The sequence below is a fragment of the Campylobacter sp. RM19073 genome (genome assembly GCF_024723495.1).
Classification (GTDB): domain Bacteria; phylum Campylobacterota; class Campylobacteria; order Campylobacterales; family Campylobacteraceae; genus Campylobacter; species Campylobacter porcelli.
The window spans coordinates 1-57,671 of the sequence record NZ_JANQCT010000004.1 but is presented as its reverse complement, the minus strand read 5'-3'; the positions used below and the strand labels follow the sequence as shown (position 1 = coordinate 57,671).

The 57,671-nt window shown below is 34.5% G+C and carries 53 protein-coding genes, 1 tRNA gene and 2 pseudogenes (1 of these 56 running past the window's edge); 23 read left to right on the top strand and 33 right to left on the bottom strand.

The window, feature by feature from the left end; translation table 11 throughout:
• Positions 1–1,114, bottom strand: the 5' portion of a protein-coding gene (gene cfrA, locus CSUIS19073_RS02740; protein ID WP_086237219.1) for a TonB-dependent ferric enterobactin receptor CfrA. It extends 962 nt beyond the left edge of the window; the window shows 1,114 of its 2,076 coding nt (coding positions 1–1,114); it begins with the start codon at positions 1,112–1,114; its stop codon lies beyond the left edge, outside the window.
• Positions 1,115–1,369: 255 nt separating this feature from the next.
• Between cfrA and CSUIS19073_RS02735 the strand changes: the two are divergent.
• From CSUIS19073_RS02735 to CSUIS19073_RS02725, 3 genes and pseudogenes are all read left to right on the top strand, one after another.
• Positions 1,370–2,083 (top strand): annotated as a pseudogene (locus CSUIS19073_RS02735) (fumarate reductase cytochrome b subunit); the annotation flags it as partial.
• Between the two features lie 20 nt (positions 2,084–2,103).
• Positions 2,104–4,092: a fumarate reductase flavoprotein subunit gene (locus CSUIS19073_RS02730; RefSeq protein WP_086237221.1), complete on the top strand. Its 1,989-nt coding sequence runs from the start codon at positions 2,104–2,106 to the stop codon at positions 4,090–4,092.
• Entirely contained in the window at positions 4,085–4,804 is a 720-nt protein-coding gene (locus CSUIS19073_RS02725; RefSeq protein ID WP_086237283.1) for a fumarate reductase iron-sulfur subunit, read from the top strand. Before CSUIS19073_RS02730 ends, CSUIS19073_RS02725 begins: the two co-directional genes overlap by 8 nt.
• Before the next feature lie 347 nt (positions 4,805–5,151).
• Here the strand turns inward: CSUIS19073_RS02725 and CSUIS19073_RS02720 are convergent, their stop codons facing one another.
• The 11 genes from CSUIS19073_RS02720 to ileS all read right to left on the bottom strand — a co-directional run bounded on the left by CSUIS19073_RS02720 (position 5,152) and on the right by ileS (position 20,070).
• On the bottom strand, positions 5,152–7,737 hold the full coding sequence (locus tag CSUIS19073_RS02720; RefSeq protein WP_236845266.1) for a DEAD/DEAH box helicase family protein: 2,586 nt from the start codon (positions 7,735–7,737) through the stop codon (positions 5,152–5,154).
• Positions 7,730–9,601, bottom strand: coding sequence for a site-specific DNA-methyltransferase (locus CSUIS19073_RS02715; protein ID WP_086242256.1), 1,872 nt, complete (start codon positions 9,599–9,601; stop codon positions 7,730–7,732). The genes CSUIS19073_RS02720 and CSUIS19073_RS02715 overlap by 8 nt, the downstream gene beginning before the upstream one ends.
• An 87-nt stretch (positions 9,602–9,688) precedes the next feature.
• Complete coding sequence (locus CSUIS19073_RS02710) at positions 9,689–10,705, bottom strand: oxidoreductase (RefSeq protein WP_086242257.1); 1,017 nt, start codon at positions 10,703–10,705, stop codon at positions 9,689–9,691.
• Entirely contained in the window at positions 10,705–11,037 is a 333-nt protein-coding gene (locus CSUIS19073_RS02705; protein WP_086237225.1) for a hypothetical protein, read from the bottom strand. Before CSUIS19073_RS02705 ends, CSUIS19073_RS02710 begins: the two co-directional genes overlap by 1 nt.
• On the bottom strand, positions 11,034–12,332 hold the full coding sequence (murC, locus tag CSUIS19073_RS02700) for a UDP-N-acetylmuramate--L-alanine ligase (protein ID WP_086242258.1): 1,299 nt from the start codon (positions 12,330–12,332) through the stop codon (positions 11,034–11,036). Before murC ends, CSUIS19073_RS02705 begins: the two co-directional genes overlap by 4 nt.
• Positions 12,329–13,129: a carbon-nitrogen hydrolase family protein gene (locus CSUIS19073_RS02695; protein ID WP_086242259.1), complete on the bottom strand. Its 801-nt coding sequence runs from the start codon at positions 13,127–13,129 to the stop codon at positions 12,329–12,331. The genes murC and CSUIS19073_RS02695 overlap by 4 nt, the downstream gene beginning before the upstream one ends.
• Positions 13,122–13,310 (bottom strand): exodeoxyribonuclease VII small subunit, encoded by a 189-nt coding sequence (xseB, locus tag CSUIS19073_RS02690; RefSeq protein WP_086237228.1) that lies wholly within the window; start codon positions 13,308–13,310, stop codon positions 13,122–13,124. The genes CSUIS19073_RS02695 and xseB overlap by 8 nt, the downstream gene beginning before the upstream one ends.
• On the bottom strand, positions 13,303–14,406 hold the full coding sequence (metX, locus tag CSUIS19073_RS02685; RefSeq protein WP_086237229.1) for a homoserine O-acetyltransferase MetX: 1,104 nt from the start codon (positions 14,404–14,406) through the stop codon (positions 13,303–13,305). The genes xseB and metX overlap by 8 nt, the downstream gene beginning before the upstream one ends.
• A complete protein-coding gene (gene guaB, locus CSUIS19073_RS02680) occupies positions 14,406–15,857 on the bottom strand; it encodes an IMP dehydrogenase (RefSeq protein WP_086237230.1) in 1,452 nt (483 codons plus the stop codon). The genes metX and guaB overlap by 1 nt, the downstream gene beginning before the upstream one ends.
• A 1-nt stretch (position 15,858) precedes the next feature.
• On the bottom strand, positions 15,859–17,220 hold the full coding sequence (gatA, locus tag CSUIS19073_RS02675) for an Asp-tRNA(Asn)/Glu-tRNA(Gln) amidotransferase subunit GatA (protein ID WP_086242260.1): 1,362 nt from the start codon (positions 17,218–17,220) through the stop codon (positions 15,859–15,861).
• Positions 17,221–17,316: 96 nt separating this feature from the next.
• Entirely contained in the window at positions 17,317–20,070 is a 2,754-nt protein-coding gene (gene ileS, locus CSUIS19073_RS02670) for an isoleucine--tRNA ligase (RefSeq protein WP_086242261.1), read from the bottom strand.
• A gap of 192 nt (positions 20,071–20,262) precedes the next feature.
• Between ileS and rpsO the strand changes: the two genes are divergently transcribed.
• From rpsO to CSUIS19073_RS02645, 5 genes are all read left to right on the top strand, one after another.
• Positions 20,263–20,535, top strand: coding sequence for a 30S ribosomal protein S15 (gene rpsO, locus CSUIS19073_RS02665; RefSeq protein ID WP_086237233.1), 273 nt, complete (start codon positions 20,263–20,265; stop codon positions 20,533–20,535).
• A gap of 102 nt (positions 20,536–20,637) precedes the next feature.
• Entirely contained in the window at positions 20,638–21,126 is a 489-nt protein-coding gene (tatB, locus tag CSUIS19073_RS02660) for a Sec-independent protein translocase protein TatB (protein ID WP_086237234.1), read from the top strand.
• Positions 21,126–21,869 (top strand): twin-arginine translocase subunit TatC, encoded by a 744-nt coding sequence (gene tatC, locus CSUIS19073_RS02655; protein WP_086237235.1) that lies wholly within the window; start codon positions 21,126–21,128, stop codon positions 21,867–21,869. The genes tatB and tatC overlap by 1 nt, the downstream gene beginning before the upstream one ends.
• Positions 21,862–22,878: a tRNA preQ1(34) S-adenosylmethionine ribosyltransferase-isomerase QueA gene (gene queA / locus CSUIS19073_RS02650; protein ID WP_086237236.1), complete on the top strand. Its 1,017-nt coding sequence runs from the start codon at positions 21,862–21,864 to the stop codon at positions 22,876–22,878. The genes tatC and queA overlap by 8 nt, the downstream gene beginning before the upstream one ends.
• On the top strand, positions 22,878–23,930 hold the full coding sequence (locus CSUIS19073_RS02645; RefSeq protein WP_086242262.1) for a hypothetical protein: 1,053 nt from the start codon (positions 22,878–22,880) through the stop codon (positions 23,928–23,930). Before queA ends, CSUIS19073_RS02645 begins: the two co-directional genes overlap by 1 nt.
• Here the strand turns inward: CSUIS19073_RS02645 and hypA are convergent.
• The 15 genes from hypA to fumC all read right to left on the bottom strand — a co-directional run bounded on the left by hypA (position 23,908) and on the right by fumC (position 39,145).
• A complete protein-coding gene (gene hypA, locus CSUIS19073_RS02640) occupies positions 23,908–24,249 on the bottom strand; it encodes a hydrogenase maturation nickel metallochaperone HypA (RefSeq protein ID WP_086242263.1) in 342 nt (113 codons plus the stop codon). The two genes, CSUIS19073_RS02645 and hypA, sit on opposite strands and share 23 nt — an antisense overlap.
• Before the next feature lie 10 nt (positions 24,250–24,259).
• Positions 24,260–25,249, bottom strand: coding sequence for a hydrogenase expression/formation protein HypE (gene hypE / locus CSUIS19073_RS02635; protein ID WP_086242264.1), 990 nt, complete (start codon positions 25,247–25,249; stop codon positions 24,260–24,262).
• Positions 25,250–26,338 carry a hydrogenase formation protein HypD gene (hypD, locus tag CSUIS19073_RS02630; protein ID WP_086237240.1) on the bottom strand — a complete coding sequence of 363 codons (1,089 nt, stop codon included), beginning with the start codon at positions 26,336–26,338 and terminating at the stop codon, positions 25,250–25,252.
• Between the two features lie 20 nt (positions 26,339–26,358).
• Positions 26,359–26,640 carry a HypC/HybG/HupF family hydrogenase formation chaperone gene (locus CSUIS19073_RS02625; RefSeq protein ID WP_034961189.1) on the bottom strand — a complete coding sequence of 94 codons (282 nt, stop codon included), beginning with the start codon at positions 26,638–26,640 and terminating at the stop codon, positions 26,359–26,361.
• Positions 26,640–27,356: a hydrogenase nickel incorporation protein HypB gene (hypB, locus tag CSUIS19073_RS02620; protein ID WP_086242265.1), complete on the bottom strand. Its 717-nt coding sequence runs from the start codon at positions 27,354–27,356 to the stop codon at positions 26,640–26,642. The genes CSUIS19073_RS02625 and hypB overlap by 1 nt, the downstream gene beginning before the upstream one ends.
• 17 nt (positions 27,357–27,373) lie before the next feature.
• Positions 27,374–29,596, bottom strand: coding sequence for a carbamoyltransferase HypF (gene hypF, locus CSUIS19073_RS02615; protein WP_086242266.1), 2,223 nt, complete (start codon positions 29,594–29,596; stop codon positions 27,374–27,376).
• Positions 29,583–31,022 carry a hypothetical protein gene (locus CSUIS19073_RS02610; protein ID WP_086242267.1) on the bottom strand — a complete coding sequence of 480 codons (1,440 nt, stop codon included), beginning with the start codon at positions 31,020–31,022 and terminating at the stop codon, positions 29,583–29,585. Before CSUIS19073_RS02610 ends, hypF begins: the two co-directional genes overlap by 14 nt.
• Complete coding sequence (locus CSUIS19073_RS02605) at positions 31,019–31,558, bottom strand: HyaD/HybD family hydrogenase maturation endopeptidase (RefSeq protein ID WP_086237244.1); 540 nt, start codon at positions 31,556–31,558, stop codon at positions 31,019–31,021. Before CSUIS19073_RS02605 ends, CSUIS19073_RS02610 begins: the two co-directional genes overlap by 4 nt.
• Entirely contained in the window at positions 31,559–32,236 is a 678-nt protein-coding gene (gene cybH, locus CSUIS19073_RS02600; RefSeq protein WP_086237245.1) for a Ni/Fe-hydrogenase, b-type cytochrome subunit, read from the bottom strand.
• A 10-nt stretch (positions 32,237–32,246) separates the two neighbouring features.
• A complete protein-coding gene (locus CSUIS19073_RS02595; protein ID WP_086242268.1) occupies positions 32,247–33,968 on the bottom strand; it encodes a nickel-dependent hydrogenase large subunit in 1,722 nt (573 codons plus the stop codon).
• Positions 33,969–33,971: 3 nt separating this feature from the next.
• Positions 33,972–35,123, bottom strand: coding sequence for a hydrogenase small subunit (locus CSUIS19073_RS02590; protein ID WP_086237247.1), 1,152 nt, complete (start codon positions 35,121–35,123; stop codon positions 33,972–33,974).
• A gap of 263 nt (positions 35,124–35,386) precedes the next feature.
• Positions 35,387–35,695, bottom strand: a complete 309-nt coding sequence (locus CSUIS19073_RS02585) for an AzlD domain-containing protein (RefSeq protein ID WP_330518967.1) — start codon at positions 35,693–35,695, stop codon at positions 35,387–35,389.
• Positions 35,696–35,893: 198 nt separating this feature from the next.
• Positions 35,894–36,583, bottom strand: coding sequence for an XRE family transcriptional regulator (locus CSUIS19073_RS02580; protein WP_086237249.1), 690 nt, complete (start codon positions 36,581–36,583; stop codon positions 35,894–35,896).
• A gap of 456 nt (positions 36,584–37,039) precedes the next feature.
• Positions 37,040–37,705, bottom strand: coding sequence for an AzlC family ABC transporter permease (locus CSUIS19073_RS02575; protein WP_086237250.1), 666 nt, complete (start codon positions 37,703–37,705; stop codon positions 37,040–37,042).
• A gap of 42 nt (positions 37,706–37,747) precedes the next feature.
• Positions 37,748–39,145: a class II fumarate hydratase gene (fumC, locus tag CSUIS19073_RS02570; protein WP_086242269.1), complete on the bottom strand. Its 1,398-nt coding sequence runs from the start codon at positions 39,143–39,145 to the stop codon at positions 37,748–37,750.
• Between the two features lie 136 nt (positions 39,146–39,281).
• Between fumC and CSUIS19073_RS02565 the strand changes: the two genes are divergently transcribed.
• Genes CSUIS19073_RS02565 through CSUIS19073_RS02540 form a run of 6 tightly spaced genes read left to right on the top strand, consistent with a single transcriptional unit; the run spans position 39,282 to position 45,826 of the window.
• A complete protein-coding gene (locus CSUIS19073_RS02565; protein ID WP_086242270.1) occupies positions 39,282–42,038 on the top strand; it encodes a valine--tRNA ligase in 2,757 nt (918 codons plus the stop codon).
• Between the two features lie 9 nt (positions 42,039–42,047).
• Positions 42,048–43,397: an AAA family ATPase gene (locus CSUIS19073_RS02560; protein ID WP_086242271.1), complete on the top strand. Its 1,350-nt coding sequence runs from the start codon at positions 42,048–42,050 to the stop codon at positions 43,395–43,397.
• Positions 43,394–43,942, top strand: a complete 549-nt coding sequence (locus CSUIS19073_RS02555) for a hypothetical protein (RefSeq protein ID WP_086242272.1) — start codon at positions 43,394–43,396, stop codon at positions 43,940–43,942. The genes CSUIS19073_RS02560 and CSUIS19073_RS02555 overlap by 4 nt, the downstream gene beginning before the upstream one ends.
• A 3-nt stretch (positions 43,943–43,945) precedes the next feature.
• Positions 43,946–44,914 (top strand): methionine ABC transporter ATP-binding protein, encoded by a 969-nt coding sequence (locus CSUIS19073_RS02550; RefSeq protein ID WP_086242273.1) that lies wholly within the window; start codon positions 43,946–43,948, stop codon positions 44,912–44,914.
• On the top strand, positions 44,911–45,552 hold the full coding sequence (locus CSUIS19073_RS02545; protein ID WP_086237256.1) for a methionine ABC transporter permease: 642 nt from the start codon (positions 44,911–44,913) through the stop codon (positions 45,550–45,552). The genes CSUIS19073_RS02550 and CSUIS19073_RS02545 overlap by 4 nt, the downstream gene beginning before the upstream one ends.
• 52 nt (positions 45,553–45,604) lie before the next feature.
• Positions 45,605–45,826, top strand: a complete 222-nt coding sequence (locus tag CSUIS19073_RS02540; RefSeq protein ID WP_086237257.1) for a hypothetical protein — start codon at positions 45,605–45,607, stop codon at positions 45,824–45,826.
• A gap of 46 nt (positions 45,827–45,872) precedes the next feature.
• On the opposite strand, the gene thiD is transcribed toward CSUIS19073_RS02540, so the two are convergent.
• Positions 45,873–46,652 carry a bifunctional hydroxymethylpyrimidine kinase/phosphomethylpyrimidine kinase gene (gene thiD / locus CSUIS19073_RS02535; protein ID WP_086237258.1) on the bottom strand — a complete coding sequence of 260 codons (780 nt, stop codon included), beginning with the start codon at positions 46,650–46,652 and terminating at the stop codon, positions 45,873–45,875.
• Positions 46,653–46,730: 78 nt separating this feature from the next.
• On the opposite strand from thiD, the gene CSUIS19073_RS02530 reads away from it, so the two are divergent.
• From CSUIS19073_RS02530 to CSUIS19073_RS02495, 9 genes and pseudogenes are all read left to right on the top strand, one after another.
• Positions 46,731–47,504, top strand: a complete 774-nt coding sequence (locus CSUIS19073_RS02530; protein ID WP_086237259.1) for a MetQ/NlpA family ABC transporter substrate-binding protein — start codon at positions 46,731–46,733, stop codon at positions 47,502–47,504.
• Between the two features lie 74 nt (positions 47,505–47,578).
• Positions 47,579–47,770, top strand: coding sequence for a 50S ribosomal protein L28 (gene rpmB, locus CSUIS19073_RS02525; RefSeq protein WP_086237260.1), 192 nt, complete (start codon positions 47,579–47,581; stop codon positions 47,768–47,770).
• An 18-nt stretch (positions 47,771–47,788) separates the two neighbouring features.
• The gene (locus tag CSUIS19073_RS02520) at positions 47,789–48,919 is read left to right on the top strand and encodes a potassium channel family protein (protein WP_086237261.1); all 1,131 of its coding nucleotides are present in this window, start codon (positions 47,789–47,791) and stop codon (positions 48,917–48,919) included.
• Positions 48,912–50,099, top strand: coding sequence for a bifunctional glutamate N-acetyltransferase/amino-acid acetyltransferase ArgJ (gene argJ / locus CSUIS19073_RS02515; protein ID WP_086242274.1), 1,188 nt, complete (start codon positions 48,912–48,914; stop codon positions 50,097–50,099). The genes CSUIS19073_RS02520 and argJ overlap by 8 nt, the downstream gene beginning before the upstream one ends.
• A gap of 62 nt (positions 50,100–50,161) precedes the next feature.
• Positions 50,162–50,392, top strand: coding sequence for a YdcH family protein (locus CSUIS19073_RS02510; protein ID WP_086237263.1), 231 nt, complete (start codon positions 50,162–50,164; stop codon positions 50,390–50,392).
• A gap of 631 nt (positions 50,393–51,023) precedes the next feature.
• Positions 51,024–51,263, top strand: a pseudogene (locus tag CSUIS19073_RS08330) (methyl-accepting chemotaxis protein); the annotation flags it as partial.
• Positions 51,264–51,380: 117 nt separating this feature from the next.
• Positions 51,381–51,704, top strand: coding sequence for a CZB domain-containing protein (locus CSUIS19073_RS08325; RefSeq protein WP_438939238.1), 324 nt, complete (start codon positions 51,381–51,383; stop codon positions 51,702–51,704).
• Between the two features lie 84 nt (positions 51,705–51,788).
• Positions 51,789–52,403 carry a hypothetical protein gene (locus CSUIS19073_RS02500; RefSeq protein WP_086237265.1) on the top strand — a complete coding sequence of 205 codons (615 nt, stop codon included), beginning with the start codon at positions 51,789–51,791 and terminating at the stop codon, positions 52,401–52,403.
• 9 nt (positions 52,404–52,412) lie between these two features.
• Positions 52,413–53,498, top strand: a complete 1,086-nt coding sequence (locus CSUIS19073_RS02495) for a CinA family protein (protein WP_086237266.1) — start codon at positions 52,413–52,415, stop codon at positions 53,496–53,498.
• Here the strand turns inward: CSUIS19073_RS02495 and hemH are convergent.
• The 5 genes from hemH to CSUIS19073_RS02470 all read right to left on the bottom strand — a co-directional run.
• The gene (gene hemH / locus CSUIS19073_RS02490; RefSeq protein WP_086237267.1) at positions 53,495–54,427 is read right to left on the bottom strand and encodes a ferrochelatase; all 933 of its coding nucleotides are present in this window, start codon (positions 54,425–54,427) and stop codon (positions 53,495–53,497) included. The genes CSUIS19073_RS02495 and hemH overlap by 4 nt on opposite strands.
• A gap of 50 nt (positions 54,428–54,477) precedes the next feature.
• A complete protein-coding gene (locus CSUIS19073_RS02485; RefSeq protein WP_086242275.1) occupies positions 54,478–56,499 on the bottom strand; it encodes a hypothetical protein in 2,022 nt (673 codons plus the stop codon).
• A 197-nt stretch (positions 56,500–56,696) separates the two neighbouring features.
• Positions 56,697–56,781 (bottom strand) — tRNA-Leu (locus CSUIS19073_RS02480).
• A gap of 37 nt (positions 56,782–56,818) precedes the next feature.
• Complete coding sequence (locus tag CSUIS19073_RS02475; RefSeq protein ID WP_086224097.1) at positions 56,819–57,121, bottom strand: F0F1 ATP synthase subunit C; 303 nt, start codon at positions 57,119–57,121, stop codon at positions 56,819–56,821.
• Positions 57,122–57,587: 466 nt separating this feature from the next.
• The coding region (locus CSUIS19073_RS02470) for a flagellin (RefSeq protein WP_337214377.1) at positions 57,588–57,671 on the bottom strand (84 nt) is incomplete at its 5' end.

The following is a 57,671-nucleotide window of genomic DNA, read 5'->3' as shown; positions in this document are numbered from 1 at the left end:
TCTTATCTTGCATTTTTTCTAGCTTATACTCAGCCCCCACGCTTAAAATATGGCTTTGACCCACTGGCACCACAGCCTTAGTATCAACTATATAATCTTGAGCCAAAATATCCCTATTTTGCCCCTTATATGGATTATTAGCCACTACTAATCTACTATCATTACCTACGCGGTTATATTGAATACCTGAATTTAAGCTAAATCCATCATAAATCCCCTCATGAATTAGATAAGTAACAAGCTTATCTATATCCATAGTCGGCTCATACCCACCAATCGCACCTACTGTGCCTATTTGGCTTTTGCGATTATCAAAGTGATTTTTAGCATAATCTATATCAAATGTAAATCTATTAGCTTCATCATACAAATAGTTTAATCTCGCACCAACATTGTAATTATTTGCCTTTGTCGGACTTTGAGCTTGCGTGGCTGGAACTTCTTGACCTCTTGAATTTAGGTGAGTTACCTCTGATTGGGCTCTATAGCTTTGAGCATATCTAAATACAGCACCCAATTTATTATCTATCACTGGACCATCAGCATAGATATTATATCCATAGGTATTGCCCCACTGGGTATCTTGATTTAATATAGAGTTAAAGCCTACTGATACGCCCCACTCATCGCTAACCTTCTTTGTAATGATATTCACCACACCACCAAGTGCTTCAGAACCATATAAAGTGCTCATAGGTCCTTTAATAACCTCAATTCTTTCAATACTAGAAAGTGGTGGTAAAAACGCATTCATCACCTCGCCAAACCCATTAGGTCCTATCTCTCCGCCAATCCCTTGGCGTCTGCCATCTACTAAAACCAAGGTATATCCAGTAATACCACGCATAGTTATATTATACGCCCCACTCTTACCCTTTGAAGCATAAAGATCAACTCCAGGTATATCAGATATAGCCTCAGCCACATCTCTATACGGCTTTCTTTCTAGCTCTTTTTTGGTAATGACATTCATTGTCGCTGGTGCTTCTTGTATCTCTTGAGAGAATCCAGAAGCACTCACTACCACCTGATCTAATCTATAGCTATCATCGGCTATAACGCTATTAGATAAATATGCTATAGCCGCAACAGAAAGTAGATATTTTCTATTCATAAGACCGCCTTGAAATAAATTTAATGCCGTAATTATATGATAATAATTATTAAAATAAATTTAAATCTACTAAAAAATAAAATTTAATATTTAATTAATCTAAATTATTATAATAGTTAATAAAAATAGTCTCAAAAGCCCAAAATATAGATAATTTAGAATTATAATTTAATGGATAAATTTAATTTTATATCAAGTTTAGCTAATGTATAATTACAAATTATCCGTTTAAATTTCAAAATGTAAGGGGAGCTTATGAGTAAGCAAATCGAAGGGTTTCTTGGTATAAGCGAGGATCGCAAGAAGAGTAGAATTCCTGCAAAACTCGATCTTATTCAGAGTGGAACTGGGTTATTCCTAGGAATATTTATGTGGGCACATATGATATTTGTATCTACCATTTTATTTGGCGAAGAGGTCTATAATCAAGTGGTGCATATCTTAGAGCTTAGATTTATGTATGATAGCCCTAATATGAGCTATGTTACTAGCTTTTTAGCAGCCTGTGTGCTTGTAATCTTTTTTGTCCATGCTGCGCTTGGTATGAGAAAAATGCCTATCAATTTTAGACAATGGCAAATTTATCGTGCTCACGCTACTCGTATGAAACACGGAGATACAACACTTTGGTGGATTCAGGCTTGTACTGGGTTTATTATGTTTTTCCTTGGTTCAGCGCACCTAATCATCATAATCACAAATTCAGATCAAATCGCATTGCTATCAGATGGCACACTTGGTTCAGCTGAGCGTGTTTATAGCCATTTTATGTGGTTATTTTATTTAGTATTGCTTTTTGCTGTTGAACTTCATGGTAGCATCGGTCTATACAGACTATGCGTAAAATGGGGTTGGTTTGAAGGTAAAGATGCTAAAGCAACTCGTAAAAAGCTTAAAAAAGCTAAATGGATTTTAAGCGTATTCTTTATCGCTCTTGGACTATTAAGCCTTGGGGCATTTCTTAAAATCGCTATGAACTAGGAGTATATATGAAGGTAAAATATTATGACGCATTAGTAATAGGCGGTGGTCTAGCTGGTCTAAGAGCTGCTGTAGCTGCTGCTGATAAGGGTCTTAGCACTGTAGTTTTAAGTCTTTGTCCTATAAAAAGAAGCCACTCTGCTGCTGCTCAAGGCGGTATGCAAGCAAGTCTTGGTAACTCAAAAATGAGTGAAGGCGATAATGAGGATATTCACTTTGCAGATACTGTAAAAGGTAGCGACTGGGGTTGTGATCAAGAAGTTGCTAGAATGTTTGTCCAAACAGCACCAAAAGCTATTCGTGAGTTAGCTAGTTGGGGTGTGCCTTGGACTAGGATTACAAAAGGCAAAAGAAGCGCTATCATCAACGCTCAAAAAACTACAATTGATGAAAAAGAAGAGGTTCATGGTCTAATTCATAGCCGTGACTTTGGTGGAACTAAAAAATGGAGAACTTGCTTTACAGCCGATGCTACAGGCCACACAATGCTATTTGGCGTTGCAAATGAAGCCCTAAAAAGAGATGTTGAAATTCACGATAGAAAAGAGGCTATAGCTCTTATCCATGAGAATAACCGCTGTTATGGTGCGATCGTCCGTGATTTAGTAACTGGCGAAATTTCAGCCTATGTATCAAAAGGCACACTAATCGCAACAGGTGGCTATGGTAGAATTTACAAACACACTACAAATGCTGTAATCTGTGAAGGAACTGGTGCTGCGATCGCTCTTGAGACTGGTATTGCTAGACTTGGCAATATGGAAGCAGTCCAATTCCACCCAACTCCAATCGTCCCAAGCGGAATTTTGCTAACTGAAGGTTGTCGTGGAGATGGCGGAATACTTCGTGATGTTGATGGATACCGCTTTATGCCTGATTATGAACCAGAGAAAAAAGAGCTAGCTAGCCGTGATGTCGTTAGTCGCCGTATAATGGAGCATATCAGAAATGGTAAAGGTGTAAAAAGCCCTTATGGTGAGCATGTTTGGCTAGATATTAGCATTCTTGGTAGAGAGCATATAGAGAAAAACTTGCGTGATGTCCAAGAAATTTGTAAAATTTTCAATGGCATAGATCCAGCTGATGAGGGTCCAAAAGGCTGGGCTCCGATACTTCCTATGCAACACTACTCAATGGGCGGAATTCGTGTAAAACCAACTGGCGAGAGCCAAACTCTAAAAGGTCTATTTAGCTGTGGTGAAGCAGCGTGCTGGGATATGCACGGATTTAACCGCCTTGGTGGAAATAGCGTCGCTGAAACCGTGGTAAGCGGTATGATTATCGGGGATTATTTTGCTGAGTATTGTAGCAATAATGAGATAGATATTCAAACAAAAACCGTTGAGAGCTTTATCAATAAAAGCAAAGATTATCTAAACGAACTTATAAATAAAGATGGAAAATACAATGTATTTGAGATCAAAAATAAGATGAAAGATATAATGTGGGAGCATGTCGCTATCTTTAGAACTGGCGATGGCTTAGCTAAAGCTGTAAAAGAGCTAGAAGAGCTATATAAAGAGAGCACAAATGTCAAACTAGAGAATAAAGAGCTATTTGGCAACCCTGAGCTAGAAGAGGCTTATCGTGTGCCTAAAATGCTTAAACTAGCTCTATGTGTAGCTTATGGCGCACTTCAAAGAACAGAGAGCCGTGGCGCACACTATAGAGAGGATTATCCAAAAAGAGATGACCTTAACTGGTGTAAAAGAACTTTAGCATTTTGGAAAGAAGGAGATACTCTACCAACTTTAGAGTATGAAGAGCTTGATATTATGAAAATGGAGATACCACCAGCATTTCGTGGATATGGTGCTAAAGGCAATATCATAGAAAATCCACTATCAGCTAAACGCCAAGAAGAGGTTGATGCCATTAGAGCAAAACTAGAAGCTGAAGGCAAAAATAGACATGAAATTCAAGATGCATTAATGCACTATGAACTTCAACCAAAATATAAAGCATTAAACGAAAGAGCAGGAATTGGCTATGAGTAGAAAGATAAAAATTAGAGCATTTAAATATAATCCACTAAGCAAGGTTAGCAAACCGCACTTTGCTGAATATGAGCTAGAAGAAACTGATGGAATGACGCTTTTCATCGCATTAAATCAAATTCGCGAAAGATTTGATCCGGGTCTTAGCTTTGACTTTGTATGTCGTGCGGGGATCTGCGGAAGCTGCGGTATGATCGTAAATGGTCGCCCGCAACTAGCTTGTAGAACTCTTACAAAAGACTATCCAAGTGGCGTTATAGAGCTTATGCCTATGCCAGCTTTTAAACTGCTTAAAGATTTAAGCGTTGATACTGGTAATTGGATGAATAATATGAGCAAAAGAGTTGAGAGCTGGATACACTCAAATCACACTACAGATATTAGTAAGATTGAAGAGAAGGTAGATCCAGATGCGGCTCAAGAGACTTTTGAGCTTGATCGTTGTATCGAGTGCGGTATATGTGTAGCAAGTTGCGGAACGGCTCTTATGAGACCTGATTTTATCGGTGCTGTAGGTCTAAACCGCGTAGCTAGGTTTAAGGTTGATCCACTAGATAATAGAAGCGATGAAGATTTCTATGAGCTTGTAGGCGATGATAATGGCGTCTTTGGTTGTATGAGCTTACTAGGTTGTGAGGATAACTGCCCTAAACATTTACCACTTCAAAGCAAAATCGCATATATGAGACGCAAATTAGCTACTATAAAATAATTATATACTCCCTAAGAGTTTCTTCTTAGGGAGCTTACATTTAAAGTAAATTTAAACTTGAAGTAATTTATCTAGGATTTTTAAATAGAGAGATAAATAGGCTAAAAAAGTCTATTTATAAAATTAATCAAATAGCTTATAAGAAACTCTATCTAGATAGCTCTTTTTAATAACCTTATCACTCATTTTATCAGTAATTTTATCTATTTTTATTTTTGTGTTTGAGTTATTAGCAATACAAAAATATAGTAGCTACAACTAAAATTACTATTTTTTATTTATATTCATTGCCCCCTATAATAATTAAATAAAATATAAATATTTTTAATTAAATTTAATATCTCAATTTAAAAAAATTCATAAAATTGCTTTTTGAATTCTTGGCTATTTGCTTCATTTTTACCAAAGAAAAACGGCAAGGCATATAGATTAAATTCGATTTTTTCATCTATGTTTTTGCTGCTAGTGCATGTAAATACTTTTTTATTTAAAATACTCTCATCTAAAATCAAATCTTCTTTCCACTCATCCTTTAGATAAAATCCCGCTCCCTTGCTTTCTATTATCATTTCCACTGATAAATAACCTAAATCCGCCCCTTCTTTTGGCTTACCAAAAAATATAAAATCTGGCTCAAAACCCTCGCCATAAGTCGCCACTTTTCTATTATCATAAATTTTAAACTCACTAAAACCCTCATTTCGCATAATTATCCACTCGCTAAATTTCCTATCAATTATCTCTTTATTTTCCTCTATAAAATCTAAAAACTCTTTTTCTAAACCGCTATCGGTAGAAAATTTATCATAATAAAGCCACTCATAAGGGCTATTTTCCACCTCTTTAAATACTATCTTATCATCATTATATTCTATATTTTTAATGATTTTTCTACTACCGATACCAACTAATTTTTGGACTTTAAAATCACTAATTTCAAATTTTTTGCTCGTTTTATTTATCAATTCTTTATAATTATTTAAAATGTATTTTGCGATTTCAAGCCTAGTTGTAGCCTTGCTAAAATCTTGTTTTTTATTAAAATTTAGCCGTAGATTAGAAAGAGCTTTATCGTAAAATTCTCTCTTGCTATTTAAATTTTTATCATAAATTTTAATTTTTTCCATATCAATTTCTAAAATATTCATAGCCTTAGCAAATATTTTATACTCGATTTTTTCGCCCACTTCAAAAACTTTTTGAGAGCGCTCATCTTTTATCTCTTGGCTATTATCAAACTTTTCTTCATTATTGCTTATATCTTGAGCGATATATGGTATTTCTATATCCCCTAAGCCCATTTTTACCATATCAAAATCAAAAAGTGTCTGGCTACCATGCACAATTTTTTCATTACTCACATAATAAATATCATTTTTACTGGTGATTTCTTTGGCTTTTTTGCTAGGCTTTAGCTCCAAAATCCCACTTTTTTCACCCAAAACTAGCCCTTGCTCTCTTAATTCTTTTCTTATATTTTCTATATACTCCACATCATTTAATGCGTGGTAGCTAAGTCGTTCTAGCATTGTAAGCTCGTTTGAAATCCCCTTATCATATTTGCGCTTATATTTTTCATCTCCACAGCCAAATGGAAAATATCTAGCACCACGACCTATTAACTGAGCTTCTTTTGTAGTTGTTTTTGCTGTATTTTTAGCTACTGCTGAGCTAAGCCTTACTATATCAAATAGATTTAGCACATCCCAGCCCTCATTTAGCTTATCTACCGCAAAAATTACTCTTATTACATTTTCTTTATCTTCAAGTGTATTTAGCTTTATTTGATAGTCTTTTATCTCCTTTTCATCATTTGCGTTTAGCTGATAAATGTTTTTAAAAGCTATTTTTATATGATTAGCCAAAATCTCAGCAAAGCTCTCATTATAATTTTGTTTAAAAAACTCCAAGCTATATTTAAATAGCTCATCGCCATCATCTATATTATTATAAAATTCACTTATATCATCACCATTTAACTCTTGAAGTATCTCATTAAATAAATTCTGATTTTCTTTTGAGAGATTTATACTTTCGCTTTTAAATAGCACTATTGGCTTTAACTCTATATGATTTTCCCTTGCTAAAAGCTCCCTATAAGCACTAAGCAAGCAAGCCCCTAAAAATCTTGCCTTTAGCTCTGTATCATCATATTTGACTAGAAAAATTCTCTTTGAGTATCCATCTAAGCAAAACTCCCTTAAAGCATACTCATAAACAATCTTATCTTCATATTTTGCTAAGACTTTTCTATCATTTGGTATCGTAGCGCTAAATTCTAGCATTAGGTTATTTGCGTGGCTATTAAAGGCTTTGTTTATTATGCTCTCCCAGCCATCTTTGTTATCTTGTTCGCTTGAGCTTAGCTTATTTTTGGTTTCACTATTTAAGTGGTGAGCCTCATCAGCTAAAAATACAATCTCATAATTTTGTAAATCTTTAAGAGTTAAAGAGTTTTCCTTCTCATCTTTAAAAAGGCTAAAAAGCCCTTGAATAGTGCTAAAATAGATATTTATAGCATTTTCATCACTCTCATCAAAATTGCTAATCGCCCTTATCTCTACTCTTTTGCCATCTATGTTTATTTCATTAGCAAAGAGATATTTTGATGAGAAAATATCACAAAAATTCGCTTTTGTCTTTTCTAAAATCGCCGTGCTATTGACAAAAAAGACAAAATTTCTATATCCCATTTTATAGCAATCAAGCATTAAAGCCGCCATTACAAGCGTTTTACCACTGCCTGTTGCCATATTAAACATTAGATGATTTTTATTTAGCGTTTGTTTGTTTGCTAGGTAGTATTTTATAGCATCTATTTGATATGGGCGAAGCTCTTTACTGATATTATCTCTTATATGATTTGGTATCTCCATATCTCTTAAGGGCTTTTTGCCATATTCAGCGATTATCTCTTCATATAATTTACCCATCATTTTCTCCATAAAATATTTTATTTAGCTTTTTAGCTCTCTCATCTATCTTATACTCGCTATCATCTATATCAGCATAAGGGATATAATCCATATTTCTATCTAAGCATTTTTTGAGAATTCTCTTTTTGTTTGTAAAATCTAAATTTGAAAATTCATCATCTTTTAAATCATTTTGTATATCCACTTTATAATCGATAAAGGCTAATTTTTGTAAATTTTCATAAATTTGATTTAGCTCATTTTCATCGCTTGAATTTTCTATTTTTTCTATAAATTTGGCATTTAAACTGGCTAATTCACAGTAAATTAAATTTCCACCGCCACTCCAGCTTACAGCTTTGCTAATCCCGCCTTGCTCGCCCTCAATCACCTTTTTTAATCTCTCTTTTGTAATGCTTTTAATATACTCCATTTGCTCTATGCCTATATAGCGTCTTTTCATCTTATGTGCCACTGCTAGTGTAGTGCCAGAGCCAGCAAAGAAGTCTAGGACTAGGTCGTTTTCTTGCGTGGATATTTCTATAATTCTTTTTATTAAGGCTTCAGGCTTTGGTGTGGCAAATAATTTATTTCCATATAATACTTGAATTTCTTTTGTTGCATCTGTTGTAGTTCCGTATTCTGTGAATATAGTTCTTGTTTTTATTGTTTTTTCATTTACTTCATCAAAATAGATAACTTCATAAGGCGTTAAACGACCTTTTGAATTTTCTTGCCAAAAAATATGGTCTTTGTCTAAATTTTCAGGCTTTTTTCGCCATCTTCCGCATTCTCCGTTTGGAGCAATAGGATAAAAATCATTGCCGTTTGGGTCTTTTATTGGATAATATAATGTCGGAGCATCAATTCTTAATGAACCTGCACCCCATTTTTCAAGTTTTAAAATTTTAGCTTTTTTATTATTTATTATTTTTGTAAATTCGTTTTCTTCATATTTTTCAGTTGTATTTTTTATTTGCCAAGTTGATTTTTTATAACATAAAATATATTCGTGTTCTTTTGCGAAATTTTCAGAGTCTTGCGAACCGCCTTTTTTCTTTTGCCAAATTAAACATGCCACAAAATTCTCCCTACCAAAAATCTCATCCATAAGCACTTTTAAATACGCTTGTTCATTGTCATCGCATTGCACGAAAATCACGCCATCATCTCTTAAAAGCTCTCTTGCGATTTCTAGGCGATTTTTCATAAAGGTAAGCCACGAGCTGTGGTTAAATCTATCGTTATAGTTAAAGCTGTCACTACCGGTATTATAAGGTGGGTCTATGTAGATGAGTTTGACTTTGTTTTGTTCGCTTTGGTGGCGAAAATACTCTTTTAGAGTGTGAAGGGCGATTAGATTGTTACCTTTTATAAGTAAATTTGGCTTGTTTTTAAGCACATTTTCTAAAGTATCGTTCTGCCCCCCCCCTATAAGCTCAAAGTTATTTAACACTTTTGGGCTAAATAACACATCAATCTCACTCTTAGCTAAGATATTATTAAAAAATAGCTCCGTGCTTTTATCCTCATCTTTGCTTTGTCCGCCTTTTAATACACAATCTTTAAAAGGAAAATTTAGCACGATATCTTGGCTATTTTTAAGAAATTTTTTCTCTGCTACCCCAAGACCAATTTTATTTGAAAAACTTGTATAACTAGCACTAAGCAATCTCAAATCTAAAAAATTTAAAAAATCATCTTTTTTAAAAATCATTGCTCCACAAAGATTTTCAAAAAATCTCTCTTTATACTCATCTTTATACTGCGATTTTTCTAGTAGGAATTCTAGAATTCTCTTATCATTACTCACTGCTAGACTTCTAGCAGTTATAAGAGTGCTAAAATGCTCTTTAATATCGTTTATTAGGTGGTTTTCCATTGTTTTCCTTTTTGTATTGTCTATTTAATTTGTATTGTCTATTTAAATAGTTTTGTCAAATTTGGATAAATTTGACAAAATTTAATTTTAAAACGCCCTTTGGTATGAGAAGTCTATAAGCTCACTTTTGCCCTCACTAGCAGCTGCGTATAGTGCGAAATTTGGATTGCGTAAAAGCTCCCTACCATAAGCTACAATATCACAATATCCACCCTCGATCATCTCCTCGCCTTGCTCTTTTGTGGTAATCAACCCCACTCCAATAACAGGGATACCCACAACCTCTTTAATAGCCTTAGCGTAATTAGCCTGATAAAGGGGCTTAATCTCTGGCAATAAACTTGGCTTAGATACCACTCCACCAGCTGATACGCTGATATAGCACGCACCTAAATCAGCACACTTTTTAGCTACTATTTTGCTATCTTCTATAGTATTACCACCTACTTCCCAATCATCAGCACTAATACGCACGCCAAATGGAATAATCGGAGCTATCTCTTGAGCAATTAGGCTTAAAAGTCGCATTCTATTATCTATACTTCCACCAAAGTCATCATCTCTTTTATTGGTTAATGGGCTTAAAAACTCACTAATCAAATACCCATGAGCTGCGTGAATCTCCACAATATCATAATTAGCAGCCTTAGCCCTTATGGCGGCATCTTTAAATTTCGTTACAATCTCATAAATCTCTTGAGTAGTTAGCTCTTTTGGGCGGTCATATTCAGGGCTAAAGCATATACCGCTAGGGCTTAGTATATTATCGCAAGTCCCCTTAGCTCCAGCGTGTCCTAGCTGAATGGCTGTGGTTTGAGTGGTATATTTTTTAATTTCATAGTTTAATTTAGCGTGTGCTTCTATCTGATTATCACTCCATAGACCTAAATCATTTTTAGATATACAACCCTCTGGCGATACAGCCGTAGCCTCAACTATGATAAATCCCACTCCGCCAAGCGATCTAGCCGGATAGTGTAATCTATGAAAACATCGTGGCAATCCGCTATAATCCCTTGCTTTATAAACGCACATTGGTGGCATAGCTATACGATTTGGTAGTGTGAAATTCCCAACTTTAATAGGTTCAAATAAAATAGACATTAGTTCTCCTTTAAACATTTTTCTATAGGTATTATGATACCATTTTGCTCTTTTGAGACAAAGCTACTAGTGCCAAATTCATAATTAAATTTAGAATTAGTGATATTATAATCCCCACATTTTATACTCTCATTTGCGTTGAATTTATACAAAAGCTCCTTTATATCATTGCTTCTTTTATTATCATTTTGGTTATATATAAAACCAGCTAAAAATACAACTACACAAACTACTAAAATAGATATTTTGGATTTTAAATTTAATTTATCATTAGATATAGCAAGAAGAATTAAAACAGCAAGGATAAGCACTAAAAAAAGTAAAATTCTCATCTCTCACCCCTAAGCTGATAGCTAATATCCCCAGCACCAAACCCAATGACAAGTCCGCTAGCTAAACTATGCTTTACACCAAAATTATCAAAAAATTCAATACTATCGCCATTTCGCTTGATAGTATCGGCAAATAAAGCACCCTTAAATTCGCTCTTTAAATCTATATTATTTGGCTCCTCTCCAGCAGCATAAACAGGCAATACCACAAGCTCATCAACCTCATCAAAACACTCTTTAAATCCATCTAAATTTGCTAATAACCTTGAGTATCTATGTGGCTGAAATATCGCTGTAATACTCTCAAGCCCAAGTAGTTTCGCATACTCCTTAGCACTCTTTAAAGTCGCTTTAATCTCGGTTGGATGATGACCATAGTCATCTATTAGAGCGAATTTCTCATTAGCTACTAATATATCAAATCGCTTTTTAATCCCTTTAAATTTCTTAAGATTTTCTCTAATCTCTTCAAGGCCAATTATAGAATTAGCAGCCAAAATAGCAAGACTAGCATCAATAGCAATATGCTCTCCCATGCCCCAAGCTTCAAATTTACCAAGACCTTTAAGATGAAAGCTAGTATATGGCTCATAATTTCTAAGCACCATTTGAAGATTGGTTATATCGCCTTTTTCTAATCTAATTGCGTCCATCTTAATCGTGCTTAAAAAGCTATCTTCAGCATTAATAACCCTAATCTTAGCACGCTCTAAAAAGCCCTTATAAGCAGCGTAAAATTTATCCATATCATTATCATAATGCTCCATATGCTCTGGCTCAGCATTTGTAACAACGGCTAAAAATGGGTTTGAATTTAAAAAGCTACTATCGCTCTCATCAGCTTCAAATATCAGATCCTCACTAGCTTCATACTTCATATTTGAGCCAAATTCTTTACTTATAGCACCTATTATAGCGCTACCTTTCATAAGAGAAGCTAGCATAGCTGAAGTGGTGCTTTTACCATGCGCTCCAGCTACGGCAAATACCCTTTTGCCCTCTAAAATAAACGGCAAAGCCTCCTTTCTAGATAAGCACTCAATACCACGCTTCCTAGCCTCTACAAGCTCCACATTATCACTTTTAATAGCTGCACTATAAACGACAAAATCAGGATCATCTATAGCACTTTCGCAGTGTGGGACGGTAATCTTCATACCACTAGCTCTAAGCTCTTTAGTAGTGGGACTATCAGCTATATCAGAGCCACTAATTATAAAATTACGCTCTTTTAAAAATCTAGCAATAGCTGAAATCCCAATCCCACCAATACCGATAAAATGCACCTTTTTCATATATTTAATCCTAATAAAGCTTCAGCTTTTTGTCTAAATTTCCATATTGAACGAGCTTGTAAAATCAGCTTTTTATCAATATCACACATTAGCATTCCCTCATTTGAATCTAAGCTATTTTCAATCTCTCCATGCGGATTGATAAGCATACTTTGCCCATAAAACTCACTCTCAATATCATCAAATTTAGTCTTACCTAGTCTATTTACGCGGACAATATATACATTATTTGTAAATGCTCTCATCTTTAAAAGCTCATTCCAGCGACTACTAGAGTTTAAAGCACAAGCACTTGGTAATAAAACACAATCAATCTTCTTAGCCACAATCTCAGCCCAAATACGATCAAAATGTGCCTCAAATCCAAAAATAACGCCAAATTTAATCCTATCAACGCTAAAGCTCATTATCCCAAAACTCTCTTTTTTAGAATAAAATTTCGCTTCATTCCAGTGCGGATAATCTATTAAGATATTTTGCTCTTCATATTTTGTGCTTTGTGGGCTAAATTTCGCTACTACCTTTTTACACTCTTTGCCTTTAACTTGTAAAAGTGGAGCGATTATCGTTAGATTATATCTATTTGCCATAGCTAGAAGACTACTCTTTTTTTGCTCGCTTTGCTCTTTTATCATAGATTTAGGCATTTTGATAATATCATTAAAAAATGAATTTATCACATACTCGCCAAGCACAACCACGCTAGCCCCACCCTTAGCTGCTAAGCTTAAGTAGTGATCAATCCTAGAATCACTCATAGCCAAAGTGTGTAGCTGTAAAGCCGCAACCCTACTCACTCTCTTCTCCTATTTGAGTAATCTCAAGCTTAGCATTTTCTAGCATAGCCCTTGCTTCATTAACTAATTTCAATCCATCTTTATATAACTTCACGCTATCACTAAGAGTTAAATTCTCATCATTTAAACTCTCTAAAAGCTTCTCAATTTTCTCAATCTTACTTTCAAAATTTTCACTCATCTAACGCCCTTTTAATATGCTCTTCTATCTTATCTATCTCTACTAAAAATGAATCATGCCCATAATCACTCTCAACGCATATATATCTACCTCTATGCCCTTGCCCTATACTAACTAAAGCCTCATACATCTCAAGCATTAAATTCGGTGGAAATAAAATATCTCCGCTAAATGAGATAAATGTAAGTCTAGCACGAGTAAGCATTAAAGCCTCATTAAGTGAGCCATAATGCCTAGTGCAATCAAAGTTATTCATCATCTTTATAACATATAGATATGATAGTGGATCAAATCTTTTGGGGAAGTTATTGCCATTATACTCCATATATCTATCGACTTCAAACCTTCCTAAAAGCTCATATAATCCATCTGTTTCTACATATTTTCTACCAAATTTTTTATCCATCGTAGCAGGACTTAAAAAGCTAATATGCCCAGCCATTCTACCAAGTGCCATTCCTATTAAGCCATTTGCCTCTATATCATCTTTATCATAGTATCCGCCTTTAAAATTTGGATCTTTTACTATGCCCTCAATCGCAATTTTATTAAAAGCAATAGCCCACGCCTTAGTAGCATAAGTAGTCGCTAGCATTATCACTCTTTTGGCAAAATTTGGAAACTCTATAGCAAAGCACAAAGCTTGCATACCCCCAAGGCTCCCACCTATAACCGCATACGCCTCTTTGATTCCTAGCCTATCAAATAGCCTCATCTGCGCCCTAACCACATCGCTAATTACAAGGACAGGGAATCGTAGTCTATACTCTTTTTTCGTGCTTGGCTCTATGCTTAAAGGATTAGTAGAGCCAAATGAGCTACCCAAAATATTTACGCAAATCACAAAATATTTAGTAGTATCAATCGTCTTATTATCACCTATTACGCCATCCCACCAACCAGGCTTTCTATCTCCCTTATGGATACCAGCAGCGTGAGCCGATCCAGTAAGTGCGTGGCAAACTACTATAACATTACTCTTATTCTCATTTAACTTACCATAGCACTCATAAGCTAAATCAAATTCGCTTAAAATTCGCCCACTCTCTAAATGCAACGGCTCATCAAAATGCTCTACAGCTCTATATATTTCCACTAATTTACTCTATAATTTGGTGCTTCTTGAGTTATTATAACATCATGAGCGTGGCTCTCTTTTAGCCCTGCACTTGTGATCTCTACAAACTCAGCCTTATCTTGGAAGGTTTTAATATCCTTACTACCACAATACCCCATTGAGCTTCTTAACCCACCAATTAACTGATGGATCACATCACGGATTGTCCCAGCATATGGCACACGACCCTCTATCCCTTCTGGCACTAGCTTATCTTGAGCGGTGCCTTCTTGAAAATATCTATCGCTACTTCCTCTTGTCATAGCTCCGATACTTCCCATACCTCTATAGCTCTTATATTGACGCCCTTGGAATGTTACTAACTCACCTGGACTCTCATCGCACCCTGCAAGCAAGCTTCCTACCATAATGCAGCTAGCACCAGCTGCTAAAGCCTTGGCAAAATCGCCACTATATTTTATACCACCATCAGCGATGATTGGGATATTAAATTCCTTAGCCGCATCAGCACAATCACTAATAGCCGTAATTTGAGGCACCCCAACTCCAGCTACAATTCTAGTAGTGCATATCGAGCCTGGACCTATGCCAACTTTTACCCCATCAGCTCCAGCTTTTATAAGATCAATTACCGCTTTTGGGTTAGCTACATTGCCTACTATTATATCTACTCCACTTATTAAGGATTTAATCTCTTTTAGAGTATCTATAATCCCTTTGCTATGACCATGAGCTGAGTCCATAACTAAAGCATCAACTCCAGCTTCAGCCAAAGCTTTTGCTCTATCTATCTGCCCAACTCCAATGGCTGCAGCTACTCTAAGGCGACCAAATTTATCTTTATTAGCATTTGGATACTCTTTTCGTTTTTTAAGATCTTTAATGGTTATTAAACCCTCTAATTTACCGCTATCATCGACTATAGGGAGCTTTTCTACTTTGTTGGTTGAAAATATCTTTTGTGCATCATCTAGTGTGCATCCTAGTGGAGCGGTAATAAGCGGAGCTTTAGTCATGACCTCGCCTACTTTTTTACTATAGTCATTTTCAAATCTTAAATCACGATTTGTCAAAATCCCTATTAATACCCTATTTTCATCAATTACTGGCACACCTGAAATTCTATAATCACTCATTAGCTCCAAAGCCTCTTTAATACTAGCTTCAGCTGTGATAGATATAGGATCCATGATAACGCCACTTTCGCTTTTTTTGACCTTTTTAACCTCTTTTACTTGAGACCCTAAATCCATATTTTTATGTATAACCCCAATGCCCCCAAGCCTAGCCATCATAATAGCCGTTCTATGCTCAGTAACCGTATCCATCGCAGCTGAAACTACAGGTATGTTTAGCTCAATATTTTTGCTAAATTTAGATTTTATATCTACTTGTTTTGGTAAAATATCTGAGTATTGAGGCACTAACAAAACATCTTCAAATGTCAAGGCTCTTTTTACGATTTTCATCTTACTTTCCTTTTACTATATTCTCTAAATTTAAAGCCGCATCTAAAACCACCTGCTCTTGCCACGCTGCGCCTATTAATTGAGCTGAGATATTTAGCCCATTTTCATCACTTGCTACTGGCACAGTAATAGCTGGCAACCCTGCTAAATTTACTCCAATTGTATATATATCACTTAGATACGCACTCAAAGGGTCTTTTAATTCGCCAAATTTATATGCTACAGATGGAGCTACTGGCATTAAGATTATATCTACCTCGCTTAAAATCTCATCATATTCACGCTTGATAAAAGCCCTTGCCTTTTGTGCTTTGATATAGTAAGCATCGTAATACCCACTACTTAAAACAAAAGTCCCAAGTAGCATTCTTCGCTGAACTTCAGCACCAAAGCCCTCGCCTCTAGTATTAGCATACATCTGCCCTAAAGTATCAGCCAAGGCTCTATTGCCATATCTTACGCCATCATAGCGACTTAAATTCGCACTAGCTTCAGCCGTAGCAATTATATAGTAAGCTGCTATATTGTATTTGGAGTTGGCTAAATCTTTATAGCATATCTCATGACCAGCGTTTTTAAGCTTCTCTATAGTTAAATTTAAAGCATCTCTCACAGGCTTGCTAGCCTCATCAACATAGTTTTTGATAACGGCGATTTTTAATTTTCTATTTGGATTTAAATTGGGCGCAGTAGCGTTAAATTCGATATTAGCACTTGTGCTATCTAACTTATCATATCCAGCGATTATATCATACAAAATAGCCGCATCTTCTACATTTTGCGTAATTGGCCCTATTTGATCTAAGCTACTAGAATAGGCACTAAGTCCATATCTACTGACTCTACCATATGTAGGTTTAAACCCCACACAACCGCAAAACGCCGCTGGTTGGCGTATGCTACCACCCGTATCACTACCAAGAGCCGCTATAGCTATACCGGCTGCTACGGCCGCTGCGCTTCCACCACTACTTCCGCCTGGAACTCTAGTGTGATCAAGTGGATTTAGAGTTTTACCATAATATGAGCTTTCAGTGGTGCTACCCATAGCAAATTCATCCATATTAGTCCTACCAAATGGCGCTAGACCAGAAGCAATTAGCTTATTTATAACCGTTGCGTTATATGGCGCTTTATACCCTTGTAAGATCTTTGAGCAACTAGTAATATTCCAATTTTTGACTTGAATATTATCTTTAATAGCGATCGGTACGCCAACAAAACTCTCATCAATATCGCTATTAGTTAGCTGCTCTACATAAGCGCCTATATTTTTAGTTGCTTTTATCTTTTCAATTAGCTCTTTGCGAAGTCCATCTAGGTCGCTAGAACTTAGCTTTATAGCTTCTTTTAGACTTATCACTCTTTCTCCTTATACTTATTAACCAAAACTACCCCAACCGCTGTTATACCTAGCAAAATCCCTATAGTAACAACTATAGTCACAGCTCCTACTGGCTCACTTAACACTCATCACCTCAGAACATCTATCACACAAGCAATTATCGCTAATAGCGCTAAATTTCCAGCATCTTGGACATTTATATCCATCTGATTTGGCTATGATAAATCTATGGTCTCCTACTATAAATTCAGCCAAAATCTCACTACCAATCCTAAAGCCTCCAACCTTGCTTACCATATACCAATCCGCAACTTCATCGCTATTAAAAGATAGGATTAAATCACTATTAGTCTGAACTTCTAGCTCAAGAGTGGATTTTATCAATTTATCTTTTTTAAGATTATCTATTATCTCATTAAATTTCTCTTTGCTCTGTTTTAATAGCTCATCATCTACTTCAAGCTTAAATTCAATATCTTCATAAACTAGATCAAAAACATCATTAGCTTGAGCTTTTATAATGCTAGGTGCATACTCCATAACCTCATCAACTGTATATGTAAGAGTCGGTGCAATCAGCGGTAAAAGCGCCTTAGTAATAATCACCATAGCAGTTTGTGAGCTAGCTCTTTTAGTGCTATTTAAAGAATCGCAATATAATCTATCTTTACAGACATCTAGGTAAATTCCACTCAAATCACCACTTAAGAAATTTAATAAAATATTAAATCCTTTAGAGTATTCATAGTTTTTAAAACAGCTACTTACCTCTTTAAAACAGCTACTAGCTTTGCCTAAAATCCATCTATCAAGTAAGCCAAATTCATAATTTAACTCTTTTAAATCACTCACATTTGCTAGTAAAAATCTTATGGTATTTCGAATTTTTCTATACTGCTCAGCAACTTGCTTTAATATATCATTGCCAATTTTTAAATCGCTTGAGTAATCACTTAAACTTACCCATAAACGCAAAATTTCCACCCCAAATTCCTTGGCTACCGCATCCGGGGCTATGACATTGCCTTTGGATTTACTCATCTTTTCACCATTTTTATCCACGGTAAATCCATGCGTTAAAACGCTTTTATATGGGGCTTTTTCATTTACTGCACAACTTAGCAATAAAGAGCTTTGAAACCACCCACGATGCTGATCGCTACCTTCTAGATACATATTAGCACTATACTCTCCAGCGTCGTAATCATCGCTATTTAGCACAGCATTCCAAGTAGAGCCACTATCAAACCAAACATCTAAAATATCGCTAACTTTCTCTAGCTCATCAGCTTTAAATTTAGCCCCACTTGGTAGTAACTCATCAATACTCATACTCCACCAAGCATCGGCTCCATTTTCATCAAAAATTTTAGCAATATGCTCTAGAATTTCACTATCGAAAATAACCTCTTTAGTAGATTTAAGCCTAAAAAATGCAATCGGCACACCCCAATCTCTTTGACGAGAAATGCACCAATCTGGGCGATTTTCTATCATTGAAGTTATTCTTTTTATACCAGCTTCTGGATAAAATTTAACGCTATTTAAAGCCTCAAGTGCGATCTGACGCAAGGTTTTACCGCCTAATTTTGGCTCATCCATAGCTATAAACCACTGCTTAGTTGCTCTATAAATTACAGGCTTGTGAGTTCTCCAACAAAATGGATAACTATGGGTAAATTTACTAACTTTTATAACCCAATCGCCCAAAAGCTCGATAATCTTATCATTTGCTTTAAAGATATGCAAACCTACAAACTCATCTACTATATCTTTTGGTAATAATCCTTTATGTCTTAAAGTCTCATCATAAAGTCCAGCCTCATCAACAGGCATAATAACCTCTATACCATATCTAAGACTAGCAAAATAGTCATCCTCGCCATGACCAGGTGCGGTATGAACTAGCCCAGTCCCACCATCCATCAAGACATGCTCTCCAAGGATAAATATGGATTTTCTACCATTTAGCGGATTTATAGCGGTTAAATTCTCTAGTATTTGTGGCTTAAATTCTTTGATTATCTCCCCATTTGTAATGCCTTGAGCTACTAATGCTTCAAGCAAAGGCTTAGCAAAAATAAGCTTTTCGCTAGTAACGCAATAAATTTCATTTGGATTTAAACTAATTGCTTGATTAGCCACTAGTGTCCATGGAGTGGTAGTCCATATAACTGCCTTTGCATCTTCAACCCCAATTGCTTTAGCGGCTTCTTGGCTTAATTTAAATGCTAGATATAAGCTATAATCTTCCTTATTAGCATACTCCACTTCAGCCTCAGCAAGAGCACTTCTAGCTGCCCAGCTCCAAAATACCGGCTTACTTCTTTCTATTAAAAGCCCCTTTTTAGCCACTTCGCACAGGGTTCTATATATATTAGCTTCAAATTTATACTTCATAGTCATATATGGATTTTCCCAATCCCCAACTACCCCAAGAGATTTAAACTCAGCCCTTTGAATATCTATAAATTCAGCAGCCCACTTCCTACATTCACTTCTAATAGCAGCTGTATTCATACTCTTTTTTTTATCCCCAAGCTTTATCTCTACTTGCTGTTCTATTGGCAATCCATGACAATCCCAACCTGGAGTAAATCTAACGCTCTCTCCAAAAAAATAGTGAGTTTTGATTATTATATCTTTTAAAATTTTATTTAAAGCATGGCCGATATGAAGATGGCCATTAGCATATGGAGGGCCATCGTGGATATTGAAGTTTATAGGGGCGTTTTGTCTAGATTTTTTCATCTTTTCATAGACTCTATTCTCATCCCATTTAGCATATCTTTTTGGCTCATTTTGCGGCAAATTGCCCCGCATAGCAAATTCAGTTAATGGTAATAAAAGAGTATCTTTATAATCCATAATAATACCTTTAGTGATAAAAATTTTTTGATTTTAGCAAAAAATAAATAAAACTTAAGTAAAAATTTCGAAATTTAATATAGCTAAATTTCATAATTTTAATTTATAAATCAAAAATGATTTTTAAGCAAATTTTTGGGTTATTATGCTATAATTTCCGCTCAATTTTATATACCGCTCAGGAGGTCAAATATGGCTTTAGATACGGCTAAGAAAGCTCAAATAGTTGCAAAATTTGCTAGAAAAAGTGGAGATACAGGCTCTTCAGAAGTTCAAATAGCACTTCTTACTACAAGAATAGCAGAGCTTACAGAACATCTAAAAGTAAATAAAAAAGATTTTAGCTCAAGACTAGGTCTATTAAAATTAGTTGGTCGCCGCAAGAGATTACTAAAATATCTTAAAGCTACTAAATATGAAACTTACACTAAGCTAATAGCAGAGCTAGGTCTAAGAGATAAATAATCCAAAGCCCCAAAAGGGCTTTACTATCCATCCAAATAAAATCAATATCTATTAAGCAAAAAAATTGTAAAATACTCACCAAATTTAAATTTAGGAATTTATATGTTTGGAATGGGAATCAGCGAGATAATAATAATCGCCGTTGTCGCTGTCATAGTCTTAGGTCCTGATAAACTACCAAGTGCAATGGTAAATATAGCTAAATTTTTTAAGGTTTTTAAACAGACTATTAACGGAGCTAAAAGCACTTTTGAGCAAGAGATAAAGATCGCTGAACTAAAAGAAGATGCCAAAAAGTATAAAGATAGCCTAGCTAACGGTATAGATGGAGTAAGGAAAAAGCTCACATTTGAAGAGCTTGATGAGCTAAAAAGCAATATAAATAGCATTAACAACTCAACGCAAAAATCCCTAGCTGATATTCAAAATGAAATCTCAAATCTCAATCCGATTAATAAATTAAATGCCGGATTGGAGCTAGATCAAGATAGCTCTTCACAACCGCCCAAAAATATAGTAGCAAATAACCCAGATGATATAGATAATAAAATAGATAAACCAGATGAAATTCAAAAAGCAAAAGAGGCATAATGTTTGAAGATTTAAGACCACATTTAATCGAGCTTAGAAAACGCCTATTAATTAGTGCTATATCTGTAATAATCTGCTTTATTATATGTTTTAACTTTTGGGCTCCTTTGCTTGATTTTATGACCGCACCGCTTAAGGCTGCACTGCCAAATGGTAGCAATATTATCTTCACTCAAGTTGCGGAGCCATTTTTTACAGCGATGAAGGTGGCATTTTTTGCTGGACTTTTGCTTGCTTTACCTATTATCTTTTGGCAATTTTGGCTATTTGTCGCTCCAGGACTATATGAAAATGAGAAAAAATATGTAATTCCATTTGTTTTAAGTGCTACAATTATGTTTATTGTAGGGGCCGCATTTTGCTACTATTTTGTGGTGCCTGTTGGCTTTGCGTTTCTTATAAATTTCGGTGGAACGCTATTTCAAGCACTTCCTAGCATAGGGGATTATGTAGGATTTTTTACTAAAATTGTAGTGGCATTTGGGATTAGCTTTGAGCTTCCAGTTGTTACATTTTTTCTAGCTAAAATCGGAGTTATCACAGATGATAGCTTGAAGAGATTTTTTAGATACGCTATAGTTGGGATATTTGTTTTTGCAGCCATTATGACCCCGCCTGATGTGCTTAGCCAATTTATGCTTGCTATCCCTTTAATCGGACTTTACTCTTTATCAATTTTAATTGCCAAATTAGTAAATCCAGCACCAAAATCCGATGATGAAGAAAATAGCGATGATGAGTGATATATTTGCGTTAAGTAGCTATGATTACGAGCTACCATCTCATCTCATCGCCACCTCTCCTACTAAGCCAAAAGAGAGTGCAAATCTGCTTGTTTATGAGCGAAACAACTCTAAAATAACCCATGCTAAATTTGGTGATTTGATGGACTTTTTGCCAGATTGCGATATTATATTTAATGATACAAAGGTGGTAAAAGCTAGAATTTATGGTAAAAAAAGCAGTGGTGGAGCCGTAGAATTGCTACTTAATCAGCCTTTGGGTGATGGCAAATTTAGCACTCTAATCAAAGGTCGCATAAAAGCTGGGGCGATTTTAGAATTTGACAAGGGATTAAGCTGTGAAGTTATAGAGATTTTAGATGAGTATAGAATTGTCAAATTTTATCAAAATCAAGAGCTTTTAGACACCCCAAAACTATATAAAATTCTAAATCAAATAGGTCATATCCCCTTGCCACCTTATATCAAAAGAGATGATGAAAAAAGTGATGAAGTATGGTATCAAAGCGTATTTGCCAAAAATGATGGCGCCGTAGCCGCTCCTACTGCGAGCTTGCATTTTAGTGATGAGATGATACAAAATCTACAAACCAAACACAACATCTCATATATCACTCTCCATGTTGGTGCTGGGACATTTAAATCAGTTGAAACTAGCGATATCAGAGATCATAAAATTCATAGTGAAATTTACTCCATAAGCGATCAAGCTATAAAATCCATAAATAGCCATAGAGCAATTCTTGGCGTTGGGACTACGGTTACTAGGTGCGTTGAGTATTTTTATAAAAGCGGTATAAAAGATGGTTTGTGCGATCTATTTTTACATCCAGCAAATCCACCGCAAAGACAAAACTATCTACTAACAAATTTCCATTTACCAAAATCAACGCTAATTATGTTAGTAGCGAGTTTCGTCGGTTTAGAAAATGTCAAAGAAATTTATAAACAAGCCATAGATAGGGGATATAAATTCTACTCTTATGGCGATGCAATGTTGGTGATATGATGAGATTATTTATACTTTTTATAGCAGATATTTTAATGGCAAGTCAGACAATTGGGACAAATGAGCATATAGCCTTTAGCATTTTACTTTTATTAATCATAATATTAATAGTTATCAATAGACGCCCTGTAAAAAATAGAAATCAAAAACTAATCTACACACAAAATAAAAACTTAGCTAAATTAAATTTAGTATTTTTCCAAAATAAGGTAGAAAACGGGGATATAATAAAGCGTTTGGGGCTGTTTTTTAAAGTGCTTCACGCAAAAGCCGCACAAAATAATAACTCAATAATCTTTAATTACTCTCCAAGACAGGCTAGATATTTTAGTGCAAATTTTAAAGCCATCACCAATATAACGCACAATCTCATATGCTTTGTCAATAAAAGTGTAAGCAATAGCTCGATTTTATTATCCATAAAACCAACCAAAACAAAAGATGAATATCAAATTTCAATCAAAACATCAGCCAATATAAATAGCAACGAAATCCAAACCGCACTTGATGATAATAATAAAAATATAAACTACAAATATCTCCATATCGCCTCAAATTATGCCAATTTAATTGGATCTAAGATTGAATTTAGCTCAAAGCCAAATAGCTCTATTTTTTCATTTAATATAACAATGCATAAATTAAATAATCCATTAAATATAAAATCAGTAATGCAAAAAAATGCCCTAATAGCATATGAGAGCCAAACTGAATTTTTCACGCTTGTAGCAGAGCTTAGTGTTTATGGTATCTCCACCCAGCCAAATCCTAGCTGGGAGAGCGTAAAAAACCATATAATAGATATGCTATATAAGCCAGATTTTCTATTTATTCAAGCAAAAATAGTCAAAAATCTACCATATAGTGAGATAAATTTAATCAAAGAGTGGCAAAAAATCAAAAAATTTAAGATTATCACCATAAGCGATAATTCTAATTATGATAAAATAGCTAGTAGTCTTGACGATGCGACCTTACATCAGCCTTATACTGCCGATGAGTTATTTGAGATTATAAAATACCCCCCCCCTACTCCATCTCCAAACGCATAAGATACATATCCTCCCCACTAATGACCTCTAAGGAGTTTGATCCGCATTTAGGACAGAGAAATTCATTTTCTACAAGGATACTTTGAGCACTACACTCATTACATTTAACGGTAATATCTTTAGGATGGATTATGAGTGTGGCACCTGAGCATATCGTATCAGCTTTAAAAGCATCAAACGCACTTTGTAAATAGTGGGCTTCTACTCCACTTAATCTACCTATCTCAACCTCTACTTTACTTATCTTTGTAGCATTATGTTTCATCGCATTTGTCTCGCAAAGCTTAAACAGATCTTGAACTATGGCTAATTCATGCATAATATCTCCTTTAGCAAATTCTAGGTAGCAACTCGCCCTTTGGTGGCTCCATAAATCTAGTGGCTCCATAGCTATTTTGTATAATTACATTTGATTTATTACTATCTAAAATCTCGCCAATGCTATTTGCGTTTGAGTTAAATTCTCTTAAAATCTCAACCGCTTTAATCTCATCTTTAGGCTCAACAGCTAAAACAAAGGTTCCCTCATTAGCTAGCTCATAAGGCTCAAAGCCAAGAATTTCGCAAATCCCCATCACCTCATCACTCACAGCGATACTATCTTCGCTAATTTTAATATCTCGCTTACAAGCCTTCGCCCACTCATTTAATACAGCCGAGAGTCCACCACGAGTAGCATCTCTCATAGCAAGAGGAGTGATATCAGCATTTAAAAGTGCTTCTACAATTTTGTATAAAGGCTTACAATCGCTTTGTAAATCGCTTTGTAATCTTAGCTCATTTCTACTTGCTAATACCACCGCACCATGTCTGCCGACATCGCCACTTAATAGAATTTTAGCGCCACTTTTTAAATTCTCTATTCTAACTTCTTTGATTATCTCTCCCACGCCTGAGGTATTGATAAAAATTTTATCACAACTTCCCTTGCTAACAACCTTAGTATCGCCACAAACTATAGCTACTCCAGCCTCATCAGCTGTGCTTTTCATACTAGATAAAATATCTTTAAGCTCATTTATATCAAGCCCCTCTTCTATGATTAAAGCACAACTAATATATCTAGGCTTGGCTCCTACCATAGCTAGGTCATTTGCCGTCCCGCAAACTGCGATTTTACCAATATCTCCACCTGGAAATTTAGTAGGACTTACCACAAAGCTATCAGTGCTAAATGCTAGTTTTCCGCTTAAATTTAAAATCGCACTATCATTATTTTGCGATAAAATTTCATTATTAAAAATCTTAAAAATCAACCCATTAATAAGATCATTCATCTCTTGCCCACCACCACCATGAGCTAACATTATCTTTTGCATCTACCCTCTTTTACTATATTTATAATACGCCGCGCAAGCACCCTCGCCGCTTACCATACAGCTACCAATAGGATTTTGCGGATTACACACCTTGCCAAAGACCTTACAATCATATGGCTTAGCCTTACCACGCAAAATTTCACCACAGATACAGGCTTTGGATTCTTTAGACTCGCCTACTTCTATATTAAAATATTTTTTAGCATCTAAATAATCAAACTCATCTCTTAGCCTTAATCCGCTATCTTTGATAACGCCTAGCCCTCTCCACTCAAAATCACACGGCTCAAAATACCTATTTATCAGCTCTTTAGCCTTTTGATTACCATCTTTGGTAACTACTCTAGCATACTCATTATAGACTTTATAGGTGCCGTTTTGGTGTTGATTTACTAAATTTAATATACTATCCATCAAATCTAAAGGCTCAAAGCCACTTACGGCAATTGGGGTCTTAAACTCATTAGCAAGCTCTTCATATATCTTACTACCAGTAATCACGCTTACATGGCTTGGCCCTAAAAATGCATCAATTTTCACATCTTTATCGCTCATTATAGCCCTTACTGGAGCTGGGACTGTTACATGATTTAAATGTATAAATAGATTTTGTAAATTTAAATTTATGGCTTGTTCTACCACCACAGCACTCATAGGAGTAGTAGTCTCAAATCCAATAGCAAAAAATACAACTTTTTTATCTAGGTTTTCTTTGGCTATTGTGATTGTATCAAGTGGAGAGTATAAAGCCCTAATATCAGCCCCACCAGCCCTAAGCTCAGCTAAAGAGCCCTTACTTCCGGGCACTCTTAACATATCAGCTAAAGTGCAAAATATCACCCCTTCTATACTAGCAATTGCTATAGCCTCATCAATGCGACTTCTAGGCATTATACACACCGGACATCCTGGGCCGTGAATGAAATTGATATGCTCTCCTACTAATTGAGGCAAACCAAATTTCATTATACTATGAGTATGACCGCCACAAATCTCCATAATATTTAATGGCTTTTTACTTCTTTGTTTAATTATCTTGCTTAAGGCTAAAATCTTATCTTTATCTCTAAAACTATTTATTAAATCCATTATCTGCCTAATTATTAAATTTAATCTTTCAACGCTGCTAGACCCATATCGCCTTCATCGGCTGATATTTTACCACTACTCATATCATCTGCGATTTGTTTATAAATCTCCAAGCTCTCTAAAGCATATTTAGTATCGATCTTTTCCATCGCAAATCCCACATGTATAAGCACATAATCCCCAACCGATACAGGCTCAGCTATCAAGTCCAAACTCACTCCACGCCTAACTCCCATAGTATCAACTATGGCAAAATTATTCTCATCTATTGATATTACTTTTGATGGTATGCTAAGACACATTATCTAATCTCTTTTTTAAATTTAATATAATTTATCCATTTATCAACTCCAGCCCCGCTCTTGCTATCTACTTCTATAATATCAACCTTTGGATTTAGCTTTCTAGCTTCTTTTTTAACCTCGTCAATATTAAAATCAAAATGCTCTAAAAGCGAAGTTTTAGTGATAATAACTATATCAGCAACCCTAAACATAACAGGATATTTTGCTATTTTATCGCTCCCTTCTGGCACGCTGATTAAAACAGCATTTATGTGGGCACCGACATCATAACTTGCTGGGCAAACAAGATTACCTACATTTTCTACAAATACCAAATCAAGCTCTTTAAGTGGCAAGTGATGTAAGCCATTATGAACCATAAAAGCATCTAAATGGCAAGTTTGCCCTGTGCTAATCTGATACGCCTTACCACCAGCATTTATAATGCGATTAGCGTCCATATTAGTCTCTAAATCCCCCTCAACCACACCAATCCTAAGCCCACTTGCCTTTATAGTAGCCTCTAAAAGCGTAGTCTTTCCAGCACCTGGGCTACTCATCAAATTTATACAAAGCAACCCACATTCATCTAAGTGAGCCCTATTATGCTCTGCTTCATAATCATTATCTTTTAATATCTTTTCTACTACTTCTATCGTCTTTTTTTCATTTAAAACAGGATGGTCATGATGGTGATGCTCATTTCCCATACTACAACCGCAATCTTTACACATATTGTCTCCTTTTGATTTTAGAATTTATCATTATATCTAAGCATATTTAAACCAAAGTAAATTTGACCCATCGCTATGGCTGAATCATTCATAGGCTCATTAATAGGTAGATAATACTCTATCTGATTTACTTTAAATTTATCTATTGTTTTTTTAAGCAAAGCCCTATTTTGCCATACTCCACCACAAAGCACAATAGGTAGATTATAGCTACTAGCTATCTCTAAGGATAAATTTGCTAAGCCATTTATAAATGCCGTAGCTGCGATTCTAGGCTCATCTACCAAGGCTTTTTTAAAGGCATTTTCATAGCTGATAATCCCATCATTTATACTAAATTCATAAGCCAAATCCAAGCTCTCATCATACAAAGCCTCAACCATCATAGGAGCTTGTGCGTCATAGCTTACAGATTTTAGCTCAAAAATTATAGAAGCAAAAGCGTCAAAAATCCTACCCAAAGAGCTACATTTTATAGTATTTATCTGATTTTTTAATATCTTATCTAGATTATCTTTTTGAATTTCAGGTATTAATCTATCCAATTTTGGCGAATTTAAAGAGTATTTTTTAGCTATTGCGTAGGCTAGGTAGTATATATTTTTAATAGCCTTATCCCCGCCAATTAGATCAAAGCTATCAAAATGCATTATCCTATCAAATTCGCCCTTAGAGCATCTCAAAATCTCTCCACCCCATATAGTAGCGTCTCTCCCATATCCAGTCCCATCAAAGCTAAGTGCTATCACATCGCCGCTAATGCCATTTTCTAGCATAACGCTTAAGGCGTGAGCGTGATGGTGATAGACTCTGTGAATTTCATAACTTTTCGCAAAATCATCTATAAATCCAAAATACGGATGAGCGTCCCCTAAAACAAAATCAAACTCAAACCCATATATACTCTTAAAGCTCTCTAGTAACTCATCAAATCTTAATTTTGTCGCTACACTTCCCATATCGCCGATATAAACAGAGCTAAATATCAATCCATTTTTATAAATAGCAAATTGATTTTTCATCAAGGCACCAAGTGCTAAAAAGCAGCCCTTAGGGGCGTCGCCATTTAAATTTAGTGGCAAAATAGATGGCTTTAACCCTCTTGAAGTTCGCAGATATATCGCCTTTTCATCTAGGGCAAAGCATATGCTATCATCGCTTGGATTTACTATTTGCCTATCATTATCCAAAGCAAAATCACACACCCTACGCAATTTATCTTTAAGCGTTTCATAATCTTTTATAATTGGCTCTTTGCTTAAATTTGCACTTGTGGCTATTACTGGGGAATTTAGCATATTTAAAAGCAGGATATGTAGCGGAGTTGGTGGCAAGAATATCCCTATTTTACCGATATCTTTAGCGATTATATCTGGGAGTTTATCTTTGGAATTTAATAAAACTATTGGCTTTAAATTTGAGTTTAAAATCCTAGCTTCACTCTCATCTATATAGGCATATTTTTTTGCCATATCCATATCTTTACACATTATGGCAAATGGCTTATCAGGGCGATTTTTCCTAGCTCTTAGAGTAGATATGGCTTGATGATTTAAGGCATCGCATACTAGATGAAATCCGCCAACTCCCTTAATCGCTACGATTTTACCATCTTTAATCGCATTTACACAATCTTTTAGCCCATTTTCGTAGGTGCTTAAAATATTACCGCTCATATCTTTATAGCTTAGACTTGACCCACAATTCTTACAAGCTATGGGCTGAGCGTGATAGCGGCGATTAAGCGGATCTTTATACTCAGCTTCGCACTTATCGCACATTTTAAATTTACCCATCGTGGTATTTGCTCTATCATAAGGCAAGCTTTTAATCAAAGAAAATCTTGGTCCGCAATTTGTGCAGTTAATAAATGGATGGTTATATCTATAATTGCTACTATCTAAAAGCTCATTTTTACACTCATCACAAATTGCAAAATCAGGTAAAATGGGTGCGAATTTATAGCTATCTTTAGAGCTAATAATCTTAAAATCACTATAGATATTACAGCCATCACTTACTACAATTTTATCAATTCTAGCAAGTGGCGGTAGCTTAGTTTTAAGGGATTTTATAAACTCATCAATTAAGCCTAACTCGCCACTTAGCTCTATTTTTACACCGCTAGAATCATTTAATACAATGCCATTTAAGCCTAAATTTGTAGCAAGCTGATATACAAAAGGACGAAAACCAACCCCTTGAACTAATCCATAAATTTCAATCTTAACTAATCTCAAGTGGATAACATCCGCTAAATCTGCTTTGATAATTAGAGTTACAAAACTTTAAGGCTAAATTTGCAATTACTGGATTTTCAAATAAGGCACCGCTAAAAATCATATTTGTAGCGCCTAGCTCATCTTTGAGTATATCGCCAAAATCGCTTAAGAAAAATGCCAAGCTCTCCAAACAGCCAAAAGAAATATTCTTAGGATCAGCCCCAGCTAGCTTAAAGCTCATAGTGCTTCTAATGGCTCTAGCCCAGTCAAATTCACTTTTACCACTCATCTTAAAATCAATCCTAACACCCTTAAGTCCGCTATAATCTCTAGCATAATTTAGAATTTGAGTATTGTAGCCTAATATCTTATCAATAATCATAAATAGACTATAGAAGTTATTAGGCAGATCAATCTTGCCTTGTGGCAATCTATTTTCTTTTTGGAAATTTGCTAATAATCTATCCCCACCATCAAATTCAGCAATCTTATCCCAAATCTCTTCAAAGCTTTTTGGTAGCTCTATTTTAAACATATCAAACTCATCATTTTCTTTATACACTTTGATAAAATCGCTATTTTTTTTGCTTAAAAATACCCTTGTTATGGTGGAATTTGCTAGACCAAACTCACTTACGCAAAGCCCAAAAAGAGCATAATTTTTATCACTAAAAGAGTTTATAAACTCACGCTGTTTCGCATCTAAAAACTCTCCGCTATTAATAATCAAAATTCTCTCATCTAAGATTGAAATTTTCATATCACTCTTAGAGCTTTTCACAGCTAAAAATTTAACCCCTTTTTCATTTAAACCCTTAGCAATCTCATAAATATTAATATCCCAAGCACTTCTAAGATCAAAATATAGTGGTGCGTCTTTATGATTTGTGCGGTATATCGCATTAACTCTAAGACTCATTATAGGCTTTTCAAAACTAGCCAAAGCGATCAAACTCTTCTCATCGCAAACAAAAATTTTCGCAGCGTTTTTAAGATTAGTAGGCACTAAATAATCAGCATTAAAACCATCAAATTTAGTTATCTCATAGCCATCATAAATAAATTTTTTGCCATCTAAAATATCTTTTATACCTCTATTTATAAGCTCATTATCTATAGTAAATCCAAACTCATTTATCCCACTTTCTAAAGTATATGGCGTGATATTTTTATAGCTAAAATTAAACTCAAACTCACTATTAATAGGCAGCTTCTCACCTAGCACAACCTTGGTTTCTTCGATAAAAATCGAACTAGGAACCTTGGATATAAACTCATCACTAAATTTGCCAAGCTCCTTTTCGTCGCCTTCTATATATAACTTAATATATTTTTGCTCTTTTGTTATGGAGTATTTTAAAGCACTTTTTTTAGCCCAAAAATCTAAAAAAAATGCTAATATAGCCCCATCATTTGAGCAGCTAAATTCAAAGCAAAGTATCAAAACTGCTCCTTCTTCCACTCATTTGCTATATCTTGTAAATTTTTATTATCTATTTGATTATACTCAAAACCAATTGATTTTAACTCTTTTAAGATTATCTTACTCATCAAATCAGATGAATTTAAAATCTCACTACTTAGCTCAAAACTCATTGGCTCAATCCTTTTTGGCACCACCCCAATTATCTTAGTTTTTGGTCTATCGCCTACTAAATCCATCATCTCTATAGTTTGAAGCATCTCTACTTCATGGGCTGATCCAGACCAATTTATACTTTTTGGCATATCCTCAAAATCAAAAAAATATACATCGCCAATCTGACCGCCATCAGCATCGATACAATCAACAACAATAAGATAATCACTATCAGCCATTATCGGCGTTAGATAATTAGCCAAGGTGCCACCATCTACAAATTTTAAGCTATGCTGATCTGAAGTGAATTTAAAGTTATTCTCTATCATCTTAACAAAATGAACGCCGACTCCCTCATCGGCGAACATTACATTCCCTATGCCTAAAACTAGGACACGCATCTACTTCTCTTTTGGGAATTTATAGCCACTAATTATAGCATCCATAGCACCATCTTTGCCTTTTATAGCATTAAATATAGCCATATATATATGAACTACCATAAAAATAAAGATAATCCACATAGCAATGTGGTGAATTTGACGCACATTAGCAAGCCCACCCATCCAAGCCTCGATAGCTCTCATAGGCGTATAAAGCAACCCACCAAGCCCTTCGTGATATACATTTACATATAAAATCAAGCCAGTAAGGCATATAACAAAAAGCACAATATAAAAGAATATATAAGAGGCAAATTGGAGTGGATTATATGTCCCTTGTATATGTGGGTGCTTACCTAAAAATAGATAGTATTTGATCTGCTCTATCCAAATTTTTGGGCTTAAAACATTTTTTACACTCACCCTTTCTATATGGCTTTGTTTATCAAAGAAAAATAGATATGTCTTAAATATAAAACAACCTATTAATATAAATCCAGCCACCTGATGCACGGCACGCCATTTAGCATTCATAAAATTTATAGGCTCACCTGTGATAGCTGGACTTACAAAAACATAAGCGATATAAAATCCACTTATACTTAAAACCACAATAGATATAGCTCTAATCCAATGTGTAAGGCGTAAGCCTATGCTAAATTCATACTCAGCGATATGTTTTTTACTACTTTTCATATCTGCTCCCTTAGATTAAATTCGGATTGACTTTATAGCTACTTAATTCATTGCCTTTTGTATCCATCACATGAACTGCACAAGCTATACAAGGATCATATGAGTGAATTTTGCGTATTATCTCTAAAGGCTGTTTTAAATCAGAAATTTTTAACCCTATTAAACAAGCCTCATAGCTACCCATTTGACCTTTAGCATCTTTTGGACTTGCATTCCAAGTAGATGGGACGACTGCTTGCCAATTTTCTATAACGCCATTTTTGATCCTACACCAGTGGCTTAGCATACCACGAGGCACATTACCGATAAATCTACCTTTATACTCTTTTGTTGGATCTATTTGGTATTTAGCACATGTGCTATCATCTATTTTTAAATTCTCAATTAGATTATTTAGAGCTTTTAAGGTATTATCAGCGATAATTTTTGCTTCGATCATTCTGCACGCAGTTCTACCTAAAGTTGATAATACAGCACTCACAGGTAGTCCAGTCTCAGCTAGGAATTTATCCACTACTGGCACTACATTTTTATTGCCTTTAGCGTAATTTATAACTATATTTGCTAGTGGGCCAACTTGCATTGGAAGTGAGTCATACCTTGGAGCTTTAATCCAGCTATATTTGCCATCTATATCAAATACTTTTGTATCTTCCATCTCCCCTTTAGCATTAAGAGTTTTAGCATCTTTAAAGCCTGTATAATTTGGCGTAGTATCGCCATCGTATGGGTGAAGTGGAGAATTATTTTTATACCATGAGCGAGTAGCCTCTTCAGTAATTTTGCTCTCATCTACTTCAAACACCTTAGATATATCGCCATTTAATATATATCCACCATCAAATAGATACTCATTAGCACCAATTTGAAAATCTTGATATGTTAGTAAATTTGGAGTTCCAACATCATTTACCACGCTTGGCTCGTTAGCATAGGCCTTAGCTGCCATTACAAGATCAGGCCAGTAAGCACGATTGACAAAATCAGCCATCTCTTGGAATTTAACCATATACTCACCAAGTCTTGCTGGACTTTGTAAATCCATTACACAAGTTACCCCACCAACTGTAAGGCTTTGTGGATGAGGTTGTTTAGCACCAAATACCGCCATAGCTTGAGCAATTGTTCTTTGAAGTCTTAAGCACTCTAGATAGTGGCTAAGGGCTATTAGATTTTGCTCTGGAGTAAATTTATAAGTAGAGTGACCCCAATAGGCATTAGCAAATGGCCCAAGATTACCTTTTTCTACAAATTTTTTCACCTTATCTTGGACTAATTTTAGCTGGTCTGCACCACAAGCATATGGGGTATCGCAGTATTTAAATGCCTCTTCGCTAGCCTTTTTAGGATCAGCACTAAGAGCGCTTACCACATCGACAAAGTCAAGTGCGTGGAGTTGATAAAAATGCACCGGATGATCGTGTAAAAATAGAGCTGCATTCATAAGAGTTCTAGTTAATTTTGCATTAAGTGGAGGAACGATGCCAAGAGCATTTTCTACAGCTTCAACACCTGCTCTATAGTGAGAAAATGTGCACACTCCACAAATTCTTTGAGTCATAAATCCAGCATCTCTTGGATCTCTACCCTTTACAATCACTTCAATACCACGCCAAAGAGTTGAGCCACTATAAGCCTCTTTAACTACATTATTCTCATCTACAACTACCTCCACACGAAGGTGACCTTCGATTCTTGTAATAGGATCAACTACTATTCTTTGTCCGCTCATATTTTACTCCTTCTCTTTTGTTGCAGTGGCAATAAGTGCGTGAGCCGCTACAGCTACACCTGTGATGGCTAATACACCTATACCGATCTTATCGCTTATAGCGTCCGCTCCAAGCCCATCAAATACGGTATTATATAATCTATCGCCTAGTGGCACCTCAAATGGCCCCATCTGATCCCAAAAATCCGGCTCAGAGCAGCCAATACAGCCGTGACCAGCTTGAATAGGCCAGCTAGTATGTTGATTAAATCTCTCTCTAGAGCAGTTATTAAATGTATATGGACCCTTACAGCCAACTTTATATAAGCAATAGCCCTTTTTAGCACCTTCATCGCCAAATTCTTGCACGAACTCACCAGCGTCAAAACGACCGCGTCTTTCGCAAAGATCGTGAATTCTAAGCCCGTAAGCCCACTTTGGTCTATTATAGACATCAAGCGCTGGAAGTGTGCCAAATAGTAAGAAATTTAAGACATTACCAACTATATTTTTCTCACTTGGCGGACAGCCTGGGACATTGATTACTGGTTTATTTGTAATCTTATGAAGTGGCTGAGCATTTGTAGGGTTTGGAGCTGCAGCTTGGATACCACCAAAGCTAGAGCAAGTCCCGATAGCGAAGATAGCAAGAGCATTATCACTAGCGTGGATAGCATGTTCTCTACCTGTTGTGCCTTTTGGGCCTACTGTTAGATAAAAAGCGCTATCACCATCTGGAATTCCACCTTCTACCATTAAGACATATTTGCCTTTATACTTTTGTATAGCTTGTTCTAAATTCTCTTCAGCTTGCCAGCCAGAAGCGGCCATAACTGTCTCGTGATATTCTAAGCTAATATAATCAAATATCAAGCTATCAATTGTAGGCGTATCGCTTCTTAAAAGACTTTCGCTACAGCCTGTACATTCAGCCATATGGAGCCAAATCACAGGCAATCTATCGCTAAGCTCAGCTGCTTGAGCTACCATAGGTGCAAAACTAGCCGGCAAGGCCATAAGAGCGGTCATCGCTCCAGCCCACTTCATAAAGTCACGGCGAGTAAATCCATGCTCATTTAAAACCTCCATAATAGAGCTATTTGACTTCATTTTTGGAAGCTTGGCTAACTCTGATAGTCTATTTTGTATGGTGGTTACATTGTGATTATCTACCATAATTTCTCCTTAATTGAGATTAAATTTATCTTAAAATAAATTCTTTACCCGTTATTTTACTATCATTTAACTTGATAAAATTGATAAATAAAAATTAAATTTATATTTTAAAGATATTTTAATTATAAGCTACTATAAACCGATATTATGTTATATTTGTTTTATTAAATTTAAATTATTAGAATAAATTTTAAAAATAAAAGATTAATAATACTTATTTTATCTTAGTTAAATTTAAGCAAAAAAATTAATTTATTTAAAAATTACAAACCGCTAAAATTAGCAATATAAATATATAAAATCGTAGGCACAGCTATGCTTATTAGGCTATTTTTTCTCCAAATTTGTAAAGTAATAGCCAAAAATAGACAAGCCACCGCACACGCACCAAGCCAAATATTATCAAATTTCATACTAGCGATTGCATAAATCGTCAAAATAATCATAATCACTAAAGTGCTTCTACGCTCTAAATATTTAAGCACCTCCCCATTACTTCGTTTTTTAAACAAAAAATAAGGCAAAAATCTACAAAGTAAGGTTGCTACACAACCAGCTAAAATATATGGCAAATACTCCATTATATAAAGATATGTAAAAAAGTAAAGTGAGATAAATTTTAATCAAAGTATTATTTTATAGTATTTTGATGAGATTTTTTTAGAAATCAAAGTGAGCTTTTATCTTTACATTTTTTTACATTGTGCTTTACACATTTTTACATTCTTTTTATAAATACTTTACAAAGTCTTTTAAACACCTTTAAAAAATTAAAGAGTAGTCTTTTTAAAATATCCTACAACGCGTCCGAGTATTTCAAAGTTTTCACCTTCTAAATTAATGGGCTCATACGCTTTGTTATCGCTAAGGAGTTTTAGCTTGGGGCGTTTTTGAAGGCGTTTTACATAAAGCTCATCTTCAATGCGTGTTACACAAATTTCGCCTTCTGCCACTTCTCCTTGCTGGATTAAAAGATAGCAATTTTCAGGAAGTGTTGGTGCCATAGAATCGCCTTGTCCTAAAATCACAGAGAGATTTATAAAAGAGTATAAGCCAAAACATTCACGCAAAAAACTTTTAGAAAGTCCCAAAGCTTGAGTGCTTTCTTCATCGTTATAAGTGCCACTTCCAGCACTTGCTCTTACATTTTCAAAAAAAGGAATGTTTATCATATCATCGTTTAAGGTTTCTTGTTGATTTTCCAACTTAGGGACATATTTATCTTGACTTAGGGACATTTTAGAAGACAGACTAAGGGACAACTTAGGGGCATTCGCAAAATAATTCAAATCAATATCTAAAACTTTTGCAATTTTTATTAAATTATGTATTGTTATATTAGATTCTTTTGTTTCATATCTTTTTATTGAATCCAGTGAAACACCGCTTGATTTAGCTAATTCTAATTGTGTTAAGTTTTTAGCTTCTCTAGCATTTTTAATTTTTTGAGAAATATTCATAAAATACACCTTTTGTCTTGACAAGTTTAATAAATTACACTATAATTCTATTACTTTTAAAAGAATTGTATCACAAAAAGATTTTTTTTAAAAGTGGCTTGGGTGGGTGGGGATAATATCACTTTTGGAGCTTTAAAATGAAAGTTTTAAAGTGTAAAAAGGTGGTCGTAAAACTCAAGTTTGGAAGCTAAAAATCACTTTCAAACTTGAGTTATAAAATCATCTTTACCACTCCTTTTTTTGGAGTGGTTTAAGTGATTATACCATAAAGGAGTAAAAATGCGTAAAAGCTTTACAAGTTTAACTGAGCAAATGAGCAAAAAAGGCTTTAAGCTTCGTACTTGGGCTAAATTAAAAAGTTAAATGAAAGCGATTATAGACTGCTTTTAAATATGAGCTATGGCAAAACAAAAGGTATAAGAGGCAGAGCCAAAGAATTAAAAGAAATGTTAGACATTAAAACAGCCTTTTAAAAATTATCAAAATAAGCATAACCAAAATAAGTGAGCAAAATAGATAGTAGTGCAAAGGAAATAAAAATAGCCCCAAAATCCCCACGCCAAATCCAAGCATAGCCACACGATTATTTTTATCTCGTTTAAAAACCTCATATGAAAGCACACCAAACAAAGCAGCCAAGCTAAACTCAATCCCCTTATAATTTAAATTTAAATTTGAGCCCAAAATACTACCTAAGATTACGCTAAATACCCAGTAAATTTGGTTTAAAAAAGCGGTAAAATTAAATATCAAATCCCTATTTGTGTCATCAATATCATTGCGTGATTTAATCAAAGCATAAGTCTCATCGCTTAAAGCATAGATAAAATAATATCTAAATTTAAGCTTTTTAATCTCCTCTAAAAGTCCTAAAGTGTAGAAAAAATGTCTAAAATTTAGCAAAAATGAGATAAAAAATATTCCCCACAAATTCGCTCCACTTACGATAAAAGCAACAAGCAAAAACTCCACACTACCAGCATAAACCATCACGCTTGTAATGCCCATTATCCAGCTTGGCATACCCATACTAGCACCATATAGCCCAAAGGCAAAGCCAAGTGATGCGTAACCCATCATAACAGCAATTGTGGATTGAAATATTTTAAATTTAAGATTCATAAGTCAAACGCACCGCCAAAATAGGCAATGCGATTTAAAAATTTACTTTTTAGGAGCGGTCATATCTTCAGGTTTGACCCACTCATCAAACTGAGCCGCTGTCAAAAGACCTAAATTTATAGCTTCTTCTTTTAAGGTTGTGCCATTTTTATGAGCTGTTTTTGCTATTTTTGCTGCATTTTCATATCCGATATGTGGATTTAAAGCAGTTACAAGCATAAGGCTTTCGTGAAGAAGTTTATCGATTTTAGCTTCATTTGCAGTAATTCCCACCGCGCAATGGTCATTAAAGCTAATCATAGAATCGCTTAATAATCTAATGCTCTCTAAAATATTATGAGCTATAACTGGCTTAAATACATTTAGCTCAAAATTTCCTTGAGATGCCCCCATAGCCACACTTACATGGTTGCCTGCTACTTGGACAGCTACCATTGTTACGGCTTCGCATTGAGTAGGATTTACCTTACCTGGCATAATAGAGCTTCCTGGTTCATTTTCAGGGATATTTATCTCGCCAATACCACATCTTGGACCGCTTGCTAACCATCTTATATCATTTGCTATTTTCATTAAATTTGATCCAAGACCATTTAAAGCACCGCTTAAGAAAACTTCAGCGTCATGGCTTGTTAATCCGTGGAATTTATTTGGATGAGATTTAAATTTAAACTCAGTTTTAGTTATCTCATTTAAGACCTCACTAACCATAGGGCTAAAATCAGGATGGCTATTTAATCCAGTTCCCACAGCTGTCCCACCGATAGCAAGCTCTTCTAAAAATGGAATTGTAGCTAGAATTTGATTTTTACTAGCTTTTAGCATATGAGCATATCCACTAAACTCTTGACCTAAGGTTAAAGGTGTAGCATCTTGTAAGTGGGTGCGACCGATTTTTACGATATTTGTAAACTCTTTGCTCTTTGCTTCAAGCGTGGATAAAAGCTTATCAATAGCTGGAAGTAGCTGCTTAGCAATCTCTAAGACAAAAGCAATTCTCATAGCAGTTGGATAGGTATCATTTGAGCTTTGACCCTTATTTACATCATCATTTGGATGGATTAGCTTTTTACTTCTAAAATCCTCGCCCAAAATCTCAGTAGCTCGGTTAGCTATAACCTCATTTAAGTTCATATTTGACTGAGTTCCGCTACCTGTTTGCCATACTACAAGTGGGAAATTTCCATCTAATTTACCAGCTAATACCTCATCGCAAGCTTGAGAAATAGCTTTTGTCTTAGCTTCATCTAAGCGACCAAGCTTGTTATTTACGATAGCGCAAGCCTTTTTAAGATACGCAAAACCCTCTATAACCTCACTTGGCATAGTGCCTTTACCGATCTTAAAGTTCTCTAAACTTCTTTCAGTTTGAGCTCCCCAATACTTATCATTTGGCACCTTAATCTCGCCCATTGTGTCTTTTTCTATACGAAAATCCATTTTAATCCTTTCATAATTTAGAAGTCTAAAGTCGCTATTATCCATTAAAATGGCTTACAGCTTCATAAATTTTATTATTTATTTATATAAATTTAGCTAAAATCGCATATTTTTTATATTTCATTAAAGGCAAAAAATGGCTGAATTTTATGATGCGAAAATGGTAGAAGAGAAATTTTATAAAATTTGTGAAAATCGTGGATATTTTGAGATAGATGGAAACAAAAATATTCAAGAAGACAATAAAACTTTTTGCATTATGATGCCGCCCCCAAATGTTACTGGAGTGCTTCATATAGGGCATGCGCTTACCTTTACCTTACAAGATATAATAACAAGATATAAAAGAATGGATGGGTATAAAACTCTATGGCAACCAGGGCTTGATCACGCCGGAATTGCTACTCAAAATGTGGTTGAAAAACAACTTTTAGCTAGTCGGGTTACAAAAGAGCAAATTGGAAGAGATGAATTCCTTAAAAAAACTTGGGAATGGAAGGAAAAAAGCGGCGGTATAATACTCCACCAAATGCGTCGCCTTGGTATAACTCCAGCGTGGAGTAGAGAGCGATTTACTATGGATGAGGGGCTAAAAAACGCCGTGCGAAAAGCCTTTGTAAATTTATATAATAAGGGTTTGATAGTCCGCGGAAACTATATGGTAAATTGGTGTACTCACGATGGAGCCTTAAGCGATGTAGAGGTCGAGCATAGGGCAAATAAGGGTAAATTATATCATTTGAGATATTTTTTATGTGAAAATAGTTGTTCAAACCATAGCCAGATAGGTGGCGATTGCGAAGCAGATTTGGGGGTTGCGCAGAATTTTGCGAGTGCAGATAGAATAAATAATTCATCAAGCGAGCAAAATTCAAGCTCCGCTAAAGATGCGAGCAAGCGTCCCTATATCGTGGTGGCTACTACTAGACCTGAAACCTACTTTGGCGATACTGCTGTGATGGTAAATCCAGATGATGAGAGATATAAAAGCTTAATTGGTAAAAGCGTAGAGCTACCGCTACTAAATCGTAAAATCAAGATTATAGCTGATAGCCATGTTGATATGAGCTTTGGAACTGGCGTGGTGAAAGTAACTCCAGCTCACGATACAAATGACTACGAAGTGGGCAAAAGGCATAATTTGGAATTTATAACTATCTTTGATGAAAAGGGAATTTTAAACGAGCATTGTGGGGAATTTCAAGGATTAGAAAGATTAGAAGCTAGAGAAAAAATCATAAATGAACTAGAAAGCAAGGGCTTTGTAGAAAAAATCGAAGATTATGAAAATCAAGTAGGATATTGCTACCGCTGTAAAAATGTAGTTGAGCCATATATAAGTAAGCAGTGGTTTGTAAAAGCAAATATCGCAAAACAAGCCATAGAAGATGTAAATGATGGCGGAGCTAAATTCTACCCATCGCACTGGATAAATAGCTTTAATGCGTGGATGAGAGAGCTAAAAGATTGGTGTATTAGTCGCCAACTATGGTGGGGGCATCAAATTCCAGTATTTTACTGCGAGTGCGGATATGAGTGGGCTGATGAGAGTGAAAAACCGCTAAAATGTCCAAAATGTGGTGGAGTTAAATTCACTCAAGATCCAGATGTGCTTGATACTTGGTTTTCTAGTGGGCTTTGGCCTATTTCTACGCTTGGCTGGGGAAATGGAGATGCCCTTAAAAATGATAAATGGTTTGATGGAGATTTGAGCGAATTTTACCCAAATACTATGCTAATTACTGGCTTTGATATACTCTTTTTCTGGGTTGCTAGAATGATGTTTCAGTGTGAAAATGCCACAGAAAAACTGCCTTTTAAAGATATTTATCTTCACGCACTTGTAAAGGATAAAGATGGCAAAAAGATGAGTAAATCAAGTGGAAATGTGATAGACCCACTAGAAAAAATAGATGAATATTCAGCTGATATTTTGCGTTTTACCCTTACTTTACTTTGCGTTGCTGGTCGAGATATAAGGCTAAGCGAAGAGAAGATGGTGCTAGTAAGGAATTTTACAAACAAGCTTTACAACGCAAGTAAATTCCTAATGCTAAATGCAGATAAATTCCCAGATTTTGATGAAAATGCTGTGCATTCAGAGCTTGGCAAATACATACTAAGCCGATTTAAAATAGCTACAAATGAGACTAGAAAGGCTCTTGATAGCTATAGATTTAATGACGCAGCAGATAGGGTGTATAAATTTTTGTGGGATGAGTTTTGTGATTGGGGAATTGAACTATCAAAAGCTAATAAGAGTGCAATTATCGAGCTTGGCTCTATTTTTAAAGAGAGTATGAAGCTACTAAGCCCGTTTATGCCTTTTATAAGCGAGTATTTGTATCATGAGTTAAGTGGCACAAATTTAGAGAATTCTACCTCCATAATGGTGATGAAATACCCAAAACCTAGCTTAATAGATGAGGAGATCGTAGCTAAATTTGAGCTAATTATCGAAGCCATTATAAGCATTCGCCGTGCTAAGGCTACAATCGACCAAGGAAATGCTAAAATTTCAAAAGCCTTCATAAGGATAAACAAAAACTTAAATATAAACCAATATCTAAATTTCATCAAACTCCTAGCCAAATGCGAAGATATAGAGCTTACAGATGAGATAGTACCAAACTCAGCTAGAGATGTAAGTGAGAATTTAGAGAGCTTTATCCCACTTTCAGGAGTGGATACGACTGCCATCATCGCACGGCTAAATTCGCAAAAAACCAAGCTTGAAAAAGAGATAGCTAAGCTTGAAAATATGCTAAATAATGAAAAATTTGCAGCAAATGCTCCACAAGCCGTGCTACAAACCAATAAATATGGTCTAGTAACTGCTAAGGAGAAATTTGAAAAAGTGTGTAGTGAGCTGAGAAATTTTGGAGAAATATAAGGATAAATAATGAATTTTAAGGTTAAAAATCTAGGACTTTTAAATCAAGCGGAGATAGAAATTGGCGACTTAACCATTCTTTGCGGTGAAAATAATAGTGGTAAAACCTATGCTGTTTATGCTTTTTATGGTTTTTGGAGATTATTACCTGAAAATATTAATGAGCTTATTTTAAGACATAAAGATAGTTTTATACAAAAAGAAAAAAATATTATCGCTATTGAAGAAACAAAATTTATCCAAATTCACGCAAATCTAAAAAACGAAATGAATAAGCTATACAAAAATAAACTTGTAAAAGTTTTAGGAGGCAATGCAGATATTTACAAAGATGCTAAATTTGAATTAAGTTTTGAAATTTTAAATTACGAAAAGATTTTTAAACAGCAAAATTCTTTCTTTAATGTTTATAAAGCAGATGAAAATATAATATTTGAATTTTTTGATAGAGATGATTTATCATCTAAAAATATACATTTATTTTTAGTTTATCTTATAATAAGCAGATTATTTTATAGACATCAAATAAATATTATTAGTGTAGAACGCACAGGTATTGCTATGTTTTATAGTGAGTTAAATATAAGCAGAAATAACATCCTAGCAGGTCTAACCCAAAATAATCAAGGAGATATCATCGATAATATAAATAACTATATACAAAAAGCTACCTCTCGCTATCCTTTGCCAATTACCGACAATATATCTCTTATAAATGATATATCAAATGTTACTAATCAAAAAAGCTTTATCGCTGAAAGTAAAAATAATAAAATTTTAGATTTGCTTTGGCAGATAGTTGGCGGAAAATATATAATAAATGATTATGGATTACAATTTGCGACTGGTGCAAAACAAAAAATACTCCAAAAACACAAAACTATAAATATCCAGCAAACTTCTAGCTCTGTTAAATCTTTATTTTTATTAGATTTATATATTAGATTTCAAGCACAAAAAAATGATATTTTAATTATAGATGAACCAGAATTAAACCTGCATCCAAAAAATCAAATTCTACTAGCTAGGCTTTTAGTTATGTTGGTAAATATCGGCATAAAGGTGTTTATCAGCACTCATAGTGATTATATTTTGCGTGAGTTTAGTTCATGTATTTGCCTAAAAAATATTAGCGATGAAAATTTGAAAAATTTAGAAGAGTATTCAAAACAAATGCAATTAGACGCTAATAAAGTAAGAGCTTATCAAACTATAAAAATTAGAGATGAAATAACTACTGAAAGTGTTAAAATTACTCAAGATGATGGTATTTTTATGAAAACTTTTAATGAAGTGATAAATATGCAAAACATAGCTCAAGATAAAATTTATGAGCAAATTTTAAAGAGCCGATTATGAAAAAAGAATTACAAAATTTTTATAGTTTTTTAAGCGATAATTTAAAATGCGGGGATGGGAAATATTATATAATAGAAGAAATAAATAATAAAAGTTATATCAAGAAAGTTAGTATAGAAAAAAATGGAAGTTTTTTTGTTCTAAAACAAAAAGATCAATTTAAAGCTGAACTATTTAAAGATGCTATTCCATCTTGCGATTCTATAGTAGTTAGTTATGATAAAGTATATTTTGTAGAGCTAAAATCCACCTCCGGCGATACAATATATAATAATGATGAAAATCCACGTGATAAAGCTTTAAAACAATGCAAAAATAGCCAACTTCTATTCGATTATTTATATAGTGCTTATAATTTACAAAAGTCAGCAAATTTAAATTTTGAAAATAAACAATTCATTTATCTATATCCAAAAAGAGCAATCTCTGAAAAATCTCCAACAAATATGGATACAAAAAATTCTTCCTTAATACCAAAAGAAGTGGAATGTGATAACAATGGTTGTATTGAGTTAGATCTCGATTTTTTCAAAAAAATAGGTTAAAATATGATAAAAATCTCAAATTTAAAAAAATATTATGGCAAAAATCTCATCATAAATAATGTTAGTTGCGAGATAAATAAGGGTGAAATATTTGCTATCGTTGGTCACAGTGGTGCTGGTAAAAGCACGCTTTTACGCTGTATAAATGGGCTTGAAAGCTATCAAAATGGCAGTCTAAAAGTGCTAGGGCGTGAGATAAAATCGTTAAATGAAAATGGATTAAGAGATCTTAGGCGAGATATAGGCATGATATTTCAGCATTTTGCTTTAATGAGTAGAAAAACAGCTTTTGAAAATATCGCTATGCCTTTGCGTGTGTGGGGCTATGATGAAAAGGCTATAAAAGCCCGTGTTGATGAGCTTTTAGAGCTTGTAGGATTAAAAGATAAGGCTAGAAGTTACCCAAGTCAGCTAAGTGGGGGTCAAAAGCAGAGAGTTGCCATTGCTAGGGCTCTAGCACTTAATCCTAAAATCTTACTTAGCGATGAGGCTACGAGCGCGCTTGATCCAAACACAACAAAGCAAATTTTAAGCCTACTTAAAGAGATAAATGAGAAGCTTGGTATCACAATAGTGCTAGTCACACACGAAATGGAGGTGGTAAAAAACATAGCAAATAGAGCTATTTTACTCCAAAGTGGCGTGATAACCAACTTCGGATCAATTGTAGAGCTATTTTTAAATCCAGATGAAAATATGAAAAACTTCCTTGGAGAAGATGAAATTTTACCAGATACTGGGGTAAATATAAAGATATTTTTCCCACCAAATGTAGCGATGAATAGCATTATCACATCTATGGCTAGAAGGCTTGATATTGATTTTAACATAGTTTGGGGCAAATTAGAAAAGCTAGGTGGTAGCGTCCTTGGAAGTCTAGTTATAAATGTAAAGCCAAAAGATGAGCTTAGAGTGGAGGAATTTATAAAAAGTCAAGGGGCTTTATATGAAATTTTAAAGGAGAAAAAATGATAGCAAAACTACTTTTTGAAGCGACTTTAGACACTTTATATATGAGCTTTGTCTCTACATTTTTAGCCTTTATCATTGGATTAGTCTTAGCCATTATATTAGTCATAACTAGCAAAAATGGCCTAAAACCAAATAGAGCAATCTACAATTCATTAGATATAATAGTAAATACTCTTAGAAGTTTTCCATTTATTATTCTTATAATTGTATTATTTCCATTTACCAAATTTATTGTTGGGACAAGTATTGGCACCACAGCGGCTATAGTTCCGCTTACTATTGGTTCAGCACCCTTTATAGCTAGGCTAATTGAAAATGCAATGAATGAAGTAGATAGCGGTATAATTGAAGCTGCGCTAAGCTATGGAGCCACTAAAACTCAAATAATATTTAAGGTTATATTTGTAGAGGCACTGCCAAGCATCATAAATGCCATAACCCTTACATTAATAGTAGTTGTTGGCTTTACAGCGATGGCTGGTGCGGTTGGCGGTGGCGGACTTGGCGATGTAGCTATGAGATATGGCTTCCAAAGATTTCGCCCAGATATTATGGCTTATACTGTTATTATTTTAATCATAATGGTTCAAATAATACAAAGTAGCGGAAATTTACTATATAAAATTGTTAAAAAGTAATTAAATTTAAATTTTAGCCGATTTTATTTATAAATAAATCAAGGAGTTTGATATGGTATCAAGTGTAAATGCCGATGCCCAATTAGCAGCAAGCACTATGGCGCTTAAAAAATCAATGGATGTAGAGAAAACTGCGATGAGTAATATCCTAAATGGCATAGTCGGTGCAAATATGCAAACACCAGCTAGCAACGCACCTTTAGCGGTTACTAATCCTACGCAATTTGTTCAAAATGAAGCGGCTAAAGCCGGTAGATTAGATATATACGCTTAATCATCAAGGGGCTTTAGCCTCTTGATAAAATCTCTTTAAACTAAATTTATAAATTCCAGCAGTGATTGATCGGTCCATTTCCATGCCCTATGGATAGATTACTATTAATAGCATTTCTTACATAATCTTTTGCTTTTTGGATTGAATCTTCTATACTTAATCCATTAGCGATATTACACGCAATAGCAGATGAGAGAGTACATCCCGTGCCATGGGTATTTTTAGTATCTATTCTAGTAGCATGAAATAGGCTGATTTCTCCATCTTTATAGAGCAAATCAGTAGCATCACTAGAAAAATGCCCACCTTTGATAAGCACACTATCGCACCCATAGCTACTAATCTTGATAGCTGCTCGCTCCATATCATCTATATTTTTTATCTTTATACCACTTAATATACTAGCCTCGGGTAAATTTGGCGTTACGATTTTTGCCATACCAAAAAGCTCATCAATATAAACATTTAAAGCGTCTTTATCCATGAGCCTAGTACCGCTTGTAGCTACCATCACTGGGTCTAAAACTATATTTTTACAATCATATTGCCTTAACGCCTTTGCTATTATACGCATTATATTGGAATTTGAAAGCATTCCTAGCTTGATTGAATCTGGAGTAATATCGCTTAATACAGAATCCATCTGTGCTTTAATAAACTCAATTGGACAATCAAAAACCCCGCTTACTTCTTTTGTATTTTGTGCAGTCAAGGAGACTATAACAGCCATCGCATAAAGCTTATGGGCGGTTATGGTTTTAATATCAGCTTGAATTCCAGCCCCACCAGATGGATCAGAACCTGCTATGGATAGCACTTTTTTCATTATATTTTTCCTTATTATTTTAAATTTATAATCTATTTTGTATAATAGCAGATCAAATTTAACACTTAAGGATAAAATATGAAAAAACTACTAGCTTTAAGTATAGTCGCTGCTGGGCTTATCACCTCTGCTTTTGCACAAACTCTAAAAGTTGGCGCCACTCCAGTTCCACACGCTGAGATACTCGAATTCATCGCACCAGAGCTAAAAAAATCTGGAATAAATTTAGAGATTAAAATATTTAATGATTATGTTATCCCAAATATTGCCGTTGAAGATGGCGATCTAGATGCTAATTTCTTCCAACATATCCCTTATTTAAATGAATTTAACAAAAATAAAGGCACTCATCTAGTAAAAACTATTGGCGTGCATTTAGAGCCAATGGGAGTATATAGCAAAAAGATAAAATCCATAAATGAGCTAAAAAACGGCGCTATAGTAAGCATTCCAAACGACCCTACAAATGAGAGCCGTGCCCTAGATGTGTTAGCTTCTGCTAAGTTAATTGAGTTAGATCCAAACGCACAATTACGCACCCCGTTAGATATTACCAAAAACCCTAAAAATCTAAAATTTAAAGAGATAGAAGCGGCCACTTTGCCACGCACTTTAAACGATGTTGATATCGCAGTTATAAATACAAATTTTGCAATGAATGCTAATTTAAATCCTACTCAAGATGCTTTGATTATAGAATCTAAGGAGAGCCCATATGTAAATATCTTAGTTGTTAAAGATGGCAATCAAGATAAAGATGAGATAAAAGCTCTTGGAAAAGCACTTCAAAGTCAAGCTGTTAAAGATTTTATAGCCAACAAATATAAAGGCTCTATAGTTCCAGCATTCTAAATTTGTTTTTAAGCTAATTTTGGGGTTATTTTAGATATAATTAACCCCAAATTTTTATAAACTAAGGATATAAAATGTCAAAAAAATGTGCAATTACTGGCAAAGGCCCTATGGTCGGAAACAATGTAAGCCACGCTAACAACAAAACAAAAAGAAGATTTATGCCAAACCTTCGCACTGTAAGAGTAACACTAGAAGATGGCACAACTAGAAAAATTAAAGTCGCAGCTTCTACTTTAAGAACAATGAAAAAACAATCAAAATAACCATATAAAGAGGGATTTATGTCTTTGATAAAAAAGATTAAAAAATTCCTCAATTGGGCCGATGAGTCCAAACCTGAATATGATTTAAATACAGAATTATACCAACAATTAAAAGCCTTTCGTCTTCCAATTATCTTTGTAGTTTTAATGATGCTATTTGGCACACTTGGCTATATGATTACTACTGGATTTACGCTTGTTGATGCAATATATCAAGCTGGAATGACATTTACTACAGTTGGCTTTACCGAAGTTTCACATATAAATACCGCCGGACGCCTTTTTACCATATTATTTATACTCATAGGATTTGGATTATTTACATTCTCTTTGGGTCTTATAATTGAAGTTGTCAAAAAAGGTGTTTTAACTAGGATATTAAAGGAGAGAAGCATGATATATAAGATCGCAAGACTTAAAAATCACTTCGTTATCTGCTACCACAATCTCTATACTATTGAGCTATCAAGGCAGTTTAGAGAAAATCATATTCCATTTGTGGTTATAGATAGCAATGAGAATTTAGCTCAAATAGCTGAAACATACAAATATCCATACTACATAATTGATGAGCCACACACACAATCAGCTATTTTAAAATCTCATCTCTCAAGCGCTAAAGGATTAATCACCCTTAGCCCAAATATTGCCGATAATATCGCTTTGATAGCCACTGTTAGATTATATGAAAAAGAGCTTGGTAGAGTAAAGCCATATTTCATTATGACAAACTCAGATAATGATAGCGATACTGATAAACTCATCAAGCTAGGTGCTGACTCTGTCGTAAGCCCATCTAAGCTAGTAGCACAAAGAATATCTGCTATAAGTGTGCGACCAGATATGGAGAATATACTAGAGCAATTTTTGTATAAGAAAAATTCCCCAATAGACATAGAAGAGATCAAGGTTCCAGAGGCTTCTTGGATTAGGTTTAAGCGGATCAAAGAGACGCATTTGAGAAAATTAACAAATGCTGATATTGTAGGTATAACAGATCAAAATGGTAAATTTAGCCCAATGCCAAATGGCGATACGCTAATCGGAACTGGCTCAAAGCTCCTAGTTATCGGCACAGCTGAGAGTATTAGATCTACAAAACGCCTAATCTTTAGCAAATACAAACCAGAGGAGTTAAAATATGTTTAATCTAATAAGCCTTAAAAATGGCCTTGAGAATGTAGACGGATTTTTCTTTGGCGGTGTTAGCACTGGACTAAAGGCAAATGGCGATAATGATTTGGGATTTATAAGGTCAAATGAGCCGTTTATGCTCTCGGCTAAATTTACATCAAATAAATTTCAAGCCGCACCGATTCTTCATTTCAAACGCTATCCAAAGGCTTTTAAATCAAATTTCTTACTACTAAATTCCAAAAATGCCAACGCCATGACAGGACAAAATGGCGTAAATGATATTGATGAGATATTTAAAACTCTAAACTCTAAAACCCATCTAATAAATCCTATTATGAGTTCCACTGGCGTAATTGGCTATAGATTAAATCAAGAGAAGATAAAATTAGGATTTGATAAATTTAATCTAAACCAAAGAGATAGCGATGGCGTTGCTAGGGCAATTATGACAACTGATAGCTTTAAAAAAGAGATTGCTTTTAGAGTTGAACTAGATAATAATAAAAGCTTTAATATCGCTGCTATTTGTAAGGGTGCAGGTATGATAAATCCAGCATTTGCTACCATGCTTTGCTTCATTCTTACTGATGCTAATATCCCTCAAGATGATATGGATGAACTACTAAATTCCACTACTAAAAATAGCTTTGATGCCATTAGCGTTGATGGCGATACTAGCACTAATGATACTCTAATGCTACTTAGCTCAGCCAAAAGTGGCGTATATGATAAAGAGGCTTTTAAATTCGCACTTGATAAAATAACCTTAGAAATGGCATTAAATTTGGTAAAAGATGGTGAAGGTAGCACTAAGGTTGTAGCTTTTAAGGTTAAAGGTGCTTTAAATACCGATGAAGCCATCAAAGCCGCAAAAGCTCTTTCAAATTCGCTCCTAGTCAAAACGGCAATTTTTGGCGAGGATCCAAACTGGGGTAGAATCGCCTCTACAATAGGTGCTAGCGGAGTTAGTTGTGATGCTAACAAGCTTATTATACACTATGATGATGTGCTAGTCTATGATATAGATCATCCTGAACTTGATGAAATTAGAGAGCAAAAAGCACACAAAGTAATGCAACAAGATAGCTACCATATCACTTGTGATTTAGGTATTGGCAATGGCGAATTTACCGCTTATGGATGCGATTTAGGGCATACATATGTAAAAATCAATGCTGATTATAGATCATAGTTGGCTTGTTTTAAGTATCTTTTTTGTATAATGTCGAAATTTTAAATTCAAAAGGAGTATAAATGCTACATGAATATAGAGATCTAATCACAGAATTAAAAGGCAAAAACGCCCACTTTGATGCTGTATTTAGCAAACACAATGACTTAGACCAAAAAATTTTAGATGTAGAAGAGGGTCGTGAGCATATGGATCAATTTGAGCTAGAAACTCTTAAAAAAGAGAAATTAAGACTCAAAGATGAAGCTTATCACATTTTAATGGAATACAAAAAATCAAAAGAGAGTGAGTAAATTTTTGGGCTTAAAGCCCAAAGTTACCTATAAAAAATTTTAATAAATAATATACTTAATTTCTCTTATCATAATATTACTTCATTCAAATTCAATTTTTTATCTATATTTAAATCTTTTTATAATATAATAATGAATAGAAAAATCAAATTATTTATCTTGGCTTGTAAATTATATAAGTTTGGATATAGTTAATATTTAAAAAGGAAAATATATGTTTAGTTCATCTAAAAAAATCTCTCATTATGAGGAACAAATCGTCGCTCTAAAAAAAGAGCTAGAAGCAAGAAATGCTGAAAATAGCAAACTTCGTGCTGAAATAAAGGAGCTATCATCTTCTCAAAGCAACCTAAAAGAGTGCGAAATAATAACTGAAATAGCCAAAAATATGATTGAAGGTGTCAAAGCAAATTCAAAAAATATCCAATCTGGCATTGAAAAGAATTTAGAGCTATCTCGTGCCTCTATCGATAAAATCGAATTCAATCTAAATAACATAGCTGAACTAAGCCAATCTAGCAATAAGCTAATCGACTCTCTAAATGAGATTACAAGCTCAAGTAATAAAACTCGCATAGCAGCTGAAAATCTACACAAAAGTGTCGATGAGATCACAAATGTAATCAACCTAATTAAAGATATATCGGACCAAACAAACCTTCTAGCGCTCAATGCCGCCATTGAAGCAGCTAGAGCTGGAGAGCATGGTAGAGGATTTGCTGTTGTCGCAGATGAGGTAAGAAAACTAGCTGAAAGAACACAAAAAGCCACAGCAGAAGTAGAGATGAATATAAATCTATTAAAACAAAATGCTAGCGATATGTTTGCTCAAAGCGAAGAAGTAGAGAATATTTCAATCGAATCAAATAAACATATCGAAGGCTTTATAACCAAATTTGATCTACTAATAAGCAATACAAAAGATATAGAAGATAATGCTAAATTAATTTCATATGATATATTTACAAGCCTTATTAAGATCGATCATATGCTATTTAAAACAAATGGATATAACCAAATCTATACTAAAAATTATGAGCAAATGCCAGATCACACAATGTGTCGTCTTGGCAAATGGTGCGAAGATCGCGGTAAGGCTATATTTGGCAATCTTCCTGAATTTGGTCAAATACTTGAGCCTCATAGTATGGTTCATAAATATATCAATTCTGCCATCAGCCTTGCGGGTAAAGATTTCACCAGCAATGCTTCAATGATTGTTAAAGAATTTAAAACTTCAGAAGAGTATTCACTCAAGCTATTTGATATATTTGACGCGATGATACTATCTAAGTCTAGATCTACAAATTAGTATCCATAAGAGAGTATAAAGCTCTCTTACGCCATATCGTTAAGGTTTTAAATTTATTAAAATATTTAAAATTAAGGATTAAATTTGAGAGTAATTATCCTACTTTCTTTATTCTATATGCTCTTAAATAGCTTTGAGCTTAGTAGCGAGCAAATAGATAGGGATAGCACTAAGCTCTCACTTTCGCCAGTAAATTTAAATGATGATATGATTAAAAACTTAAATACACAAAAATTCAAAATATTAACATCGCATTACACCCTTAATAATAAAGACAACAATGGGCTAAACAATATTGATTTTATTGATATTGAATCGCTTAAATTTAACCACTGGACTACAAAAGATATTAGTTTTAATATAACCCAAACGCTAAATAAAAATGATAAAGATTATAATTTATATGGTATATATTCAGCATCGCATAATCTAAATTTAAACATATTCACATTCACCAACTCCATAAACACAATATATGATATTAAGAGCGAAACCACATGTACGCACTCATCTAATATTAGTGCTCAAATATTTAAAAACACCAAAATTGGCACCCTACTCTACCAAGATGATAGCAGCAAATACAATGCAAATTACTACATAAATACCCAAATTTATAAAAATATACATATAGATTTATCGCTTTATAATACTCAAAGTAGCGATAATTTTTATACTAAATTTAAAATCAACTACTAAAGGGTCGATATGAAAAATTTAATTATAATTCTAGGTGAAGATTTACAGATAAATCACCCATTTTTAGACTATTTTTTCTCTTGCTATAAAAAGAAATTTGACTCACTTGCCTCTATAAAATACATACAAAATAATAACAAAGAGCTACCATTTTATATAGAAAATGCCACTAAAAATTATGATAATATAACAATATGTGCTAATGAAAATGGATTTTATACGCTTAGTAGAATCCTAGCCACGCTTACAACTGATACAATAGAGCTTAAATCTGACACGCTTATGCCATCTCAAGTAGTTAAATTTAGCAAAAATAGCTTCTTAATAGATATAAATAACTCCAAAATAAACTTAATCAAAGCTGAGCCAACCAAAGAATTACCAGAAATTCTCACCCAAGATAACCACAACTCAAAAATATTTCATATAATTGATATTGATAAAGAGAGCGCTCAAATACTGCTAGAGCCACTTACCACCACTTATAATGTCAATATCGCCCTTACTCAAGTCATAGATGGCTTAACTAAAATTAAGGTTAGCACCAGCAAATACGGCCATATAGATAGCTTTATTGATAGTGTGGCAAATTTATTTATCGGTAAAATTATTCCTTCAGACAATATAGTTGAATTTATCGCTAAAAAGCTAATCCAAAATAATAAAAAAATAACATTTGCAGAGTCTTGTACCGCTGGAATGTGTGCTGCGACACTTGGCAATACTCCTGGGGTTAGCGCTATTTTTGATGGCTCACTTGTAACATACTCAAATAAGATTAAAAACCACTGGATAAAGGTCGATAACAAGATATTAGATAACTTTGGAGCCGTTAGCGCTCAATGCGTAGAAGCGATGGCAAACGGCGCTATGAAGCTAAATGGTGCTGATTATGCCATTGCTATTAGCGGGATAGCTGGACCAGATGGTGGTAGTGAGCAAAAGCCCGTAGGAACGGTATTTATAGCAGTTGCTTCCACTAGCGGCACTATCTCATCTAGACTACTACTAAGTGGCGATAGAGACTACATAAGAGCTCAAAGCGTCCTACACGCCTACACGCTGTTACTGCGCACCTATCCAGAGTTAAACTAAATATTATTAGCGATGAAATTAGCAAATTCATCGCTATCATTTGGGGCTTTAACTACCTTGTAATACTCAAATTTATTCTCATCTGCGATATGCTTATACTCAATTGCTAGCTCAAAATCAGTCTCAGAATTATCAATACAAAAACTAATTGGATATATCATCGCTCTTTTGCTAGTTAAATTTGGCAATACTTCGCTTAAATTTGGCTCTAGCCACTTCACAGGCCCAAGGCGAGACTGATATGCTAAAGTTAAGCTTTTAAATTTCATTCCATCTTTGCTTAAAATATCCTTTAAAATCTCCAAATGCCCCTTTAAATGCCTCTCATACAAATCCCCATTATCAATAATCTTTTGCGGAAGTGAGTGAGCTGAAAATATCAAATCAATCTTACTAGCATCATCATCACCCAAACATTTAGAGATATGATAGGATATGATATTATTAAATTCAATATTACTATAAAAATGATCTATAACTCTCACTTTAGCGCCAATCCCAAGCTGTTTAATCGCCTTATTTGCCCCTTCTAAACTAGAAGTAATTGTCGTTGCTGAATGGTGTGGGTATAGCGGAAATAGCACTATCTCATCAGCATCTTTATACTTAGATAAAGTATCAATAGCAAAAGGCGGAGTGTAATTCATAGCATAATCAAAAACCAAGCTATCTGAGCCAAATTTAGTATTTAGCTTATTTATTAATGAGCGTGTGATATCGCCTAGAGCGGACTTTCCGCCTAGTTTAATATAATTTTGTGTAGCTGGTTTTAATCTCATCATTGTTATTATCCATGCCACAAAAGCCCTTAAATAACGATTTTTAATCCCTAAAATATATGGATCATTAAACATATTTGTCAAAAATACCTTGACTTGGCTTAGCTCATCTACGCCCCCCATATTTAGTAAAATCACAACTTTTTTCATTACTATCCTTTGGCTAAATTTAAGTAATTGTATTTCAAAATAATTAATATTTACCACTCAATGGCACGATTATAGCGAATTTTTTGACCTTTTTGCATCCCCATCACCTCGCCATAATCCCCCACCCCAACCCAAGAAGTATCCCTAAATAATCTAACCAAAATAAAATCACTGCCATAAAAATGCGTATTTTTAATCTCAAACTCAATCTTTTGCTCATTATCTACTTGCACATCCATCACCCCACCAATCACATCGCTAGGAGAATTTAGACTAGATTTTAACTCCACAATCTTGCTTGAAGCGTTAAAATCTTTAAAGATAAAATGCTCTTTTAGCTCAGGTATAACGCTCATATTATTATCTAAAATAGGGCTATATTCGCCGCTATTTCTAGCTATATTTTGACACTCATTATCACAATAAATAGCAAAATAAATATTAGCCATATGCGGATAGCTCGTTGCTTGAGTTAGCTTTTGACCATACGCCTTAGCATAATATAGATAGCTATAATTTTTATTTTGATCTAAATTTGATTTTATTGTTAAATTTGTATCTATATCATTTGGTGTGATTTTATAAGGATTTTGTGCTCTATCTCTTGGCAATGATAGCTTTACAAGACCCTTACCAACGCCATTTTTAAAGCTATTTTTACTGATAATATAGGTATTAATACCGCTTTGATAAATTCCGTTTTGATCTTTTGGCTCATTTGGGGCGCTCATAATTAGCTTACTATAATTGCTAAAGCTTACACTATTAGCGTAGCAATTAGCACTAAAAAGCTTAGCCGTGCTATTATCAAATAGCTTAGCTTCAAACTCCAGCCCAGCCTCAACTCCCATAAAATCATCATATTGAGCTTGAGTAATATTAACTTCAACTACGCCAAATAATCCAAATTTAGAGTGAAAATCGCTCTTTATATGAGCGATTTTATCATAATCAAAATATCCAATATCTTGAGCGATTTTAGTATAGCAGCCGATTTTACCATCTTTATTTGGCTCATTTGTAAAGCTATTTATCAAACAAGCATCACGACCCTTATCGCTATTATCAAAATCAGCAAATTCAAGCCTAGCCACCCCCATATCAGGATAGACAAATCCATCTTGATCTGTTCTAATCTCGCCTACCCCACCGCTAAATTCTATAGTCTCATCAGCCATATTTGCTAAGCAACTTGACAAAGTGTGCTTTATAAAATCTCCACTAAAACTAGCATTATACCCAATAATCCTAGCACCACTATAATCAAGCGCAAGAAGTCTAAAATCCTTATATTTCACCCCGCCTTTTGGATTTTGCAAAACTTTTTCTAGCTTAAACTCAGCCACTCTGGCATTGAAATTTTGCGATTTTACCTCTCTTAGCGCACCTTTTTGATCCTTAAATCTAGCTAAAAAATATAAATTTTTATAGTTTAAATTAGCTAAATTTGGGATTATCGCTTTGATTTTCCCTCCATCAAAGTTACTAGATCTATAAATTTCATAACCATTATTTAGCCTTATCTCAAGATCGCTTATCATCTCATTACTATAAAACTCAATATCAAACTCACGCCCAATAATCTGCGTATAAATATCTCCAAAACCAATATCTATATTTTGATTGGAATTTAACAAAACTCTCTCAAATACAATATTAGACTCAAACTCATATTTATCAGCTCCGATATCAGCCACACCAAAGATTATTAATAGATTTTGACCGCTTTTTAGCCTAATATCTTGATACTCATAACCATCGATTAAATAAGAATTATTACAAATAAGATGGCTATTTTGCTTAGAATTTGAGATTTGAAAACTAAATTTCGCCATTGTGGCACTAGCAAAACTAACGCTAACTAAGGTATCAAATTGCGCCGTTATCGATATCGCAACTTGCTTATTTGCTTCAATTTTGGTTGATTTAATCTTATAATGTTCTTTTGTATTTTGACTTACAATTGATGTATTAATATCGTCACCATTATGCTCTATGGTAATAACCTTGGATATATCACAATCTGCCACCAAACTCATCACGAAAAAAATAAATAAAAATATAACTCTCATCTCTATCTTAACCTTTTAAAATTATATCTACTAAATGATAAATTTAGCTTATTAATTAAAACAGCTAAATTTTTAAGTATTTTATAAAATTTTATCAACAATATATTTCGAAAATAATTATATTTAAAAACAGATTTTTCAAAAAGTATGAACTAATATTAAAAATTAAACTAGATAAAAGCCATATTTTACTTCAATGGTGCGATCAGCGAGACTTGAACTCGCACACCGTAGCGGCACTACCCCCTCAAGATAGCGTGTCTACCATTCCACCATGATCGCAAAATAAATTTAAAAAGCCCCATTTAGGGGCTGAAAATTAACCTAAAAATGGGTTAGCATAAAGTGCGATAAGAGCGATAACAAGTGCGTAAATAACTTGTGCTTCAATCATCGCAAGAGCGATAAACATTGTAGTAAGAAGTTTTCCGCCAAGACCTGGATTTCTAGCTGTACCTAAAATAGTAGCAGCAGCAGTATGACCCATACCGATAGCTCCACCAAGAGCAGCCACACCAAGACCGATACCAGCAGCTACAACTGAGAATGCTTTGATTTGTTCGCCATCAGCACCAAATGCCAAGCCTGTTAAGGCTACAAGTAGAAAAAGAATTTTTTTCATAAAATTTCCTTAAAAAATTATTGTTTGAACTAGTTCGGATAAAATCCCTACTTAAAATTCAAAACTCGGAATTATATATAAATTTGGTTTAATCTTTCATAAATTTATCCATTTAATCATAAATCACTCTACTTAAATTAGCAATAAAGCATAACATAAATTAATATTTCTAATAAAGCACTATCATAATCATTGAATAAATATTTATTATTAAAAAATCAATTTAATAAAAATATATTTGTTATCAATAATTATATGGTTGTTTTGTATTATTTTTTACTTCGCAGTGGAGCTAAGCTCCACTTTGCGACCAAAAAAAAAGGGGGGGGGGAGCCTTTCACAGAAACCTCGGCTAAAGCCGTCGCATTCGCTGGTTTTGGAAACCCCTAAAGTCCCCACTTCGTGGGGTTGTTCCCCTTATAAAATCTGAGCGTAGCTCAGCTTTTATAGAAGTTTAAAATTTAATTTACTGTAACAATCTTAATATATTTTGTTGGACGGCATTAGCTTGGCTCATAGCATAGCTACCACTTTGAGCTAGGATATTAAA

Coding starts and splice junctions, on each gene's coding strand:
- CSUIS19073_RS02590 (WP_086237247.1), bottom strand. CDS start 35,123: ATGGTAGATAATCACAATGTAACCACCATACAAAATAGACTATCAGAG.
- CSUIS19073_RS02580 (WP_086237249.1), bottom strand. CDS start 36,583: ATGAATATTTCTCAAAAAATTAAAAATGCTAGAGAAGCTAAAAACTTA.
- rpsO (WP_086237233.1), top strand. CDS start 20,263: ATGGCTTTAGATACGGCTAAGAAAGCTCAAATAGTTGCAAAATTTGCT.
- fumC (WP_086242269.1), bottom strand. CDS start 39,145: ATGGATTTTCGTATAGAAAAAGACACAATGGGCGAGATTAAGGTGCCA.
- CSUIS19073_RS02595 (WP_086242268.1), bottom strand. CDS start 33,968: ATGAGCGGACAAAGAATAGTAGTTGATCCTATTACAAGAATCGAAGGT.
- CSUIS19073_RS02510 (WP_086237263.1), top strand. CDS start 50,162: ATGCTACATGAATATAGAGATCTAATCACAGAATTAAAAGGCAAAAAC.
- CSUIS19073_RS02520 (WP_086237261.1), top strand. CDS start 47,789: ATGTCTTTGATAAAAAAGATTAAAAAATTCCTCAATTGGGCCGATGAG.
- CSUIS19073_RS02720 (WP_236845266.1), bottom strand. CDS start 7,737: ATGGGTAAATTATATGAAGAGATAATCGCTGAATATGGCAAAAAGCCC.
- CSUIS19073_RS02560 (WP_086242271.1), top strand. CDS start 42,048: ATGAATTTTAAGGTTAAAAATCTAGGACTTTTAAATCAAGCGGAGATA.
- argJ (WP_086242274.1), top strand. CDS start 48,912: ATGTTTAATCTAATAAGCCTTAAAAATGGCCTTGAGAATGTAGACGGA.
- CSUIS19073_RS02725 (WP_086237283.1), top strand. CDS start 4,085: ATGAGTAGAAAGATAAAAATTAGAGCATTTAAATATAATCCACTAAGC.
- xseB (WP_086237228.1), bottom strand. CDS start 13,310: ATGAGTGAAAATTTTGAAAGTAAGATTGAGAAAATTGAGAAGCTTTTA.
- ileS (WP_086242261.1), bottom strand. CDS start 20,070: ATGGATTATAAAGATACTCTTTTATTACCATTAACTGAATTTGCTATG.
- CSUIS19073_RS02575 (WP_086237250.1), bottom strand. CDS start 37,705: ATGAATCTTAAATTTAAAATATTTCAATCCACAATTGCTGTTATGATG.
- tatC (WP_086237235.1), top strand. CDS start 21,126: ATGTTTGAAGATTTAAGACCACATTTAATCGAGCTTAGAAAACGCCTA.
- hypB (WP_086242265.1), bottom strand. CDS start 27,356: ATGTGTAAAGATTGCGGTTGTAGTATGGGAAATGAGCATCACCATCAT.
- CSUIS19073_RS02705 (WP_086237225.1), bottom strand. CDS start 11,037: ATGAGAATTTTACTTTTTTTAGTGCTTATCCTTGCTGTTTTAATTCTT.
- guaB (WP_086237230.1), bottom strand. CDS start 15,857: ATGAAAATCGTAAAAAGAGCCTTGACATTTGAAGATGTTTTGTTAGTG.
- CSUIS19073_RS02550 (WP_086242273.1), top strand. CDS start 43,946: ATGATAAAAATCTCAAATTTAAAAAAATATTATGGCAAAAATCTCATC.
- CSUIS19073_RS02545 (WP_086237256.1), top strand. CDS start 44,911: ATGATAGCAAAACTACTTTTTGAAGCGACTTTAGACACTTTATATATG.
- CSUIS19073_RS02565 (WP_086242270.1), top strand. CDS start 39,282: ATGGCTGAATTTTATGATGCGAAAATGGTAGAAGAGAAATTTTATAAA.
- murC (WP_086242258.1), bottom strand. CDS start 12,332: ATGAAAAAGGTGCATTTTATCGGTATTGGTGGGATTGGGATTTCAGCT.
- CSUIS19073_RS02605 (WP_086237244.1), bottom strand. CDS start 31,558: ATGCGTGTCCTAGTTTTAGGCATAGGGAATGTAATGTTCGCCGATGAG.
- CSUIS19073_RS02475 (WP_086224097.1), bottom strand. CDS start 57,121: ATGAAAAAAATTCTTTTTCTACTTGTAGCCTTAACAGGCTTGGCATTT.
- CSUIS19073_RS02485 (WP_086242275.1), bottom strand. CDS start 56,499: ATGAGAGTTATATTTTTATTTATTTTTTTCGTGATGAGTTTGGTGGCA.
- CSUIS19073_RS08325 (WP_438939238.1), top strand. CDS start 51,381: ATGCTATTTAAAACAAATGGATATAACCAAATCTATACTAAAAATTAT.
- tatB (WP_086237234.1), top strand. CDS start 20,638: ATGTTTGGAATGGGAATCAGCGAGATAATAATAATCGCCGTTGTCGCT.
- CSUIS19073_RS02715 (WP_086242256.1), bottom strand. CDS start 9,601: ATGGAAAACCACCTAATAAACGATATTAAAGAGCATTTTAGCACTCTT.
- CSUIS19073_RS02710 (WP_086242257.1), bottom strand. CDS start 10,705: ATGTCTATTTTATTTGAACCTATTAAAGTTGGGAATTTCACACTACCA.
- queA (WP_086237236.1), top strand. CDS start 21,862: ATGAGTGATATATTTGCGTTAAGTAGCTATGATTACGAGCTACCATCT.
- CSUIS19073_RS02555 (WP_086242272.1), top strand. CDS start 43,394: ATGAAAAAAGAATTACAAAATTTTTATAGTTTTTTAAGCGATAATTTA.
- CSUIS19073_RS02530 (WP_086237259.1), top strand. CDS start 46,731: ATGAAAAAACTACTAGCTTTAAGTATAGTCGCTGCTGGGCTTATCACC.
- CSUIS19073_RS02730 (WP_086237221.1), top strand. CDS start 2,104: ATGAAGGTAAAATATTATGACGCATTAGTAATAGGCGGTGGTCTAGCT.
- hypA (WP_086242263.1), bottom strand. CDS start 24,249: ATGCATGAATTAGCCATAGTTCAAGATCTGTTTAAGCTTTGCGAGACA.
- rpmB (WP_086237260.1), top strand. CDS start 47,579: ATGTCAAAAAAATGTGCAATTACTGGCAAAGGCCCTATGGTCGGAAAC.
- CSUIS19073_RS02495 (WP_086237266.1), top strand. CDS start 52,413: ATGAAAAATTTAATTATAATTCTAGGTGAAGATTTACAGATAAATCAC.
- hypE (WP_086242264.1), bottom strand. CDS start 25,249: ATGCAAAAGATAATGTTAGCTCATGGTGGTGGTGGGCAAGAGATGAAT.
- hemH (WP_086237267.1), bottom strand. CDS start 54,427: ATGAAAAAAGTTGTGATTTTACTAAATATGGGGGGCGTAGATGAGCTA.
- CSUIS19073_RS02625 (WP_034961189.1), bottom strand. CDS start 26,640: ATGTGTCTTAGCATACCATCAAAAGTAATATCAATAGATGAGAATAAT.
- thiD (WP_086237258.1), bottom strand. CDS start 46,652: ATGAAAAAAGTGCTATCCATAGCAGGTTCTGATCCATCTGGTGGGGCT.
- cybH (WP_086237245.1), bottom strand. CDS start 32,236: ATGAAAAGTAGTAAAAAACATATCGCTGAGTATGAATTTAGCATAGGC.
- CSUIS19073_RS02540 (WP_086237257.1), top strand. CDS start 45,605: ATGGTATCAAGTGTAAATGCCGATGCCCAATTAGCAGCAAGCACTATG.
- hypD (WP_086237240.1), bottom strand. CDS start 26,338: ATGGATTTAATAAATAGTTTTAGAGATAAAGATAAGATTTTAGCCTTA.
- CSUIS19073_RS02645 (WP_086242262.1), top strand. CDS start 22,878: ATGAGATTATTTATACTTTTTATAGCAGATATTTTAATGGCAAGTCAG.